The organism is Nocardia sp. NPDC041819 (genome assembly GCF_055590505.1).
This window is the reverse complement of sequence record NZ_JBVJAP010000006.1, coordinates 345,060-401,887: the sequence shown is the minus strand read 5'-3', so window position 1 is coordinate 401,887 and position 56,828 is coordinate 345,060. Positions and strand designations below refer to the sequence as shown.

The window sequence follows — 56,828 nt, the reverse complement described above, 5'->3', positions numbered from 1 at the left end:
GGGCGGCGTTGGTGTATCTGGCCGAGTTGCGGATGCCGATCAGTATCGAACTGCCCACCATGAACCGGGACATGACCCAACCACACCGCTGACCCGAGTCCACGACATCGAGGTGGCGTGTGATCGATGCCGTGTCGCATCGCCGCCCTCCGGTGTGGATGCCGGAGAATGGTGCACGTTGCGCGCGTTCCGGCTGTACTGTGATTCCCGCTGTCCGGCGCAATTCATCTCGATCACGTGACCTCGGTGCTTTGAAACACGGAGAATTCGATGTTCACCCGATGGAAGACGATAGCTGCCGCGTGTGTGGCCGCAGCGGTAACCGCTACTGTTCAGCTCGGTGTCGCGCCTTTTGCCGATGGCGCACCGAGCCATTGCCCAGACTTGTATGTCGTGGCGATCCCCGGAACGTGGGAGACATCCAGTACCGATCCGGGCAAAGGAATGCTCGCATCGAGCCTGAGCGGTTTACCCGGGGACGTCCAGGTCGACTATGTTCCTTACGCGGCGACGGCGTTCCCTTGGGAAAGCGAAGTGTACGGCCGCTCCAAGCAGGAGGCGATCGACAAAGCGCGCACGTTCGCCTCGGACATGGCGCAAGCGTGCGAAGCCACCCGGATCGCGTTGCTCGGCTACAGCCAAGGCGCGGATGCCGCAGGTGATCTCGCGGCCGAGATCGGCACCGGCCTGGGCGTGATGCCGCCGCACCGGGTGGTCCTGGTCGGGCTGATCTCCGATCCTCGGCGCTCACCCAGCGACACCCTGATCGGCCCGCCCGTCCCGGGCGCCGGAGCGGCCGGACCTCGCCCGGGAGGTTTCGGCTGGCTCACCCCGCGCACCTACACCTTCTGCGCCGCGGGTGATCTGTACTGCGCGATGCCCGAGGGTGACTTCGCCGGACGGATCGCCGGCTTCTTCGTCCAACTCTCGAATCCGGATCCGGGAAAAATCGGCAACTATCAGCAACAGGCGACCGAAATCATCGGCGACGCACTGGCCGCGGGCGGCCTGGGCCTCCTCTCCGACCAGATCAACACCTCCGCCTACGAAGAGCGAAAGCAACAGATCGACGATTTCCTCAAATCCGGCATCCATCAGAGTTACCCCTCATACACCCTCGGCCCGGATGCGCTCACCCCTCTGACTTGGCTGCGGCAGCGTCTGATCGAGGAAGCCCGCCCCTGACCGTCCCCGGCCGCTGAGCGCGACGCATCGCGCTCAGCGGCCGCTCCGTCGACGGAGCACTCTGGGACATCTTCTCGATCCGATTGCCGCGAGGTTCACCGTCCGGCTTCGCCGGTGGACTCTGTCCGGGCAGCCGACGAACCATATCGGTGACCGGAGATGTCGCATTGTCCGCACGTTCGACGAGGCCTGCCGCCGCCTGCTTCGCGCCTCATCCGCAGATTGACGGCGGCTGCCTTCAGTCCTAAAGTGATGGCACTTGCCATCACTTCGAAAGGCGGCCTCACCATGGCCCTGTTCAACCCGAGAACCGAGACGTTCGAGGAATTCGACCCGGCCACGAGGGCTCGGCTGCGGTCGGTGGTCGACTTCTTCGAGAAGAAGGGCAAGCAGGCGCTCACCAGCGATGCGTTCCGGGCGGAGTGGTACGACGACTGGATGCGGTTCCTCGCCGAGAGCCGGATCATCGCCTACATGGCGACCCCGCGGGCAAGCTCGGGCGCTGATCCGGAAAAGCGCTGGGACACCGCGTTCATCTCCCGGTTCAACGAGATCACCGGTTTCTACGGATCGCAGTACTGGTACGCGTGGGGCGTCTCCACGCTCGGTCTCGCCACCATCTGGCAGAGCGCCAACGGCAAGGCGCATCTGCGTGCCGCCGAGGAACTCGACCGCGGCGGGATCATCGGCTTCGGGCTGTCGGAAAAGGATCACGGTGCCGACATCTACGCCACCGACATGCTGCTCACCCCCGACGGTGCGGGCGGGTTCACCGCCACCGGCAGCAAATACTACATCGGCAACGGCAACGTGGCCCGGATCGTGCCGACCATCGGCCGACGCACCGACCTCGAAGGTCCCGACGCCTACGTCTGGTTCATCGCCGACAGCCAGCACCCGAACTACCGTCTGGTCAAGAACGTCATCCACGGCCAGAATTTCGTCTCCGCCTACGACCTGGTGGACTATCCCGTGTCGGCCGACGACGTACTGCACGTGGGCCGAAAGGCATTCGACTCCGCCCTTGCCGCGGTCAACTGCGGCAAATTCAATATCGGCATGGTCGCGCTGGGCATCGTGGAGCACTGCTTCTACGAGACGATCAACCATGCGAGCGCGAAGATCCTGTTCGGACATCCCGTCACTGATTTCGCGCAGGTTCGGCAAATCCTGTCCGACAGCTACGTTCGCATGAACGGCATGCGGCTCTACCATGAACGAGCGATCGATTACATGCGATGCTCGACTCCGGAGGATCGCCGCTTCGTGATGTTCAATTCCATCGGCAAGATGAAGGTCACGCGTGAGGCCGAACGGGTGTTCCGGGAACTCTCGGATGTCATCTCCGCCAAGGGTTTCGAGAAGGACAGCTACTTCGCGACAGCCCGCGGCACGATCGACTCCATGCCACGGCTGGAAGGCACCGCCCATGTCAATATGGCACTCACGCTGAAATTCATGCCGAACTTCCTCTTCGATCCGGCGCAGTTGCCTCCGGTGCCGGTACGACGGGATCCGGGCGACGACGAATCGCTGTTCCGGCAGCCGGGCGCCGCGGGATTGGGCAAGGTCCGATTCGCCGACTGGCGGTCGGCCTATGCGAATTACCGCCACTTGCCCAACGTGGCCCTTTTCATCGAGCAGGCGGAGCGATTCACCCGGTTCCCGGTGGAGGCGCCGCCGACCCCGGCCCAGTTGGAGGATCTGGACTACCAACTGGCGGTGGGGGAGTTGTTCACGCTGCTGCCCTACGGACAGCTCATCCTGGAGCAGGCCGCGATCGTCGGTACATCCGAAGACATCGTGGATTCCATCTTCGAGGTATTCGTGCGCGACTTCTCGGCCTACGCGCTCGGGCTGTTCTCGAAGGCTTCTTCGACCTCCGCGCAGCAGGATTGGGCCTTGAATGTGCTGCGCAAACCGGTCGTCGACGAGCAGCGAACCGCCCGTCTGCACGACGAGGTGATGAGCTACGCGGGCGCATTCGAGATGAGTCCGTAGCTATATGTCGGTCTCCTCGAGTTTGCGCCGCATCAGTTTGCCGGTGGCGTTGCGCGGCAGCTCGTCGACGAACACCACCTCGCGGGGTACTTTGTGGCGGGCGAGGTTCGCTCGGACGTAGTCCTTGATCTCCTGGGGGTCGCGCTCGGCATCCTCGGCGGGAACGACGAAAGCGCGCAACCGTTTTCCGAAGTCCGCGTCCTCGACGCCCACGACTGCGGCTTCGAGGATGTCGGGGCGGTCGACCAGGAGGTTCTCCACTTCCAGTGGGTAGACGTTCTCGCCGCCGGAGATGATCATGTCGTCGTCGCGGCCGTCGATGAACAGTCGGCCGTCGGCGTCGAAGTGGCCGACGTCGCCGCTGGACAGCAGACCATCGACGATTTCCTTGTTCCGGCCGTCGGTGTAGCCGGAGAAGCTGAGCCCGCTGGAGACGAAGATCGTGCCCACCTCGCCGGGTGTGGTGATCTTGTTGCGTTGCGCGTCGTAGAGCGCGACGCGGCAACCCACGGGAGGTTTGCCGACGGTTCCCGGCGCCACTCGCATGTCGTGCGGAGTGGCCACGGCGGCGACCGCGACTTCGGTCGAGGCGTAGAGGTTGTACAGCACCTCACCGAAAGCGTCGGCTGTGCGTCTGCTGAGGTCCGGCGAGACGGGTGATCCCGCGGTGAAGACGACTTTCAGTGATGTCGTGTCGTACTGCTCGAGCACGGCGGCACCGAGGTCGAGGATGCGTTGCAGCATGGTCGGCACGACGACCAAAGTGGCGGCGCGGTGATCGGCGACGTTGGCGAGGGTTCGTCGCGGATCGAACTTGCGCTGCTGGAAGACGATCTTGTTGCCCAACGCCCAGCCGAGAGTGAACTGCGATAGACCAGTGCCGTGGAAGATGGGGGCCGCCATCACGACCGTGTCGTTGCGCGGTATCGGCACCCGGTGCAGGAATTGCGCCGATTGCAATGGTGAGACCTTGTCACGTGGGGCGCCTTTGGGCGTGCCGGTGGTCCCACTGGTCAGAATCACGAGGCCGCCGGGGCGTTTCGGGGCAGGCAGCGGCGCGGTCGAGTTCGCCGCGATGAGCAGGTCGATCGTCGGTGTCTGCGCCTCGACGGCGTCCGCCTCGTCCACCCAGGTCAGGACGCGCGGCACCGACGCGGGCACCGTGCCGAGCAATTGGCGGAATTCGCTGTCGAGCAGGATCGCCCCGACGTTCTCCCGCTCGGCGACCTCGGCGAGCTGGGGCCCGGCGAAGCCGGTGTTCATCAACACGACGCGGGCGCCCAGCTTCCCGGCCGCCAAGAGCGTCAACACCATTCCGCGGTGGTCGCGGCACAGCGCCGCGAGGACGGTGCCGGAGCTTATCCCCGCGCCGATGAGCCCTCGGGCCAGCGCGTTCGACTGCTGATCGAGTTGAGCGAAGGTGAGTGTTCCGCGTTCATCGGCGATGGCGGGGGCGGCGCCATGGCGGCGGGTGGCGTGTGCCAGCACGGTGACGAACGGGCCGTACACGGAAGCCTCACGCATCACGCGGATCGTCTCGGCCGGGCGCGCCGGATCGAACATCCCGCGCTTGGCCAGCACGACGGCCGCCGATGCCAGGTCGGCTATCGAGCGGACTGCCGCGAGCGGCGATCCCAGTGTCTTTGTCATCGAATACCTCCAGTCGGGCCGATCGGCGATCGAACCCCGGTCCGCGCTATCCCGTCGACACCGCCCCTGCGGCTGATGACGCCTATCGCGCCGCAGGAATGAGCGTTCACATATGCGTGAGTGCAACCCGGGGCAGCAGTGATTTCGTGGTTGCCGATCGTGCGTGTTGTTGAGAGAATGATTTGTAACTTATACCAATATCTCGCGGGAGTTCGGCATGTCCAGTCCTGAACCGTCGGCGCCGCTGCTGACCTCACCCGATGTGGATCTCGGTCGCCGCCGCCGCTACATGGCGGGCCCTGCGGCGCTGCTGGGCGGCCCGGCCAACGTGATCATGCAGTTGAGCTTCCCTCCGGTCGGCCGCGGCGTTGTCGAGAGCACGGTCGACAGCGGCCGGTACACCCTGCATCCGCGCAAGCGCGGCCGCACGACCCTGACCTACTTGGCGGTGGCGATGCTCGGGACCGAGGAAGACCGGGCGGCCTACCGTGCGGCGGTGAACACGTCGCACCGTTATGTGCGATCCGGCTCCGACAGTCCGGTGAAGTACAACGCCTTCGATCCGGAACTGCAGTTGTGGGTCGCCGCGTGCCTCTACCGCGGCACGATCGATTCCCTGACCTACCTGTACGGCCCGGCGGATGAGGATCTGGCCGACGAGGTGTACCGCGAGTCCAGCCGGTTCGGAACCACGTTGCAGATGCGACCGGAGCTGTGGCCGCGAGACCGCGCGGCGTTCGCGCGATACTGGGACTCGAAGCTGTCGGATCTCACCCTGGATGACGAGGTGCGGGCGTATCTGCTCGACGAAGTCGTCGATCTGGGGCCCTACCGACGCCTCGAGCGATGGGCGTTCCGCCGGGTGAACCGGTTCTTCACCACGGGCTTTCTCCCGCAACATTTCCGCGACGAACTGGGGCTGGCTTGGAGCCCTCGCCGCCAGCGGATCTTCGAGGTGACGATGCGCTCGATCGGTCGGGCACTGCGAGTGCTTCCCGAGCGCTGGCGGTTGTATCCGTTCGAGACCTACCTCCACGATATGCGCAGGCGGCGCGCGCTCGGAAAGCCGTTGGTGTGAGGACCGTTCCGCGTCGTAGGAATGGCTCGGAAGGCGTGGATCCATCACTACCGCTGCTACGAAAGTATCTCGGCGACCGGCGTTTCGCATTGGCGCTTCCCCGGGCGGTGGCTCTGCAGATCCTGCAGCCCGCGATCGCCGCGGCGCTCACCGAGCACGTGACCTACCGCCTGTGGTTGCACAAGCGCCGCACCGTCAACGCGATGGTGCAGATCGCGTACTCCGACCGTGATCTGCGGTCGCTGATCCATGCCGGACACGCCCACGTACACGGCACCGATGACCTCGGCGCCCGCTACCACGCTCTGCGGCCGGATGTCTTCTTCTTTCAGCATGCGACCTATGTCGACACGCTGTTCTTCGCGATCAACACCTTCATTCGTCCACTGACGCCCGCGGAAAGCGAGCGCCTCTACGGCGAGTGTGTCGAATGGTATGACCGCTACGGAATTTCCGCGCGGCATATGCCGCGCACGCTGCCGGAGTTTCGCGACTATGTCGAACAGACCTGCGCGACAACGCTGCAGGCCAGTCCAGCCGCGCTCCGACTGGCGCCACAAGTGTTGCGCCCGGACGCGTGGATACCACGGGCGTTGCCGGACGCTGTCGTACGAGCGATGCAACACCCGCGAGCGCGTGATCTGCTCGATGTGCCGGAGCATTGGACGGACCGGCCCGCGCTGCGGGTGTATGCGTCGATACTGAGGAACTCCGCACGCGCCGCACCGCGTCGCCTGAGGTACCTCCACCCCGCTCGAACGGCGCTCATCGGGACCTCGGTATGACAGGCGGGTCGTCGTTCGTGTGGTGCTGTCGCGCGGGGCGATCGCGGCCGACCTGGACGGGCTCGCGCAGGCCTGGCAATGGAGCGCCGATGACGTTCTGGTACACGGACTTCCGCCGGGCGACATCGCCGTCATCGACTCGAGCGGTTTGCACCGCATCGTCGGCCGGGAATCGGTAGACATGATCAAGTCCGGTGGCTACCGCATCGGCGCGGGAGAGGTGGAGCAGGCGCTGCTGGCGCACCCCCGCGAGCATGCCCCGGAAATTCAGGGGCGCGGACGCCTCACGCTCGCACCCCGTGCTGCGGCAGAATTATGCAGACCGAGTGTGGCAAAGGATGGGCGGTGGCGACGATCCGTACCTGGAAATCGAACTCGACCCGTCGCGCGCGGCGTCGAACCCGCACCGAAGTCCAACGGCGCACCGCCCAGCTGCAACCTTTCACACTGACCGCGTTCGGCCGAATCCTGGCCTCGGCCAGTGGTATCCCGGTCAGCATCGCGGCCAGCTCCACTCTGCCGCCAGCGGTGGCGGGCAGGTGGCTGCGCACCGGCACGGGAGATCTCATCGAATTCGATGCCGACCTGCCCGAGATCGCCCGCATCAACACCGTGCTGCACGAAGCGGGCCACATCCTGTACGGCCACGCCTCCGTCGAGCATCGGGTCGACGCGGGCCAGGCGCTGTGTTCCGTACTCGGTCCCGCAGCCATCGCGCGCTTCGCGCACGTCAGATACCGATCGGCCTACGACACGGGGAGTGAGCGCGAAGCCGAGGACTTCGCCAGGCAAACCCTGCGCACGATCCTGTGGAGTGACGCGGGCACCGGTGAGTCTGCCGGGTTGCTCACGGCGCTGGGCTTTCCGCGCACTCGGATCGAGTAGGCGAGTGGCACAGTTCGCCGGGGCGATCTCGGCGTTCTTCGGTGTGGTTGTCGGCGCGTTGGCATGGCAGCTGGCACCGCAAGGGACTCGGGGACAATGGAGGCCCATCGCCATCCTCGGGTTGGTCGCGCTCAGCTACCTCTTGCTCGCTCCGGCCTTCCAAGGTGTGTTCGCGCCTATCCGGGTCAACACCGCATACTTGTTGAGCAACTTGTGCGCTGTGACCGCAATAGTCCTGACCACCCTATACTGGCGAAACCATCTGTCCGCCGATCCGCCGACGCGGCAACGGGTACTCGTGGCCCGCGCGGTATACGGGTCTGTCGGGGTAGTTCTGGTCTCGCTTTTCATGACTTCGCCGCAGCAGCCGGATGGACTGGGCTTCGCGCGGGAATTCTCCGGGAATCCGCGAATGCAACTGTACTGGGCTGTCCAGGCGATCGTGGTGATCCACGCGATGTCCACCATGGCGGGTGCGGCGGCTCGCGCCGGTGTGCACGAGCGACAGTGGCGGCGAATCCTTTTGAGTGTGCTGACAGGCGTGTGCGTCCTGCTCGTCGGGTACGAGATCTGGGTGCTCGTCGTCGTCGGTCTGTGGCCTGCCATGCCGCCGCTGTGGGCGCAACGCCTCACCATCTCGTTTCAAGTCGTGGTGAGTGTTCTGCTGGTGGTCGGCACAACCGGCCCGGTCGTGCTGGGGATACTTCGAAGCGCTCGACTGGCCCGGTCCTACATCGAACGACTCGCACCCCTGCACCATTGGCTGACGCAACGCTACCCGCAGGTGCGATTCCGCTCCCGCGTGAGCAGGCGCGCGGAAACGCGCGTGACCGATATGTTGATCGAGGTCAGTGACGCCCTCCGACTGCTGCAACGCGAAGCGCCGGCGTTGGCCGCGGCCTACCGGCTGGACCACGAATCGATCCGCGCCGCAGCGCGCGACAGTCCCCGCCACGCGGCCTACGAACTCACTGCCGCAGAGCTTTTCGACGCCCGAACCCCTTCGATCCTGAGCGCAAACCGCGCGGACGGGTAGCCGGGCTCCGGCGCACACCGACCGCGATTACCCAGATGCTCGCGGCGGAAATGCGGTCGAACAGGCCCCCGGTCGGGCCTCGCTACGCATCATGACGGGGGTTCAGGCAGATCCGGCGGGTCCGGAGGAAGCCCTTCTTGTACGCGGAGGAACTTCAGGTAATCGATCAACGAGGCCAACGACTGCTGGGACAGGTCCATCGCGCGGAAGGCCACGGCTTCGAGGCCGGGTGCCGTACTCAGGCGCAGGTATTCGATCTCTTGGCGGCCGCGCTGCCAGGCTTCCTCATCGGTGAAGAATCGAATGTCCACGTCGAATGCCGCGGCCAGTCCGGTGGCATGTTTGAGTGAGGGATTCTGCTTCAGCCCGGACCGCAATTGCGCGACGTACACCGCCGAAATCGGGTAGCCGAGCTCGGTGGCGCGGCGCGCTATCTCATCGGCGGTATAGCGTCTGCCTTCGGGGTTCGGCATCGTTCGGAACAAGTACTCGAGTCGGTCGGAGAAGGCGCCATTGCCCATACCGCGCGCTCCTTCTCGGCTCGAACTCTGCTTCGATCAGCGATTATGCTACAGCATAACCGTTCGAACGCGGCGCGCACCGCCCTCGGCCCTTGCGTCATCGCCACCGAACTCGGCGGGTGCTCGACGGGGCAACCCGTGGCGTATCGGTGGGTCCGTCCGCAACTCGTCTACGGGCGTGTGGGTTACGGGTTCCGCAAGGCGGCGGACGATGAGGTGTCAAGGTGTGACTCGAGTCATATTGAAGCCGCGCTAGCGCGTGTGCCGAAGCACAATTATTATACTTCAGTATAATTTGTGAAGCTGCGACGGTTGCGCCGATCGCTGCATCTTTGCTAGGGAATGGGTTGAAGCATTGGCATACACAGTCGCGATGCCGTGCGCGACCGGCCATTCGTCGACGAATGGTCCCGTGGACTGCAACTACGTCGGTCCAGATGAACGTATCGACTGTGTGCCTGTAAGTCGGTCTGCGCGGTCGAGGCCATCTACTTCGAATCGGCTGTGCTCGAACAGTGGCATTCCAGCCGTCGTTTCGCCGATTGAATCGGCGCGACTTACGGGCCGTCGGCGGTGCAGCGTTACCGGCAGGGTGCGCGTGGGCGTGCGCGTCCACGGTGCCGCGCAACGGATAGTGGGCTGAGATGGGAAGGACGAAAGACGTCATGGGACTGCTGACGAAAGGGCCGTTCGAGATGGTCGGCCGGGCCGAGCGAACTCTCGTCGACGTGGAATCGGTCTTGTGCCGGGTGGAGGACACGTTCGCCAGGACCGAGGCGACCCTCGACGTCGTCAGCGCCACGTTGACCACGGCGGCGCAGACAATGGTGGCGTCTCGGACCACTCTCGCGGCGGTGGACGAGCGGCTCGCGGAAGTGAACACCATGACGCGTGAGGCCGTCGCGCTGATGGAGGGGACACGCGCCCTGCTGGACGACCTGCTTGCCGTAGTGGAGAAGCTGGCGGCGCAACCGGTCACCGGGGGCATTCAACGGTGAGACATCGAGATCGCCCGCACTAGCGACAGCAAACTCGATCACCGCCCGGCAAACCGCCCATTCCGGCCCGGGCCGAGCCGTCGCATGCGTCGGCGCCTGCCGGATGACCTTCGCGCTGCCCCGCGAATGTCAGTCGGCAATTCCCACCATCCGCGATCGGGCTGCGTACCATCACCGACATGCAGCTATCCACCCGCAATCAACTCGACGGCACCGTCATCTCCATTACCCGCGGCGAAGCCATGGCCGTGGTCCGGGTCCGGCTCACCGGCGGTGACGAGATCACCTCCTCGATTACCCGTGACGCGGTCGACGACCTGGAACTCACCGAGGGCTCGGCCGTCAAAGTCCTCATCAAAGCGACAGAAGTGGCGCTCGGCGTCGAATAGTCGCGCTGCTGCCGGACCGGCGAATCCGGCCGCACGGGCTCACCCGACTTCTCGGCCTGCCGGGTGCCGCCAGCGCTCCACGACGACCTGGTAGTGATCGTCGTAGATGATCCGGCCCGGAGCATCGGAGCTCAGGCGGGACCATTCGATACCGTGGGCGTCCAGAATCTCGAGGTAGCCGTTCACGCGTGCGATCAAATGGGTGGCCGAGGACTTGAACCACGCTTCGGCCTCCGGATGGCGGCCTCGGTCGTAGGGCGAGGGATCGAGGCGTCCTGGATCGACGAGATTATCGTGATACCAGTGATTTTCACGGCGCCGGAACTGCTCTTGCTGTGCGGTGAGGCACCCCGCCCACGCCAGGCCGTTGACCAATGCGAAGACTCCGGGGTACCGGCCGCGACGGTTGGGCGCCGCCGCCTGGTATCGGATGAAGCGCATGTCGGCCGCGTCGGTCTCGGATGCGGAGCGCAACAGTTCACCTCCGCAGTCGGCGCAGGGCTTCGGTGCAACGGGATTCACCATATCTGCGAATCCGCCCTTCTACCGCGAAGCATGCCGGGGTCGGCGGGGGAGATTCCACGCGGGTGCCGGGATCGAGGGGCCGGCGGTTCGGTTCCATTGGTTTTGTGTCGCGGAATCCGGTTCTGAGGCAGAGACTTCCGGTTCCTCGTCGGTGCCGAGCAGGGATTGTCCACACTCACTGGCACCGCACTTCGTTCGGCTTCGTGCGGCCTACCTGTCCGCATCCATGGGAGACATCGTGACCGAGTCCGTCAGCCGGCTGCCCACCGCCGGAGAGTCCGTCTTCGATACCTATGAGCGAATCCGCACGCGCGGGCCACTCGTTCCGATCGAGCTGCCCGGGAACGTCTCGGCCTGGCTGGCGGTGAGTCATCAGGCGGTGGGCGAAATCCTCGCCGGCGACGGCACGTTGTTCAGCAAGAACGCCCGCAACTGCCCCGCACTCCACGACGGCACTATTCCAGCGGATTGGCCGCTGCGCGCGTTGACCGACATCGACCATCTGCTCAACAAGGACGGCGACGACCACCGGCGAGTGCGCAGAACGATCGCCCAAGCGTTCACTCCCGGTCGAGTAGCCGCGCTCGAACCGCGAATCCAGCGGATCGCCGCCGAACTCATCGACGACCTTCGCGATCGCACCGGCGAGATCGACTTGGTCTCCGGTTTCACCACACCCCTTCCGGTACGGGTGATCTGTGAACTGTTCGGGGTGGCCGCCGACGAACAACCGCAGATCCGGCGCTGGACCACGACGGTGGTTTCGCACACCAGCACAGGGGAGCAGACGCAGGCGGCGGTGCAGGAAATGCTCGCGTATCTCACCGAATTGCTCGGCCGCAAGCGGCGCACTCCCGGTGACGACCTGACTTCCGCTCTGTTGCAGGCCAACGACGAGAGCGGGTTGACCGACGACGAACTGGTCCAGACGTTGTGGTTGGTGATCATCGCCGGCCACGAGACGACGGTGCACTTGTTGGGCAACGCGGTCATCGCGTTGTGTTCGCATCCCGCGCAACTGGCCGAGGCCAGGGCCGAGGAGCGGTGGTCGGACGTCGTGGAGGAGGTCCTGCGTTTCCGTTCGTCGGCCTGCGTCATGTTCAATCGGTATGCGCTGCGCGACGTCACGATCGCCGGGGTAGATGTTCCCGCAGGCGCGATCGTGGGCTGGTACGCCGGGGTCGGGCGGGATCTACGACGGCATCCGGACGCCGATGTCTTCGATATCGATCACGATCACCGAGATCAATTGGCTTTCGGTCGAGGGCCGCACTTCTGTCTCGGCGCGCCTCTGGCGCGCCTGGAGAGCCGGGTCGCGCTGTCGACGCTGTTCAACAGCTTTCCCCGGCTGCGCTTGGCGTGTGAGCCGGACTCCATCCCGCTCAGCCCGCAGTTCATCACTTGCGGGCCGCTCGCTCTGCCTGTGCTCCTCGGACCCATCGCGAGTTGAACGGTTTCCCGGCCGGTAGTCGTCGTCGGGCTGCTGAATGGGCCGGTATTCACGAACGTAGTAACTGCCTCACCCGCGCTGCCTCGCGGGTGAGGTGGTCGCGCTCCGGTGCGCTGGTGGCCGCGCGGGAGGCCTCGGCGTACAGCTCGGCGGCCTGCTCGAGTTCGCCGGCGCGTTCGAGGAGATAGGCGCGGACCGCGGTGTACCGGGGCAGGTCGGGATCCACCTTGCTCAACTCTGCCAAGCCGGCCTGCGGTCCGTCGGCCTCGCCGACCGCGACCGCGCGGTTGAGTCGCACCACCGGGCTACCCGTGAGGTGCAGTAGTTCGTCGTACCACTCCACGATCTGCACCCAGTCCGTCTCTGAGGCGCTCGGCGCATCCGCGTGCAGGGCGGCGATCGCGGCCTGTGCTTGATATTCGCCCAACCGGTCGCGAGCCAGTGCCGATTGCAGAATCGTCACTCCTTCGGCGATGAGGCCGGTGTCCCACCGAGATCGGTCCTGTTCACCGAGTGGCACCAACCGCCCGCCCGGCCCGAGGCGAGACGCGCGGCGGGCATGGTGCAGCAGCATGAGCGCCAGCAGGCCCGCGACCTCGGGCTCGTCGGTGGAGCCTGCCAGCTGGCGGGTGAGGCGGATCGCTTCGGCCGCCAGATCGACGTCCCCGCTGTAACCCTCGTTGAAGACGAGATAGAGAACGCGCAGCACGGTCGCCAGATCACCGGGTTGATCCAGTGGCAGCCCGGTGATACGCCGCTTGGCCCGGCTGATCCGTTGTGCCATGGTCGCTTCGGGCACGAGGTATGCCGCCGCGATCTGCCGCGTCGTCAGGCCGCCGACCGCGCGCAGCGTCAACGCGGCGGCCGAACCGGGGGACAGCGACGGGTGCGCGCACAGGAAGTAGAGCCACAGCGAGTCGTCCGTGCCCTGCACCGGACCGCTCGGCGGCTCGATCTCCACGGCGAGTTCCCGTTCTCGCCGCGAGGTTTCGGCCCGGGCGATGTCGAGGAATTTGTGCCAGGCGGCCGCGACGAGCCAGGCTTTCGCATCGCGCGGTGGATCGTCCGGCCAGCTTCGCAGAGCGCGAATCATGGCCTCCTGCACGGCGTCCTCGGCCGACGCGAAGTCGGCTCCGCGCCGGACGACGACGCCGATCACCGCGGGCACGAGCTCGCGCAGCAGTGACTCGTTCACTCGGTCACCGTGGGCAACGCGGTGAGGAACGGCCGCACCTCGAGCCACTCCTGCACCGGCTTCCCGCCCGCACCGGGCGCCGCGGACAGCTCGGCGGCCAGCTCGAGTGCGCGCTCGTAGGTATCGACGTCGATCACCATCCAGCCGGCAATCAGGTCCTTCGTCTCGGCGAACGGTCCATCGGTGACCGGTGGGCGGCCCTCGCCGTCCGAGCGGACGAACGTGCCCTGCGGGGAGAGCGCTTGACTGTCGACGAACTCGCCGGTCGCCTCGAGCCGCGCGGCGAAGTCCTGCATGTACTGCACGTGGGCCGCCACTTCCTCCGGGGTCAACTGGTCCATCTGCACATCGTTGACCGGTGCCGGTGCACCGCGGTAGTGCTTGAGCAGCAGGTATTTGGCCATCATTCTCTCCTTGCAGTAGTAGGGCACATTCTGGCCGCATCGATCTCAGGCGTGCCGGCGTTCGGCCCGCTGCCGGATCAGCTCCTCGACCGCGCTGGGCAGGGTGTTCTCGAAGTCGATGAGTTTCGCCCAGGTCGGGGTGACGACGATCCGCACCATGCCGTCGTAGAGCGAGCGGACCTCGGCCTCCCACTCGACGCGCTGCTCGGGTGTCATCTCGTAGCTGCCGTTCATCCGCAGATACTCGTCCGGGATGCCGTCGACGACGTCCAGCTCGGCCCGCCCGCGGATGAGCAGGATCTTCGGCGGGTGGACCTCGGTGTCGACGGACAGGGCAACCATCGGGTTTCGGCGCAGAGCGGGCAGCTTGGGGGCGTTCTTCGTGGTGCACAGGACGATCTCCGAGCCGTTCCAGGTGAAGGCGATCGGGATACTGCGCGGCGTGCCATCCGTCGCGACGTAGGCGAGGCGGGTCAGGTCGCGGGCCAGCAGCTCCTGGCTGATCGGTCGGTTCAGGATCTCGGTGATCTCGGTCGGTCGCATGGTGATCGCTCCTGCGTCGGCGTCGTCGAGCGGCATGTCCGTGGCCGCTCGTATCCCTGGGACGGAGCCGGCCGGACGTTCTCGACATCCGAGGCGGAGATTTCTCGAAAATTTTCTGGGTCCGATCGCACTGTTCATCAGGGGAAGGTCGCCGGGCGGTCGCTGCCGCCTCCCCTTCGCCGACCGCGGGATCTCTATCGCGGTTTCGGCGCGTTACCCGCTGTTCGCGCGGGCGGCTCGGGCTCCGGGGGGATCGCAGGCTATCGCTGGGCGAGCTGTTGCGCGCTGGCGTAGGCGAGGTGGAGGAAGTCCGCGCCGGTCAACGCGGCCAAGGCGTCGGCGACCATGCGGGTGGCGCGGGGCGCGAACACGTGACCGATGGTGAAGCCGGTGATCACCCAGACGTCGAAGCAGAACGGGCAGGTGAGCAGCTCTCCGATGCTGTGCTTCCACCCGTCGGCGGCCTTGGGTTCCTCCATCACCTCGCCGGGGCCTCCGTCGCCGGTGGGACGGGTGAACGGGGCGCGTAGGGGTGCGGTGATCGTGTCCTTGGTCGCGGTGCGCGACAGCTTGTGTGTGGCGACCGCGGTGACGACCAGCTCATGCACGCTCATGGCCCGCGGCAGTTGCCGGCGGGTCAGCCTCCCGAGCAGAGCGACCACGGACACGGTGATGCCGAACATCGCCATCGTGGCGAGGTAGCCGCTCATCGAGCGTTCGATGTCGGTCATGGGGCGCCCTTCGACTGCGGTCATTCAGCGGGCATACCCGCACGAGCGGCTCTGACTCCCGAAGCTGTCCTGAACCCGACCGCCACTGCACTACGCCATATATCGCCGATAGCCTTCACCTCCATGCCACCTTCTGGTTCGCACTCGCACGACCTCCGCGCTGTCGTCTTCGACTGGCGAGGCACTCTGGTCTCAGAACTTTCCCCCCAACGCTGGACGCAGGAAGCGCTGCGACGGGCCGGTCGCAGACACGACGACGACGCCGCCATCGCCCTCCTCCAGGACATTCGAACAGCCGCCGGCCAACCGAACCGCCTGCAATCACCGCAGGGAAACACGAGCGCCGCTCGTCACCGGGAGACCTACTACGCGGTCTTCGCGGACGCCGGACTCGACACCGAACTCTCCGACGCGCTTTTCGCAGTGGATTCCGACCCGACCTACAACCATTTCGCTGCCGACGCCGCGGCTACTCTCGCCACTCTGTTCGAGGAGGGCTACAAGATAGGTGTGCTCAGCAACATTCACTTCGACATCCGGCCCTTCTTCGCCGAGGCAGGGCTGTCCGATTTGATCGAAACTTTCGTCCTGTCGAACGAGCACGGGATACAGAAGCCCGACCCTGCCATATTCCGCGTGACGTGCGAGCAACTCGGCACTCGCCCCGAGGAAACCCTCATGGTCGGAGACCGGCCTTCCCGAGATGGCGCAGCCGTGGAGGTCGGGATGCCGACCCTGCTCGTCCCTTCTTTGACCGATCCTCAGCGGCGTCAACTCCACCTGGTCAGCAACGCCCTCGGTGCCGATCATGTGCCGGGCGAATCCGATGTCCCAGGTTCGGAGGGGTTCGACGACGTGGTGGAGCGCCGGACCACCCGGCCGGCCGCGGCGCGCACCACCGTCCGCGGCGTCCACACTTCTCGAGGCCGGCGTCACGGCAGAATGATCGGATGATTGCGGGGATCGACGGCTCATGTTCAGCTCGAGGCCAACTGATGATCGGGCTCGGACGGTACGCATCGCTGATGAGAACGCACCACGGGACTCGAAGCCCACTCGTCATGGTCGCCGTGTGCGCGACCGCCGTGCTGTCGGCTTGCTCGTCATCGAGCTCGGAGGCAGACTTCACCGCCACCAGAGATCAGCCCTTGGTGATCTCGCTGGACGATCTGCTGGCCGAGACCGGCGGCAGCGCCGCGGTCGGGATCGCCGATCCGCAGCACGGCGCGATCACCCGGCGCACCGACGGTGCGGTGGTGTACACGCCGGCGGCCGGGTACACCGGCCTCGACAGCATCACCGTGACCACCACCGACGCCGTGAAGTTGTTCACCCCCGATATTCCGCCGTTCGGTGAGTTCGGTGGCGTGAGCCTGCAGGGCAGCGGATACGGGTCGGCGTTCACGCCGGTGCCCGGATCGACCGACGAGTTCTATGGTCTCACCGACCGCGGGCCGAATGTGGACGGCAAAGGCAAGAACGAGAAGCTCATTCCCGCACCGACATTCACGCCCAGCATCGCCAAGTTCAAGCTGGTCGGCACCAAAGCGGTGCTGGAAAGCGTCATCCCCTTGAAGAACTCGGCGGGCCGCCCGTTCAACGGGCTGGTCGACACCTCCGCCGGCACCGGCGAGACCATGCGCGACCTCAACGGCGCCATCCTGCCGCCCACTGATCACGGCCTCGACACCGAGGGCCTGGTCGCCATGCCCGACGGCAGTTTCTGGGTGTCCGACGAGTACGGGCCGTTCCTTGTGCATTTCGGCGCCGACGGCACCGAGCTGGAACGGCTGGCGCCGGGCCGAGGACTGCCCGAGGAGCTTTCGTTGCGCACTCCCAACCAGGGTATGGAGGGGCTCACCGTCACGCCGGACGGCGGCACCCTGGTCGGCATCATGCAGAGCGCATTGAACGAGCCGGGTGTCGCGTCGACGCGCGAGGTGCCCATGGCCCGGATCGTCACCGTGGATCTGAAGACCCGGGAGGTCAGCGAATTCGTCTATCCGCTGGAGGAGCCGAAGCAGAAGCTCGCGGTCTCCGAGATCACGGCGCTGAGCAACACCACCTTCCTGGTCGACGAGCGTGACGGAAACAAAACACCCAAGGCGAACAAGAAGTTGTGGACCATCGACATCACCGGTGCCACCGATATCGGACCGCGGGCGAAGGTCGAGGGAACGCAATACCATCCGGAGCTTGGCCTGCTCGTGGACGGGAAGCCGCTGGAACTCCTAGTCGGTGCCGTGTCCACCGCCGATGGCGTCGCCACGCTGCGGAAGGCGGGCGTCACCCCCGTCACCAAGAAGTCCGGCCTGGACCTCGGTGGCCTGCTGGACGGCCTGAACGCCGACGGCACGTTCTTCGGCCACGACAAGATCGAGGGCGTTGCCACCCGCGACGGGGGCAAGACCCTTTACATCGCCGCCGACAGTGACTTCGGCGTCGAGGCCGCCACCGGCGATCAGCCGCCGTTCGGACTGAAGGCGAAACTCCTCGCCAACGGCATGCAGGACACCGGTGAGGTGCTGATGGTCGACACCACCGCACTACCCGCCGAGACGCACGCGCGGACGATCACGATCACAGTCAAGTAGATCGCACCAGGCTCCACGAAGCCGAGTTCATCGTCACGGCGATCCATCGAATCCGGCGACAGGCGTCCGGGCTGTGCGCGGAGAATTGCTTCGTTCCGGCAAGCTGCCGACACCTCCGAAGTTCGGATCACCAGGGGCGCGGGTCCTGTCCCGCCGGTGATCGTCAATAGCCGTCAAGCTGGCTTTGCCCCCACCGGACCGCTTGCTCCCGGGTCGATTTGGGCGCGGGCCGTCCATTCTGCGACATCCCCGGTCACATCGATGGTTCCCCGGTCATTCGGACCGTAGAGCCGCCGCCAGATCTCCGGTAGATCGGAACCGAGTTCCAGTGCGGCGGCGTAGCTTCCATGCACGGCGTAGAACTGGGCCAGGTTCCGCCGGGTCATGAGAGTGAACGGATGCTCTGTGCCGGAAACCTTCTCGCGCGTGGCCAGCACTTCGCGATACAAACGAGCGGCGCCATCCGGGTCACCGCAGGCCGCGGTCCACCTGGCGAGATTGTCCTTGGCCCACATCGTGTCGGTGTGCTCGGGTCCGAGCACGCTTTCGCAGATCGGCACGAGTTCCAGCAACTGCCGGCGCGCTCGTTCCGGGTCACCGGCTTCGCCGACCCATCGGGCGTACTGGTCGCGGGAGTGCAGTACGTCGGGATGAGTCGAGCCGAGCAATCTTTCGAGTTCCGGCAGGAAGGCGGTGTACTGATCGCGCGCACCGACGATGTCACCGGCTTGGCCGGTACTGAAGCCGAGATCGGCGCGGATCCGCAGCTTCTCCCGTTCGTCCCGCTCCAAGTCCAGCAGCTCGGTGAGCATTGTCACCGCCCCCTCGGGATCACCCGTCTGGACGTGCCAGTTGGCCAGTTGCACGCGCGGCAGGAGAGTTTGCGGATGGTCGCGACCGAACATCGCGGTGCAATCCTCGACGAGCCCGGCGAACATCGCGCGTGCCGCGAACGGCTCACCGGCCTCGCCGGTCCATCGGGCCGAGCGGGCGCGGGCGGCCAACAGGTCCGGGTGTTCCGGCGGCAATGTGTCTTGGAAGGCCACCAGCCAGTTGGCCCAGGACGCTCGATTGTCGATCGGACGCCGGTGGGTGTCCGCGGCGTCCAGGAAAGCTACGGCGCGAGCGGAGTTTCCGCTGGCCAGATAGTGTCGAGGCGCGGCGGTGTGCGCGTAGGCATCGATATCCGGACCGGTTACCGCGTCGAACGCGGCGGCGAGTGCGCTGTGCGCGTCGAACAGTGCGGTGGGCCATTGCGCGCAGACGATCTGTCGCAGCGGGCCGGTGAACGCCGCGTGTGACAGTCCGACCCTTTCGTTATCCAGACCCGGATGGCCGCGTGCGACGAGCACGCCGAGGTCGACCACCACGTCGCGCAGTCGCGGCAACGGCACCGGCCACCCGAGCTGCTGGAGCGCTTCGCCGACCAGCGGCAGTGGCGCGGTCGGGCCGACGCCGACCGCTGCGAGCAGCGCGCCGACCGGCAGCGCGATCTCTTCGTGCACCCGACGCCGACGGGTCGCGTGGAACCTCGACGCCACCAGGGAACTCAGGTCCGCGCCGTCGATGTTCGCATCGCGCCGATCGATTTCGGTGATCAATCGCGGGATCAACCATCCGCCGCGCACATCGTCGGGCAATTCGTGCAGCGTTCGGTCGAGCCGGTGGGGGATGGCGCCCTCGGTGAGGACCACCTCCGCCAGAACTTCCCGGACGGTGGGTGGTTGCAAGTGGACACGGCGGGCATGCGCGATATCCGGATGATCCACGACGTCGGTGCCCGACCGGATGCCGACGATCACCCGGACGTGGCGCAGCCGTTCGTCGGTGGTCAACGTGGCGACGGCGGCGAGGACGCTGCTGCGGCATCCCTCTTCCGGCTGGTCGAGGCCGTCGATGAGGATGCGGATGCGTCGGCCCGCCCTCCGCATCCGATGCAGTGGCCGCATGATCTCGATTTCGAAGGCGCTGAACCGCTCCAGGTCGGTCAGCTCCGCCCGCACCGCGCGGCGGACCGCGTCGAATTCGGCGCCGAACCGTGCGCCGAGTTGGTCGCACAGCTCCAGAAGCACCGACTCGATGGTGCTCGTGACGTCCAGGAAGACGGCGGCGGTGACGAATTCGGCGGTCAACGCATCCAACGTCGCCACCAGGCCCGGCCGGATGAGCAGCGACATCAGTGTCGATTTCCCGGCCCCGGCCGGTCCGATCAACGCCTGCAATCGATCGCCGCCTGCTTCGACGATGTCGGCGAGGGTCTCCTGCACGTGCGAGGTCAAAGAGACGCTGCGCACCAGATCATCCACCAAACCCGCCGCGGGTCTGCCGGTCACCGCGTCTCTGGAACGGGACCGGTTGGGCACCAGCCACAGGCCCTGGTCCCCGCGGCGCACCTGAGTGCCGTTGAAGGACAAATGCCGTGCGGTCTGCCGTTGGCACGCGCTGCTCAGCTCCGGCGTGAGATCGGCGCACAGCAGATTCGTTCCGCTGCCGGGTAGGCCGGTATCGAAGGTGCGCAACAGTGTTCGACTGAAACATCCGTCGTATGCGTTGCCGTCGTCCGAGGCGACCAGCAGTTCCATTCGTCCCGCGGTCTTCTCCAGCATCCGCACCCAGCGGTTCCCCGCGCCGATCGCGCCGGTGCCGGCCTCACACGCATCGACGAGAACGATGAGCCCGTCCAGTGCCCGCGTATTGCCCAATTGCTCGGCTACGGCATTGACCAGGTTGAAGCCGGAATCGGAATCCAGAGGCATTTCCGAGTCGGCGGCGAGTAGATAGAAATCCTCGTCGTTGGCGGTGAACCCGTGACCGATGAAGGCGATCAACAGCGTCGCTCCCAGTTCGTCGGCCTGCTGGAACGCGGCTTTGACGCGCCGCTTGAGTTCGATGACCGTGGGGTCGACCAGGGGGCCGTCTCCGATCGGTAGCCAATGGCCGGCCGTGGTGAAAGCCGCGTAGAGCGCCGCGGCCAGCTCACCGGTGAACCCGAGTCGCGGGAATGCCGCGCACTCCGACGCGACAACCAGAGCCAGCCTCTCCGTCATGGAAGAACTATCGGGCAGGGCGACCCACGGGCACAACAGCGCTCGGCGGTAAGGACTGTGCCGAACATGCCGGACACCGCGTCCGGACGAGGATCCGCCGCACCCGTCATGATCTTGTAGCCGGGACACCGCACTCGGTGCGGAGTGACTGCGACTTCACCCTGTCCATCCAACGAATAGAAACGTAGGTGACTGCCAATGCCGAAAATCGTGTTGTTCGGCGCCACCGGGTACACCGGCCGCCTGACCGCGGAAGCTTTGATCGCCCGCGGGGCCGCACCCGTGCTGGCTGCCCGCAATGCCGCCGCGCTCGAGAAACTGGCCGCCGACCTCGGTGGCGCGGAGACCGCGGTCGCCGACGTGACCGAGCCCGACTCGGTACGGGCCCTGCTGGGCCGGGGCGACGTGCTGGTGACGACGGTCGGGCCGTTTCTCCGATACGGCGGACCCGCACTGGCCGCGGCCGTGGCGGCGGGCGCGCACTACTTCGACTCCACCGGCGAAGGCCCATTCATCAGCACGGTGTTCGACCACGACGACGAGGCCCGCAAGGCGGGAGTGGGCCTGCTGACCGCGTTCGGGTTCGACTTCGTGCCCGGCAACCTGGCCGCCGGTCTCGCCTTACGCGAAGCGCCCGACGCCGTCCGCGCGGACATCGGCTACTTCATCGCCAGCCCCGGCGCCAGCGGGGGCACTCGAGCGTCCATGGCGGGGATGCTGTTCGAACACGGCTTCGCCCTCCGCGGCGGCCGGATCGTGCCCGAGCGCACCGGCTCACGGATCCGCACCTTCGACGTCGCCGGCCGCCCGCGTACAGGAGTATCGATTCCCGGATCGGAACATCTCGCGCTGAGCCGCGCCTACCCGCGGCTTCGGGAGGCCGACGTCTACCTCGGCCTGCCGCCCGCGGCCGCTCGTGCCATGCAGGCCGGCTCCTTGCTCACCGGCGCGCTCGCACGGGTGGAGCCGGTGAAACGGCTGGCCGAAGGCGCGCTTGAACGCGCCGTGAAGGGCTCGACCGGCGGCCCGGGGCGCGAAGCACGGGCCCGCACGCGCTCCTGGGCGGTCGCCGAGGCATCGGACGACGCCGGCCGCGTCCTGGCGTCGGTGACCTTGGCCGGGGTCGATCCCTACGACTTCACCAGCGCGATCCTCGCCTGGGGTGCACAGGCCGCACTGGACGGCGGCCTGCTCGGCGTCGGCGCTTTGGGCCCGGTCGAGGCGTTCGGCCTGGAGGCGCTCACCGCCGCCGCGGCCGATGCGGGGTTCAGCCGGTAGAAGTTCGCCGCCGCCGACCCACTCGACCGCCTCCGCGCGCCACGACGTGCGCGGACATTTCCAGCGGCGGCCCGCAGGAGTGGTACGCGACGCGCATGCGCTGAGCGCCGATGTCGGTGGTGGTCGGGCAACCGCTGAGCGGGTGGCTGCCCGGCATCGACAACCGTCACGGTGAACTGCGAGTTCGCCGCACCTCGGGGCCTGCCCGCTTGCCGTGGGAGCCGATCCGCCCCCGCATTCACCCTCGACCGCGTCCGGTCGGCGGCGGCAACCGAAGCGGGGGCGCTACTGACGACAACCGGCGTGACATTTTCGCGACCATTTCGTAATGTATCGGTGACCTGTTCTCGACAGTAACCGGTAACCGACATAATGCCTGGCCAACACCGCAAACGCACCGCAGCCCGGAAGCTCACCGCTCTGGCTGTGTGCGGTGTCGCGGCAACTCTCGCCGTCGTGCTGTGGGCGGCGATACGACCGGGCCCGGCCGCTCAGCACGTCGCGGCGGTCGATTCGCGGCCGTCGACCGCCGTCGAAACCGTCCCGGTCCCGACCATCGTTCCGCCGATGACTCAGCCGGTGCCGGCCGCGGCGGCAGTCGAGCCATCACCACCGTCGGAGAAGAACGCCCAACAGCACCCGCCTCCCTCCGTTCCGTGCTCGACGGAACTCGCCGGCACGAGGCCGCATGTGGCAAGGGTGGGCAACCTGCTCAAGAAGACGTTCGGCCTCACCGACGTCGGTGGCGCCGTCGGGCGCGCCGACGGCGACCACGGTGCCGGCCTGGCGCTCGATCTCATGACATCCGATTCCGCGCGCGGCGACGCGATCGCCGAATTCGTGCTGGCCAACAAGCAGCGGTTCGGTGTGACGTACGTGATCTGGCGGCAGCGGTACAACGACGGCAGCGGTTGGTCGTACCTGGAAGACCGCGGGAGCCCGACCGCCAATCACTACGACCATGTGCATGTGTCGTTCGAGAAGGCTGCCGAAGTGGACGTCACCTGCTGAATACGCACTGTATGCGCCGACGGGTCGCGAGCGCTTCGATCGGCCTGCCCGCGCCTGACCGCTTGCTGCCATCGACGTCACGACCTGGCGATCTCACCGGTGGGTATCCGATCGCAGTGATATCGCGGCCCTCACTAGCATCGATACGGCGAGAATATCGAGGAATCCGAGGACTGCGTTGACTACCGAACAACTTGACCGCTGGAACGCCCAGGAAGCCGCCGCCGAGGCGATGATTCCCATCATCGGCACGTTGTATCGGCGCAAAGGGGTGACGATCCTGCTGCACAGCCGGTCACTGGTGAACAAGTCGGTGATCAGCATCCTGCGGACGCACCGCTTCGCGAGGCAGATCGAAGGCGAAGAGTTGTCGGTGGACCAGACCCTTCCCTTCCTGCAAGTACTCAGCGATCTGGATCTGGGCCCCTGCAAAATCGATATCGGTCAGTTGGTCATGACCTATCGCACCGACGATCGCGGACTGTCGATCCGCGAATTCACCGCGGCGGTGCTGGCCGAAGTGACCAACGGCAACAAGGCTCAGTCGCCAGGCCCCAGGGACGTCGTCCTCTACGGCTTCGGCCGCATCGGTCGCCTGGTCACGCGCCTGCTCATCGAGAAGGCCGGATCGGGTAACGGTTTGAACCTGCGTGCCGTGGTGGTTCGCAAGGGAGGCGACGACGATCTGGCCAAGCGCGCGTCGCTGCTTCGCAGGGATTCGGTTCACGGCCACTTCAACGGCACGATCAAGGTCGATACCGGCAATGACACGATCACCGCGAACGGGAACGTGATCAAATTCATCTACAGCGATGATCCGACGACGATCGACTACACCGCGTACGGGATAAACGACGCGATCCTGATCGACAACACCGGCAGGTGGCGTGATCGTGACGGGCTGTCGCAGCATCTGCGCCCCGGCATCGCGAAAGTTGTTCTCACCGCACCCGGCAAGGGCGACGTTCCGAATATCGTGCACGGCGTGAACCACCGCGGCCTGGACCTGTCGCAGCGGATCTTCTCGTGCGCCTCGTGCACGACAAACGCGATTGTTCCGCCGCTCAAGGCCATGGATGACGAGTACGGCATCATCCGCGGGCACGTCGAGACGGTTCACTCGTTCACCAACGACCAGAACCTCCTGGACAATTACCACAAGGCGGACCGTCGCGGCCGGTCCGCGCCGTTCAATCTCGTGCTCACCGAAACCGGTGCCGCGTCCGCGGTCGCGAAGGCGATGCCGGACTTCAAGGCCAAGATCACCGGCAACTCGATTCGTGTCCCCACCCCTGATGTATCGGTCGCGATCCTGAACTTGCAGCTGGAGCGCAAGACGACGAAAAGCGATGTGCTCGAGTACCTGCGTCAGGTTTCCCTTGCCGGGCCGTTGAGCCGGAACCTCGATTACACCGCCGCCACGGACGTCGTCTCCAGTGACTTCATCGGATCGCGCGCAGCATCGATCATCGATGCCAATGCCACGATCGTCGAGGACGACACCGCGATCCTGTATGTCTGGTACGACAACGAATTCGGCTACTCGTGCCAGGTCGTACGGACGGTGCAGTACATCTCGGGCATCGAGTATCCGACCTACCCGAGGGTCGCCGCGCGGCTGGACAACGCCACCGACTCACGTGTGCTGACTGCGACGGACGCGCGGTAAGTCGCGCAGCCGAGACTGTGGGGCGGTTGCGCTTCCGTCGGCGAGGAGCCGGCCGCGATCGTCGAAGTGAGGTGGATGCCGTCGTCCACCGGGAAGTCGGCGTCGAGGCGGAATCCGAGTCGTTCGGGGTGCTCGCGGTACACGCGACCGCGAGGCTACCGGCGGCGACCGCGGCCGCGGCGGCGGCGACCGCCCTGGTGAATGGCCGCCGCGCACGGCCTCGGGCTCACCGGGGATCGCTTCTGGCTGTGCGAGGTTCACCCGGGTGCTGCCAATCACCAACTGTTACAGCATGTTTCGGAGGTGTTGAGCAAGGGTGAAACGATTGGGTCGACTCGGTGAAGCTGCCGCCGAGACTCCCTCGGTTGGCCGGTATCGGTAAGGGACTGTACGATCGACGCGATGATCACTCATTCTGTTCAAAGATTGGGGGTTCCATTCGTGCAAGGTGAGTGCTGATGCTCACTCACATCGCGAATGAGGACGACTCCCGCCTTTCCTTCTGGCAGCGTGTGCGTGAATTCGCCGTGCCGCCCTCCATGATCGAGTCTGCTGCCGCCCGCCGTCGGGTGGGGGACTGGGCGGGCGCGTGCGCCGCGGCAGGCTTCGATGTCGATTTCACCCTGCGGTCGGTGGCGCGTAGCCACGGGCACGAACTGGCGGCTCGAATTCGGGCCGATCTGCGCCATCTGGCTCCTGACCTGTTGCGCTGGCATCTGCCGAGGGTGGCCCCTGACGGCTTGCTGCGACCGGGTCTGACCATCGCCTTGGCGCGGTACGACGCGGCACCGGACCAGCGCGGCGGCGCACGTCCCGTGCACCTCGTCGTTCGGACCGCGCCCGCGTGGGCGGATGCCGGTCAGCGAATCAGCCTCGCGCTCTGGGACGGGACCGGCACCGGCCCGCATCCGCATCCTCGTCCCGACCGCCGTTTCCGCCTGGATCTCCATCGCCATCTGTGGGACGCGCGCAGAGTCGATGAGCTGCGGGTCCGGTCCGGTGCCGAGTGGCCCGCCGACAACCGCCCGACGCTGGACTCCCAGTTGCTTGCCACGGTGCCGCAGGTCCGCCGCTGCGCCGTCGACCGATGGGCGGCCGAGGCGGAGATTCTGCGCCACGCCGAGGGACGGCCCAGCAGTACTTTCGTCGTACGGTTCGGCGGCGGACGGCGGCTGGTTCTGGACCTGGACACCGGCGAAGGCGGCGGGCCGCCCGTGATGCGGATCGCGTCGGGATACCCGGTCGGCGGCGTCTCCGCGCTGCCGGTCCTGCCCGACGCGGCGACCTGGGTGCTGCCTGATCTGGAACTGATCCGTACCGGCTCGATAGCGGTCGATCGGCTGCATCCGCTGGTCGCCGCGGCACTGGTATCCGACTACTCGCCGAGCGATCCGCCCCGCGTCCCGGAGCGGGCAGGTCCGCCGCGCATCGTGCAGTGCAAGGGGGAACAGCACCGGATCGGGCTGGTCGACGGTGTTTTGGCCGCGCTGGACCACGATCAGGCCGAGATCCGGCGAGAGGAACTGCTGGTCGCCCTGACCGGCACTCCGTTGCCTTGCCTGCAAGCCATCGATGAGGCGCACCGTCATCCGGATTGCCTGGCAGGCGTCCGTGAACGTTTGGACCATGGCGATACCAGCGGCGCGCTGGCCATCGTGGAGGGACTGCTCGGTCCCGACGCATTACTACGCGACGGTGCTCTGCGCGGCGAACTCGAAGCATCCGCGCGACGGCGAATCACCTACGGACTGTTCCGGGCAGGCCTGTCCGAGCCCGGAATCGGCCGCATTCCCCCGGTTCGCCGTCCACGCGATCGCCGTGCGCGTCCGCGCCACGCGACCTTCCACTGACCTCGCGACCTCCGTCCCCAGGTCCACTCGACTCGCTCCACCGACCCTCGAGGTGATCACATGCTTTCTGCTGTCCGCACGTCCGCCGATCCGGCTCACCCCTCCCAACTCGACGTCGCCGAGGAGTTGCTGACCCGGCTGCGCGAGGTAACCACGGAACCACGCTCCGACACCCAGCTGGAGGCCCTGGCGCTGGCCGTGGCCGCCGACCTGCCGGTTCTCCTGTGGGGTGAACCGGGGATCGGGAAGACCGCGGCCCTGACCCAGCTCGCCACCGACCTGGACCTTCCGCTGACCACGGTCATCGCGAGTGTGCATGAGCCGTCGGACTTCTCGGGCCTGCCCGTCATCGGAGACGATCCCGCCGAACAGGGAGTCCCGATGGCTCCGCCGGACTGGGCCGTACGGCTCGTCCGGGCCGGCCGCGGGCTGCTGTTCCTCGACGAGCTGTCCACCGCGCCGCCCGCCGTGCAAGCCGCTCTGCTCCGGCTGGTCCTGGAGCGGCGGATCGGCGCCGTCCAACTGCCCCCGGGTGTCCGGATCGTGGCCGCGGCCAACCCGCGATCCTCGGCGGCCGACGGCTGGGAGCTGAGCCCGCCGCTGGCCAACCGGTTCGTGCATCTGCAATGGATGCACGATCACGACGTCGTCGTCCGCGGCCTCGGCGGGACCTGGCCGCACGCGACACTGCCGCGGTTGGCTCCGGAGAAGTTGGGCGAGGCAGTGGCTTTCGCCCGCCGCGCGGTGTGTACGCTCCTCGCGGCTCGTCCCGCTCTCGTGCATCAGATCCCCAGCACGGAAACCCGCCGGGGTGGTCCTTGGCCGTCGCCTCGAAGCTGGGAGATGACGCTGTGGCTGATCGCGTTCGCCACCGCGGCCGGTTCGTCCCGGGATGTGCTTTCCCTGCTGGTCCGGGGCACCGTGGGAGATGGGCCGGGCTTCGAACTGCTGGCCGGCCTGGACCGGATGGACCTCCCGGACCCGGAGGCGCTGCTCGCCGATCCGGCGGGCGCCGCATTGCCCGACCGAGGGGATCTGCGCCAGGCCGTTCTCGACGGCGTTGTGGCGGCAGTCCGTAAACGCCCGGAGAAGTCCCGCTGGGATGCGGCATGGGCGCTGTTGGTCAAGGCTTCGGCAACCGGCGCCCCGGATCTGATCGTCGTTCCCGCAACCACTCTCGCCACGCTGCGCCGAGACGACTGGGAGGTGCCCGCGGCGATCGAGGAACTCGCCGGAGTGGTGTCGGTGTCCCGGGAAGCGGATCGGGCAGCCGGCCGCGTCGCCGCGAGGGCAGGCCGATGATCGCGAACGCGCCGGGGACACTGGACCGCGACAAGCTCTTCGCCGCCCGATTGCACGCCGCCAGAGTGCGGCCGTATCTGGCGACCGCTCTGTTCGCACTGCGCGTCGTCGAGTCGCGACGAGTACCGACGATGGGCGTCGACCGGCACTGGCGGTGCTACGTTTCGCCGGCCTTCGTGGACCTGACTTCGGTGGAGGATTTGGCCGCCGTGTGGGTGCACGAGGTGTCGCATCTGCTGCGCGACCATCACGGTCGCAGTGACCGATTCGCCCGGCAACACGAGCTGACCGGCCCGGCGGAACGATTGCGGATGAACATCGCCGCGGACTGCGAAATCAACGACGACGCATTCGGCGACGGGCTGGCCCGGCCCGGCGACGCTGTCACGCCCGCGTCGTTGGGGTTGCCCGAGGGGGAGCTCATGGAGGACTACCTGCGCAGGTTCCGGCTCGGGCCGGATACGCAGGGCATAGCTTGGCTCGACTGCGGTAGCGGCGCCGACGGATTGGAACGCGAGTGGGAGCTGGGGCCCGACGGTGCCGACGGCCTGAGCGAACAGGAACGAGACGCCGTCCGGTTCCAGGTGGCGCAGGGCATCATCGGCCGTCCGGGGAACGCGTCCAAAGCATGGCAGCGCTGGGCGGCAGAGGCCTTCCACCCGCCACAGCCATGGCGCGATCTGCTCGGAGCGGCGGTCCGCTCAGCGGTCTGCGGCGCCGGTGCGGGCGAGGACTACACCTATGGCAGGCCGGCGCGGCGCTCGGCCGGGGTGCCCGGCGTGGTGCTGCCGAGTCTGCGGCGAACGCCACCTCGGGTCTCGGTGCTCATCGACACATCCGGGTCGGTCAGTGACACCGAACTGGGCAGCGCGCTGCTCGAAGTAGCGGCTATCTCCCGTGCCGTGGGCGGCCGCCGCGACCTGGTCACCGTGCTGCCGTGTGACGCGGCGGCCAGGATCGTGCACCCGCTGTGTCGTGCCGAGCGAATACCGCTGGTGGGCGGCGGAGGCACGGACCTGCGCACCGGGATCGCCAAAGCCCTGCGAACCCAACCCCGGCCCGATGCCCTCGTGATCCTGACCGACGGCCAGACACCCTGGCCGGCCAGACGGCCACCATGCCGGACGGTGGTGGGCATGTTCCGGCGGCAGAACGACACTTCGTGGCGCGAACAGGATCCCGATTACGTTCCCGACGCGCCGCCCGCATGGGCTCGGGTAGTCGATATCGGGTAGGTGCCCGCTGATGCGGGTCTTCCTGACCGAAATGGCCGTACGTCCGGCAAGTCGTCACCGCTCGCGGTGGGGACTCGCCGGACGTACGGCCACGGCGATCGGATCACCCGGCCAGGCGCGCCTCGATGGCCTCGATGATGCGCGGGCGCAGTTCGGAGGCGCGGATGACGGCGTCGACCGAACCCACCTCGACAGCGCGCCGGATATCGTGCACGCGGTCGAATTCCGCGGCCACATCGGCGAGCTTCTCGGTCCGGACGGACGACCGGATCTCGTCGAGTTCCGCGGTCAAGGACGCGCGCTCGGTGCCGGATGCGTTCGCGGCACGCGCTTCCAGGTCCCGCACCCGCGGATCGGCCGCGGTGCGGGTGTCGACCTCGCCGGCGAACACCACCGCGGCGGCCGGAGCGCCACCGAGCACCGAGGCGAAGGAGCCCTCCAGTGCGAGCACGGTCATGTTCGGGTTCAGCGCCTTCGAGAACACCACGAACGCGCCGCCGTGATACCGGGAGATCACGCAGAACACGATGGGGCCGCGGAAGTTCACGATCGCGCGCCCGATCTCGGCACCGTACTCGAGCTGCAGCTTCCGCATCGATTCGGGCGAGCCGTCGAAGCCGGACAGGTTTGCCAGCACGACCAGCGGTCGATTACCACTGGCCGCGTTGATCGCCCGCGCGGCCTTCTTCGACGACCGTGGGAACAGCGTGCCCGCGGTGTAGGTGTCCGGGCCGTCGGTGGACGGGAAGCCGCGTCGCGGCACACCCCGCGACTCGATGCCCAGCAGGCACACCGGGATGCCACCGACATGCGCGTCCTGCACCACCGCGGTCTCGGCGTCGGCCATGCCCGCCCACCGCTCCAGCACCGGGTGGTCCTGGTCGGACAGGGCCCGCATCACGGTCCGGATATCGAACGGCTTCTTGCGGTCCCGGTTCTTCGCGGCGGAGAAGATCTCCCCGACGGTCGCGAAGTCGCTGTCCGCCGCGACGTGCGGGAAGTCGGAGACATCGCGATCGATGGGGTCGCTGGTCCGCGCTCGCCGCGGCGCCTGCTCGCCGGGTGCGACGTAGGTGTGGTCGTAGTGCGACATCAGCACGTCCCGCGCGGCGGTCAGGTTCGGCGCCCAGTACTGCGCCTGCCCGTTGGGGCCCATCACCCGGTCGTAGCCGCCGATGCCGAAGTTGTCCTCGGCCGACACACCGCCGGAGAAGTCGAGCGCCTGCTTGCCGGTGAGCACCATCGCGGAGTCCGGCGTCATCACCAGGATGCCCTTGGTGTGCATGAGCATCGTCGCCTCGGCGTTCCAGTACGGCTGCGCGCCGACGTTGATGCCCGCCACCACGATGTTGATCTCGCCGCCGTCCTGGGTGAACTCGACGATGCGCTTGAGCGCCGCCGCCACCCAGTCCATGTTCTCCGTGCCGGACCGCATCGAGATCCGCGCGCCGGAGGACAGCGCGTACCACTCCAACGGCACCTGCATCCGTTCGGCGAGGTCCAGCGCGGCGATCACGCGGCGGCACTCCGGCTCCGACAGCGCGCCCAGCGACTTCGTCGGATCACCGAGCAGTGCGACCCGCGTGACGCCCTGCGGATGCCGCTCGGTCGGCGTGGTCACCACGCCCGCGACGAGGGCCGCGGTGTTGCGTCCCTTGGGCCGGTCGACCGGTACCAGCGTGTGGTTCTCGTCGAGGTCGTACTCGGCGAAATCACCGAGCAGACCGGTCAGTTCGTAGGGGTACACGGTGTTGCGGCTGCTAGCCCGCAGCACCTTCTGCCGATACTCGTCCAGCGGCTCGACAGGCTCGTCGGTGGGCTCGCCGACGGTCACCTCGGTGCTGCCGGTGGCGCCGAACGAGATACGGACGGCGATCTTGGTCAGCTCGCCGGTGCCCGGGTCCCGCTGCCGCGCGATGAGCAGGATCTCCTCCAGCCCAGCACCCGCGGCGGTGGGCAGCACGTGTCCGCCGATGGTCTGCAGTTCGGCCCGGGTGACGTCGATCGGCGGCCAGATGTACATCACGATGCGGTTGGTGTTGAAGCGTTTCGCCGACGGCCGCTGTGACTGTGCCCGGCGGATCGAGTCGACGCAGGTGGCGATGGTGCTCTCGGCCGTGGGCAGCGCGAGCAGCCTGCCGTCGTGCTCGCGCAGCGCCGCCAGGTCACGCACCTGCGCGAACGCGATGAGACGATCGTCGGCCGGGTTCTCCTTCGCGACGCACCGGAACAGGTAGATCTCGTCGTCGTCCGAGGACGGCAGCCTGGTGAGGTCGAACTTGCGCAGCCGCTCCAGCTGCATCCGCTGCGCGATGTAGGGATGCAGGCCGCGGATCAGCCGCTCCTCGGCCATGCCGGTGGCGGACGGGCGGAAGGTGAAGTGGTGGTGCATCACCGCGCCGCCGCTACCCGCGACCGTGGCGGTGATGCGGTGCACCTGGCTCGGCCACTGGTGGGTGCCGATGACCTCGTGCAGCGCCGCCGCCATCGCGTCGAAGTCGCCGGGCTGCTTCTCCCAGCTGAGGTAGATGTCGGCGTCGATGGACGCGGCGCCCGCGGCCAGTTCGGTGAGCCCGCGCAGCGCGGTGTCGAGCGCGTCGAAGCTCACCGCGGTGGACACCAGGCTCGAGCCCGCTCGCTCGGCGATCACGAATGTGCAGCCGCCCACCTCGTGGGTGTGCACGCCGGTGAGTCCCTTGTTGCCGTAGTACCGGCGGGTCAGCACCTCCAGCATGACGGTGTGATCGGGGTAGCCGCGTTCCAGTCGCTGGCCGAGCAGTCGCACCAGCGGTTCGGTGCTGCGCACCATGTCGGAGATGCGCTCGGCGCGATCGGGGGAATTCGGGTGCGCGTCCAGGTGACGCAGGTGCCTGCGGACGTTGGTGTACACGCGGGCGCGATTACGCCGCAGCAGGGGCTGGCCGTACCAGGCGAACACCAGGCCGCGGGTGAGATCGGCGATCACGGGGAAGCGCACCTGCGTCGTGGCCACGAGCCGCTCCAGCACGAGACCGACGGGCTCGCGCAGCGCCCGGTCCGGAACCGGCTCCCGCAGCCACTCGCGCAGCAGTGTGGTGATGACCGCGGCGGTGTCGGACGGGCGTTGCTGGGCGAGGAAGATCCGGAAGACCGCGGCTTCGAGGTCGGGGGTGCGCTCCAGATCGGTGATCCCGTAGTGCCCGAGCGCCAGGGCGAGCTTGGCCTGGTAGGACTCGGGCAACCCGGCCCGTTCGACGTCGAGACTCTGCAGATAGGTGTGGAAGTATTCGCGGGCACTGTGGACATGGCCCTGGCCGCCGTCCTCGTCCCACGACCGGTTGTGGGTCAGTTCGGCGAGGTCGGCGAAGACCTGCACCAGCTCGAGCTCCTCGGCCAGCGGCCTTCGGTTGTCCGCGATGGCAGCCCGGCGCGCGGTGAGGTATTCGTCGAGCACCCGGCGGTCGTCGTGCGGGTCGACGTCGAAGCCGAGCAGCAGACTGCGCAGGTCCTGCTGACCGCGGGTGGTGCGCTCGTGCGGCTCGACCTGCCCGGGCTCGCCGGGCAGGTCCAGTTCCACGGACTCGGTCGCCGCGGGGGCCTCGGCCTCGTCGTCCTCGGCGATCGGCTCCAGCCGCAGCAACGGCGCACCGGTCTCCACCTGGGTGCCGACGGAGACGCCGCACTCCTTCAGGCGAGCGCGGAACGGCGCGCGCAGCACCGTTTCCATCTTCATGCTCTCCAGCACGAGCACCGGCGCGCCCGCCTCGACCTCGGCGCCGACCTCCAGCGGCGTGGCGACGACCAGGGCGGGTGCGGGGGAGCGGACGACACCGCCTTCGTCGCGGCTGATCCGATGCGTCACACCGTCGACGTCGATCAGGTGGATCGGCCCGTGTGTGCCGATGGTCAAGCGGTAGCGGGCGCCGTTCACCACGATCTGCCCGGTGTGCCGATCGAAGCGCTCGAGGTCGACGTCGGCCGTGCGGATTTCGCCACAGGCCTCGATGCCGATGCGGAACCGATGGGCACCGATACGCGCGACGCGCACGCGGTAGCTCGCGCCGCGCAGTTTCAGGTCGAGCGGCCTACCGCTCTCGTGCTGTACCTGGGGACGTCCACCGGACGCGGTGGACAGCAACCGGTGCCGCTGAACCCGCTCTTCCTCCTCGTAGGCCTCGATGGCGGCGGCCGCGAGCGCGACGGCCGAGTGGCGATGCGAGACGAGGCGACCCTCGCCGCGGACGCGGTCGATCCAGCCGGTGTCGGCGCTGGCGTCGATCACCTCGGGCTGGTTGAGCAGGTCGAGCACGAAGCTCTTGTTCGTCGCGCCGCCTTCGATGACCACCCGGGTCTGCGCCACCGCCCGGCGCAGCCTGCCCAGCGCTTCGTCACGGTCGCGGCCGTAGGCGATGATCTTGGCGATCATCGAGTCGAAGTCGGCGGGAATCGTGTCGCCCTCGCTGACGCCGGTGTCGACGCGGATACCCGGACCGGCGGGCAGGTTCAGGCGCGCGATGCGGCCCGGGGCGGGGGCGAAGTCGCGGTCGGGGTCTTCGGCGTTGAGCCGGGCCTCGATGGCGTGCCCGCGCTCGACCGGGGGTTCGCCCTCGAGCCTTCCTCCTGAGGCCACCAGCAGTTGCGCCCGGACGAGGTCGAAACCAGTGGTGTATTCCGTGATCGGATGCTCGACCTGCAGGCGGGTGTTGACCTCGAGGAACGCGAAGAGATCGTCACCGGGGTGGTAGAGGAATTCGACGGTCGCTGCTCCGCGGTAACCGACCGCGATCGCCAGCCGCTCGGCCGAGGCTTTGAGTTCGGCTGCCTGCTCGGGGCTCAGCACCGGTGACGCCGACTCCTCGATGATCTTCTGGTTGCGCCGCTGTACCGAGCAGTCGCGGACACCCAGCGCCCACGCGGTTCCCTGGCCGTCGGCGATCACCTGGACCTCGACATGCCGGGCGCCGGTGACGAGCCGCTCCAGGAAGACCACACCACTGCCGAACGCCCGAGCGGCCTCCTGGCGAGTGCGCTCATAGGCGTCGACGAGTTCGGCCTCATCGGTGATCACCCGGATACCGCGTCCGCCGCCGCCGGCGGTCGCCTTCAGCATCAGCGGGTAGCCGATCTCGGCCGCGGACGCCAAGGCGGCGTCCACGGTCTCGACCGGACCGCGGCTCCAGGGCGCGACCGGCACGCCGACCTCCTCGGCGATCAGCTTCGCGCCGATCTTGTCGCCGAGCTTGCGCATCGCCTCCGGGCTGGGGCCGATGAAGGTGACACCGATCTGTTCGCACAGCTCCGCGAACGCCGGATCCTCCGCGACGAAACCCCAGCCGACCCAGGCGGCGTCGGCGCCGGTCTCCACCAGCGCACGCTCGAGCGCCTTCAGGTCCAGGTACGGGCGCTCGGATGCCGGGCCGAGGTCGTAGGCGATGTCGGCTTCTCGCACGAACGTCGCGTGGCGGTCGACGTCGGTGTGCAGGGCGACGGTTTCGATCGGCAGCGCGGTCTCCGCAGCCAGATCTCGGACGGCGTGGATGAGGCGCATGGCGGCCTCGCCCCGGTTCACGATGGCAATGCGGCTGAACACTTGCCGGTTCCTTCCTCTCCTAAGCGTTGGCCCGGTCGGGCGGGGTGTGCGACCCCCGGTCTCGCGTAGTGTGCACCTTTATCCCAGATATCTACACAGCGTGCGGGTGTTACCCGCACGTAGAGTTTCGAAGTGCCCGCTCGAGGCGCCGGTGGGCAGCCGTCATATCCGGATGATCACAGCAACCGGCATTCCGCACCCGGCATCGCCACCTCCGCGTAGCGTTCCTCCCGCAGTGTGCACGTTCTCTCCTGAGCAACCACGCAGTTTCTGCTCGATACCGCTCGGACGGCCCGTCCGGGACGGTTACCGATTCAGATCGCACGGAACCAGGACAAGGAGATCGTCATGAAAGCCACACGCCTCGTTCGTCTGGGTCTTCCCCCGTTCTTCGCCGCGGCGGCGGCGCTGTTGTTCTGTCCGCCCACCGTCTCCGCGCAGGAGATGTGGAGCTACAACTGTTCGTCCCATTCGCCGGTGTGGGAGGGCAGGGTGACCGCTCTGGAGTGCACGGCGTCCGACGGTGCACCGATGAGCGGAGAGATCACGCAGCCGTTCCGGGTGAACGGCGGCGAGATAGTGAGCTGCTCGTCCGGATGGGCGCACCTGCCCGACGTGATGGGCAAGGAATGCGGACCCGCGCCGACGCAATAGCCGGTCGACTGCTCGGCCAATGGGCCTTGCCGCTTCCGGCAAGGCCCATTCGCTTTCTGCTACCCGGCTGGGCTGGCCCGTTGATTACTACCGAGAGCCGATCCGGCGCATGGTCGAGTGCGCCCGGAGTGTTCGTGCCCCGGCGAAAGAAGTGGTCGAGTTCACCGGTCGGGGTCGGCGCGTACGTGTGATCGCACCCCTTGCAGACCGAACAGGATGAGAAGCTCGACCGCGCCGCCGTCGGCGCTGCCCAGCCAATGCGGCAAGGAAGTATCGAATTCGGCCGCCTCACCGGGTGGCAGCGTCAGGTCGCGCTCGCCGAGCACGAGCCGCAAGCGGCCGTTGAGCACATACAGCCATTCGAAGCCTTCGTGCGTCTGCGGTGTCGGTTCCAGCGGTTCCGGTCGCGCGGGGATGATCATCTTGAACGCGTGGACTCCGCCCGGCCGTCGCGACAGCGGCACGAAGACCATCCCGAAACGCCGGATCGGTTTCAGGTGTATCCGGGGATCGCCGGTGCGCGGGGCGCCGACGAGGTCGTCGAGCGGAACGTTGTAGGTACGAGCGAGCGGCAGCAGTAACTCGAGGGTCGCCCGGCGTTGCCCGCTCTCCAGTCGGGACAGCGTGCTCTCCGATACGCCGGTCGTCGTGGCGAGATCGGCGAGGGTGATTCCGCGGTCGCGCCGCAACGCGCGCAGCCGAGGCCCCACCGCGTCGAGCACGTCGTTTGTTTCGCGGTCCATCAGCTCATCTTGCCGAAACGGCAAGAGTGCGTGCCAATGCGTGGTGTGGCTACCGAGACTGACCGTGTTCCGACAGAAGGAGTCTCGAATGAGCACCACCGACGCCGTCACGTTCTGGAACGGCCTCTACGCCGACCTGCCCGCCGCCGCCGACCCCCGGCCGAACGATCTTCTCGCCGAGACGGTCTCGTGTCTGTCACCCGGCGACGCATTGGACCTCGGATGTGGTGAAGGCGGCGACGCACTGTGGCTGGCCCGTCGCGGATGGCACGTCACCGCCGTAGACATCTCGGCCGTCGCGGTCGAGCGACTCATCGGCCTCGCGTGCTCGCACGACCTGGGCGATCGCGTCGCCGCCGAGCGGCATGACCTGCGCGAGTCCTTCCCGCGGGGCGCGTTCGACCTGATCTGCGCCCACTACCTGCACACCCCATTCGGCCTGGATCGGGCAACCGTCCTGCGCGCAGGCGCGCACGCGCTGCGTCCGGGCGGCCGACTGCTGGTGGTCGACCACGGCTCGACCGCGCCATGGTCATGGAACCAGGACCCTGACCTCCGGTATCCGACCCCGCACGAGGTCGCCGCGGGAATCGGGCTGGACTGGGCGAGCTGGAGAGTCGAGCGGGCCGACGCACCGCGGCGAAGCGCGACCGGACCGGACGGGCGCACTGCGGAGGTCACCGATCACGTCCTGCTCATTCGCCGCACCGCCTGACCCGCATCCAACGAAGGAGACCAGCGTGCCAACCACCGGGCGACGCCACGACACCCCGCCGCCCCGGACCGGAGGCAGCGAAGCCGAGATCCTGCGCGGATTCCTCGACTACCTGCGGGCCGCGATCGCAGCGAAGGTCGACGGCGCCCCCGAACCACGGGTGCGAACAGCCGCCGTGCCGTCGGGCACGAACCTGCTCGGCCTGCTGAATCACCTGACCGTCGTCGAGCGCTCCATGTTCCTCGGGGACGAGGTCACCGATTGGCAGGCGACGTTCCAGGCCGCACCGGCCGACAGCGTGGCCGATGTCGTCGCCCGCTACCGGGACACGGTCGAGCGTGCGAACGAGATCCTCGACGAATGCACCGATCTCGGCGCACCCGTCCCACGGTCGCGACCGGACCGTCCCGCTCCTACCCTCCGCTGGGCACTCACCCACATGATCGAGGAGACCGGCCGCCACGCGGGCCACGCGGACATTCTCCGCGAACTGATCGACGGCACGACCGGCCGCTGACGTCTTTTCCAGGAAAAGGAACACATGATCACCGCGACCCCGTGGCCGAGGCACTGCCTCCTCCGATCCGCGCGCGCGATCGCTACCGTCGCGCTCACCCTCGGGATGACGATGGGCGCGGCAGCCTGCGTCACGACCGACCCCGACGTCGCCCCCTACGCTGCCGCCACCCACGGCGACCCCGCGTTCGAGGACACTTTCCGGCACGAATTCGCCGAGGCCGACGGAGTCGGCATGCACTATGTGACGGGCGGTAGCGGTACGCCGGTCATCCTCATCCACGGCTGGCCACAGACCTGGTACGGCTGGTGGCCCATCATGCCCGCACTCGCCGAACACCACACCGTCTACGCCGTCGACCTCCCCGGACTCGGCGACAGCACCGGCTCACCGACCGGCTACGACAAGGCCACCCTCGCGCGATATATCCACACCCTCATCGCCGACCGGCTCGGGGTGCGCGACGCCCGCGTCATCGGCCATGACTTCGGCGCCGCCGTCGCATTCCAGTACGCCACGCAATTCCCCGCCGACACCGCACGCCTCGGCTACCTCGACCTGCCGCTGCCGGGACCCGCGATCGATGCGCCCACATACCGCTCACTGAGCTGGCATCTCGCCTTCCACGCCCAGCGGAGGGTCCCGGAAACGGTGGTCGGCGACGACGTCCGCGAGTATCTGGCCCTCTTCTACCCCCAAGTCTCCTTCGAGGGAACGGCATTCGGCGGCACATCCGAGCGAGCCCCCTTCACCGATGCCGAGATCGACGAATTCGCACGTACTTACAGCAGACCCGCGGCTCTGTCGGGTGGCTTCGAGCTGTATCGAGCCCTCGACGAAGACGTCCGCGACACCATGGCGGCAGCACCGACGCATGTCCCCACCCTTCTCATGACCGCCCAAGGACAACTCGATGCGGTCCGAGCGACAGTGTCCCCGCGCCTGACCAATATCGTGCGAGCGGTGGATGTGCCGCGGGCGGGACATTGGCTCGTCGAGGAGAACCCGGAGTTCGTCACCGCGGAACTGCAGCGCTTCCTCGACTGACGACATCGCCACCGCCGGCTCGGGGTGCCGGACACAGCACCCCGTGCCTTCGATGGATGGCCGCCGGACAGCACGATCACCGGCGAACGAGGTCGAAGACGAATCCTTCGATCGTGATCCCCGGCGCGAACGAGAACGCGATGCCTGCCGAGATCGGCTTGTCGGCCCCGGTCTGAGCGGAGATCCGTTCGAGCACGAAAATCAGCGAGACGCTCGACATGTTTCCGTACTCACCGAGAACCTTCCAGCTCGCCGACGAGGCTTCCGGCGGGAGGCCGAGCGATCGCGCGGATTCGAGCAAGATCTTCGGCCCGCCCGGGTGGATTGCCCACACATCGATGTCCGACTGCCGCAATCCATTGCGGCGCAGAACGTCTTCGACGACGGGAGCAACGCCGTTGTAGATGTACCGGGGTACGTTCTTCGACAGCTCACACGTGATGCCGTCGTTGTTGACGGCGACCGCGATGCCGTCCTCGGTGGCCTCGAACAGATGAGTGAATTGGTCCCGGATGACGATCGTCCCGGCTTCGGTCCGCTCGTCGCCTCGGTGCGCCCCGATGACGACCGCGCCGCAGCCGTCCCCGAACAGGCTGCCGCTCACCGCGTCGTTGGCGTCTTCGGCGGGGACGGCATGCACCGAGTGGAGCTCGATGCACAAGACCATCGCCTTCTTGTGCGGGTTGGCCCGGACGAAGTCCGAGGCGGCGCGAATTCCGTTCATCGCTGCCGCGCAGCCCATGAAGTTGACCACCAGGCGAGCGACCGACCGAGGCAGTCCGAGGTCTTCGACGACCGCGACGTCAACGCCGGGCGCGATGACGCCGGTGCTCGTGGCGAAGACGAGAAGTCCGACGTCGGCCGGATCGACACCGTCGAGCGCGCGCCGCGCCACATCGACCGCCAGTGGAACGGCATGGCGGTAGAACAGGCGCATACGGTCCTGGATCGTCGCTGCTTCACCACTGGGTGCGTGGATGCGGGCATCCAGCGGGTCGACCGCGAATCTCCGGGTGTCGATCATGGTGTTGCGAAAGATGCGTCTGGTCCGGTCCTGCTGCTGCTGATCGGTGAACTGCCCAGCCATCGACTCCGCCGCGACGGATTGGTCTAGGACCAGGCTGGGCGAACCGGTCGCAATCGCTTCGATGACGGGTACGGTCGTCGTCGGTGGCGCCGACATAGGGGTGTTCTCGCGCACTTGCGCGGCGGTGCGGGTGAGAAGTGCCTGGTCGAGAGCAGATGTCATAGAGCCCGTTCTTCCTCACTTGAACGCTTCGGCGATGTGCACTCCAATCATCGGAGAGCAAATATGCGGCAACTACCCACCCAAGGGATGTGAATCCCCACCCCGAGGAACTTCTCTTCGGTAGCTCGCCTGCTCAGCGTCTCGCGGTCCGCGATCTACACATACTTGCCCGAATTCGGGCAAACACCGCGACCGAGTCTCGAAACCCGGGTGTAGCCGCGCGCGACGGACCGTAGATTCTCGTCGTACCGACCACATTGCATCGACAGACAGGACCTGGATGCTCTTTCTGATTCAGCCGACCCGGACCGTGGAGTACATCGACCTCACAGCCGCCGAGGATCAGTCATGAACCGCGACGATGCCCCCGCCCTCCTGCGCGAACGCTTCGTCGTTGAAATCGGCATTCGGCAAGCGTGGCCGTACGTGACATTCGCCGATGGTCGTGACGGAGCATCTCCGCAGGAAGTCCGCCTCTACATCGATAGCAGTTTCACCGTGATACCGGACCCCGCTGTCCTGGGCTCAGGGGAAGAGGACGACGAAAAACTCAGGCTGCTACGCCTGGCCGATGTACTCAACCTGACCGTTCACGACGTCACCGTCGATGACGACGGGAGCTTGATGGTGAGTTTTCACGACAACGTCTGCTTGCGTGTGTCCGGGCACGGTTCACTCTGGACTACACACGACGTCTGGTGGCTCGACTCGTACCCTGCCGGATAACAGCCGAGACGGTCACCACCTGCACGGCTGACCCGAGCCGGTTGTAGTCGCGGCGCCGCCCGGATCAGGGCGGCATGGGTCCTCGGGGCGGCGATCGGGTCGACGCCGAGCAGGGGTTCGAGAGGCGTTGTGCCGTACCGGCTCACAGGAAGTTCGCTGTCGCGGCATTCCCAACAGTGGCGAACTTTTGGCTATCGATCGACCTATGCTGCTCGATGACCGACGGATCGGGGTCGCGAGCGGGAGCGGACGGCCGGCCCGTTTGTGAGGACTACGTGTTGGACAGGCGATGACGCGACTCGTGCACTTCGTGGGCAGCTTGCCCGCACCGTTGACGACCGATGACCGCGAGGTGCTGGAATGGTTCGTCGAGCGCAGCCGAGGCCACCGGCTTACCGGCGTTCCACGGGATCTGGATCCCACGTGGGTCGTGGAGTACCTGCGCGCGCGGGAGAAACACGACGACGTCTTCGAAGTCGTGCGCAGCGGTGACTTCGCCGACTACGCCGACATGCGCGTCTACGGCATTCGCCGGGGCGCCGTCCTCGAACCCCGGCACGTGGCGATGGACCGGGTCGATCGCATCGCCGCGGCCGTCACCGCCTTCCGCGCACTGCGTGATAGGCAACCCGAACTGGCCGACACCAGATTGCAGATCAGTCAACCTAATCCGCTCGACCTGGCCCTTTTCGTGTTCGGCGGCGCTGCGGTGGCCGACGGCCTCCCGCTCGGGCGCGCGCTGCGTCACCTTCGCACGGTGACTCCCGCGCTGCGCAACCTGCCGGTCTTCGTCGAGGCCGCGCTGGCCGAAATAGCCCAGCTCACAGCGGATCACGGTGATCTGATCACCTGGCAGGTGGAGTCGCCGATCGCTCAGCTCGCGCTGGTGAAAGCGGCGCGGTTCGGTATGCGGGCGCCGATCGGCCGTCTCGTCGCACGACAGTTGGCCGGCTTCCTCGCGCGGACGCACGCTATCGGCGCACAGACCATCGTGCACCTTTGCTACGGCGACTACCGGCACAAAGAGCTTCTCGCCCCGCGTGATCTCGCGCCTGCGGTCGAACTCTTGAACGCCCTCGCACGCGAGCTGCGCGCTCGCGCGGTGCCGTTGCCGCCCGCGCACATCCCCTGTGCCTACGGTGCTCATCCGGCCCCGGTGGACCCGGCGTTCTACCGGCCGCTGCGCCGGCTGGACAAGGACTGGCGCGTCATCGCAGGGGTCGTGTCGCCGGAGGGAGCGCAAGACAGTATCCGTAGCCTGTCCATGTTCGAAGCAGCCGCAGGCCGGACCGCATACGGTGTGGCGACGGCATGCGGTCTCGGCCGATGCACCGTCGAGGAGGCCGAGTTGGCCGCTGCCGCGACCGTTGCGACCGCTGACGCCGCCGAGGTGGCGGTAGGCTGACCCGCCCGAGCGGCTGCCATGTTCTCGGCGAACCTCGATCGGAGACTGCACCATGCGCGGTGCGTTCGTCGCTACGGGTTCCGGCCGATCGGTGGGTGATCGGCCAGGAGTCGCCCTCCGAGAAAGTCCAGGACCTGGTGCAGCGCAGCCTGGGTGGGCTGGCCGGGTTCATCGATGAGATGTTCGGTCAGGACCGAATGCGGGCTCAGCACGGCATCGGGATTGGCGTCGGCGTCATCGAGTTCGATGGCTGTGAACGCGTCGCCGAGTTGGTCGCGCAGGAATTCGAACCGTTCGGCGGGCGAACGACGATCGCCGCGGAATCGCAACCCCATGACCGGCAATCCGTCCGCGCAGCGCTCTTTGACGCGGGCCAGGTCGGCGGGGACAGGTCGATGGAGTACTTCTGCCGGGAGGTGAGTCCGAGGGGCAGTCCGGGCTGGGACAGTACAGGTGCGAGCAATCGGTCGTCGACCGCCATCGCCAGTGCGAATCCGCCGGTGAAGCACATTCCGACCGAGCCGACGCCCGGTCCGCCGCAGCGGTGGTGCTCGTGCTCGGCCAGCGCTCGCAGCCACTGCACGACCGGCGAGGTACGTCCGGTCGCGAGCACGACGAACTCTCGGCTGACGCAGATCGGGCCGAACTGTCCGGCAACGTTCGCCAGCGCCGAGGCGAGTCCGTGCGCGGCGGGACTCGGATCTCGGCCGGGAGTGCCGTACAGGTGCGGAACGACCGCCGTGCACCCGATGGCCGCGACTCGCCGCGCGAAGTCGAAGATGTGCGGCGAGATGCCGGGAAATTCCGCCATGACGATCACGGCGGGTCCGGCGCCCTTGCGGAACAGGGTGCGGGTCTTGCCTTCGTAGGTGAAGGCATCGCGCTGGAAGTCGTCGAGAGTGTCATCGGCCATGGTGGGGTCCTCCTCGAAAGTGGACCATCACTATCGACCGGCCGACGTCGCCGGTTATAGGACGAATGTTCCCGCGACGCTCCGCATCGACCGAGGCATCAGCGTGAGCAGTTCGTCATCGACAGCGCGGGCGGGAGTGTGCCGGTGCTGAGCCGATATCCACTGTCGTGGCATTGGACAGTGGCGATGGGCCGGCGTCCCCGAGGCTTGCGCCTGCTGTTGATCGTGCAGTCTCCGGTTCGAAGCGTCCGTCGCGGTCCTGGTTCGATGCCGCGTTACGTTCCAGGGCTTCGGTGAGCTGGTCTTCGAGGATGATGATCCGGCAGGCCGACTCGAGCGGTGTGCCCTGATCGACGAGTTCGCGGGCGCGCGCGGCGATGCGCAGCTGATAGCGGGAGTAGCGGCGGTGCCCACCGGCGGATCGCTGCGGGGTGATCAGTTTCGCCTCGTCCAGGCTGCGCAGGAACGCCTGGGTCGTGCCGAGCAGGTCCGCGGCGCGGCCCATCGTGTAGGCGGGGTAGTCCTCGTCGTCGAACTTCTCGTTCGCGGTCGTGGGTTCAGAAATCGTGGTGCCTCCATGCGACGAGTGCCCCGGTGCCTGATGGCACCGGGGCACTAAGGGGAATTACTAACCATCTTCCGACAAGTATCCGAGCTTCGGTCGCCGCCCGAGCTACACACGCCGGTGGGCGACGCGACGGTAGGCAACTCCTCCTTTCTGTTCACGGGTACTTCATTTCTTCGTGCATCTCACCTTGAATGCCCGGCGGGCGGCGGGACCGCCGAATGTCACAGTCCCGCAGCCGCGCCCGCCGTCTTCACCTTCACGGGCAGTTCGTCATCTCCCGTGCCACTCGAGACTTACTTCTTCGTTCGCCCCACAGAAATTACCCGCACCTACGGTGAATGTCTACTATCGCCACGATAGATTTTCTGGGAGTGTCGTACACCCGCCGACGCTGACCGGCCGCTCACCCGGTGCCGTCGCCCGGTCCCACTTGAATGCCCACCACGCAGGTGTCGTCGTCCGTGTTGGCGTCACTGTGATCGAGCAGATGGTCCAGGCGGTCTTCCAGGCTTCCGGTGAACTGGGCAGACATGGCGAGCAACCGCTCCACACAGTCGTCCAAGAGCCGGTCGCGGCGCTCGATCAGCCCATCGGTGTAGAGCAGGAAGATGTCGTCCGGCTCCAGCTGGAGTTCGGCTTCCTCGTACGTCGTCTCCGCCACAGCGCCGAGCAGCATCCCGTCAGGGGGAGGCAGGGCGGACGCCCGTCCGGCGCGCACCAGCACCGGCGGCAGGTGACCCGCACGAGCCCATCGCAGTATCCGAGTCTGGGGGTCGTAGAGGCCGCAGATGGCGGTGGCGTAGATGTCGTCGGTCAGGTGATGTGCCACCAGGTTCAACCAGGTCAGCATCTGCCCCGGCTTGGCGCCGGTGGCCGCGAGGCCGCGCAGAGCGTTGCGCAGTACGACCATGCCGGTGGCCGCCTTGATGCCGTGGCCGGTGATGTCGCCGACCGACACCAGGATCTGCTTGGACGGCAGCGTCACCGCGTCGTACCAGTCGCCGCCCACCACATAGTCCTGGTCGGCGGGCTGGTAGCGCACCGCGATGCGCAGACCGAACGCCTCGATGGACGGCTGCGCAGCGGGCATGATCGCCTGCTGGAGTTGCAGCGCCAGCCTGCTCTGTTCGGCGGCCTGCTGTTCGCTGTGCGCGAGGCGGTCTTGGGTGGCCGACAGCGCGACCTCGGTCCAGTGCTGGGCGGAGATGTCCTGGTAGGCGCCACGGATGGCGAGCAGGTGTCCCGCCGTGTCGACCACCGGTTCGGCGATGATCCGAATATGACGGGCGTCGCCGTTCGGCCGGATCAGACGGAACGCCGTGGAGGCCGAGCGACGGTAGCGCAGCAGGGTTCGCAGGAATCCCCGTACCGCTTCCGAGTCGTCGTCGTGGACGTGACTCGGCAGCTGCGCGACCGGGATCGGGTCGGCGGCAGGCTCCAGGCCGTAGAGGGCGTACAGCTGGCTGCTCCAGGTGATTTCGCCGGTGGCCGCGTTCTCCTCGAACCCGCCGACACGTCCTAGGCGCTGAGCGTGTTGCAGCAGCGCCGCCAGCCGCGCCGTCTCGTCCTCCACGCGCCACACCACGAGCACGGCATCCCTGTGACGGCTGATGCTGAGCGCGACCGGGACGGTCAGCGGTACCTGGCCGACCAATTCGGTCAACATCACCCGCTCGGCGCGGTAGGTCTCACCGGTAGCGAAGACGTGCTCGATCCGCTCGAACAACTGGCCCCCGCCCGCGGCCATCGGGTACACCTCGAGCAGCAATGTGCCGTCGATCAGGCCGCGTGGGCGGCCGGCCGGGTCGATGAAGCACCTGTTGACGTGGTGGATACGGAAGTCGGCGAGCGCGCCGTCGCCGTCGAGGTGAGGTAGCAGCACCAGGGCCGGGTCGAACAGGCTGTCGGCCAATAGTACGAGATCGGCGACGTCGGGCAGGACCGGCGAACCCGCGGTGGACAGGTCCGACTCCAGAGTGTGCGCGCACAGCTCTGCCAGCGCCTCGAGTTGCCGGTGTACTCCAGGCGGCTGCGGTTCGAGGGGCTGCGGCCAGCACACCTCCAGCACGCCGATCAACTTGCCGCCGGTGCCGGCGGGGATCGCTGCCCGGCCGCCGTCGCGGTCACCGATCGACGGAATCCCCGATACACGAAGATCCTCGATCCACTGCGCCCGGCGTTCGACCAGCGCCAGCCGCGCCGGGGTCACCACCCCGGGTGGCACGTACCGCCACCGCTCGGCCTCTGGTAGGTCGATGCCGGCGAAACCGGCCAGGGACAGCGATGCGTCGAGGCCCGCCGACCAGATAGCCACTGCCGTGGCACCCAGCGGGGCCAAGGCGTGTTCGAGCACCGATTGCGCGACGCGTTGGGTGTCGCCCGCCGCGAGCAACCCGCTCTCCGCGGTACGCAATCGCACCGCCGCCGAGGACTTCTCCGCTGTCGCGGTACGCAGCAGGAACTCGTCCACCACCGCGCTGACTTTGTCTTGCGCGGCTTGGTTGACCAGATCGACGGCCACCTCCAATGAGGTGACACCCGCTTGCTCGGCCAGGGCGTCGAGCTGCCGCGCCGCCGCGGCGGGCCCACACCGTAGCCGCTCGACCAGCACGCCCTTCGCCATCTCGATCAGCGCTCGACCGTCGGCGGTGGCCTGAGCGCGCTGAATCTCCGTACGCAACCGCTCCACGGTGGCCGCGAGGCGGGTGACGGTGGGCTCCGCGGCCGAGTCTGCGTTCGGTGTCATCGCGGTTGCTGCGCCGGTGGCGTCCGAGTCGGTCATCAGGCGCCCAGCCATTGGTGGATGCGTGCGAGCAAGGCGTCGGCGTCGACCGGCTTGGTGACGTAGTCGTTGGCGCCGGAGGCGAGGCTCTTCTCCCGGTCGCCCAGCATGGCCTTGGCCGTCACGGCGATGATCGGCAGGTCTCGATACTGCGGCATCTGACGGATCTTGGCCGTCGCGGCGTAGCCGTCCATCTCGGGCATCATCACGTCCATCAGGACCAGATCTGTCTCCGAGTGCGCGAGGAGCATGTCGATACCCTCGCGTCCGTTCTCGGCGTGCAGCACGGTGACGCCGTGCAGCTCGAGAATGCTGCTGAGCGCGAACAGATTACGGGCGTCGTCGTCGACGATCAGCACCGTGCGACCGGCGAGCTTGCCGTCCGGCCGCTGCGGCGCGGCGATCGGCGACTCCTCGCCACGGACGAGGGGCAGCACGTCGCCGGGCGCCTCGGCGGTGACGTGCAGAGCGATCCGCTCCCGCAGTTCGTCCAGACTGGACAGCAACTCCAACGGCCGGCGCACGGTGCGCTCCTGCAGTAGGCGCTCCTGCTCGGAGTCGAGTCGACGGTTGTTGTGAGCGAGCACCGGGACGCTGCTCATCGCCGGATCCCCGTCCATCGTCTCCAGCAGCCGCAGCGCGGCGCTATCGGGCATGTCCAGCTCGAGCACCACGCAGTGGAACACCTCGGCGGCCATCGCCGACGCCGCTTCTTGCACACCGATGGCGGTGACGACCTGGACGGGGCCGCGCGGGTCGTTGCTGTCGGCAAGGTCGGCCACCGCGCTCTGCGCGACCAGGGACAACAATCCCTGCGGGCGTTCCTCCACGACCAGCAGTCTGCGGTGCTGCTGCTGCGGCGCGCCGGGAGCGGGGATGTGCTCGGCGTGGCTACCGGCCTGCTGCGCATCCTCCCGCTCGGGGTGGGGCAACTCCTGGAAGTCCGGCCGGGCGACAGGCAGATACAGGGTGAACGTGCTGCCTCTACCGGGTGTGCTCTCGGCGGTGATCGCCCCGCCGAGCAGGTAGGCGATCTCGCGGCTGATCGACAGGCCCAGGCCGGTGCCACCGTACTTGCGGCTGGTGGTGCCGTCGGCCTGCTGGAACGCGCCAAAAATGGTTTCCAGCTGATTTTCGCTGATGCCGATGCCGGTATCGATCACCCGGAAGGCGACGGCGGGGCCGTGCCGCCGCGCGGCGACGGGCAATTCACCCGATCCAGCCGGCTCGATCCTCAGCTCCACGGACCCGCTCTCGGTGAACTTCACCGCGTTGGACAGCAGGTTGCTCAACACCTGCCGCAACCGCGAGTCGTCGGTGAGCAGATCCGCGGGCAGGCCGGGTGCGGTGGTGACATGGAAGCCCAGGCTTTTCTGCGTGGTCATCGGCCGGAAGGTGGCCTCCACGTAGTCCAGCAGCTTGCGCAACGGTACGGCTTCGGGTGTGACGTCCATCTTGCCCGCCTCGACCTTGGACAGGTCGAGGATGTCGTTGATGAGCTGAAGCAGATCCGAGCCCGCTGAATGGATGATGCCCGCGTACTCGACCTGCTTGGGCGTCAGATTGCGGGTCGGATTCTGCGCCAGCAGCTGCGCGAGGATGAGCAAGCTGTTCAGCGGCGTACGCAACTCGTGGCTCATGTTGGCCAGGAACTCCGACTTGTACTTCGAGGCGAGCGCGAGCTGCTGGGCGCGGGCCTCCAACTCTTGGCGCGCCTGTTCGATCTCGAGGTTCTTGGCCTCGATGTCGCGATTCTGGGTCGCCAGCAGCGCCGCCTTCTCCTCCAACTCGGCGTTGGACCGCTGCAGCTCCTCCTGTTGCACCTGCAATTCCTCCGAGCGAGCTTGCAGCTCGCTGGTCAGCCGCTGCGATTCCACCAGCAGCTCGTCGGTGCGGGCGTTGGCGATGATGGTGTTGACGTTGACACCCACCGTCTCCATCAACTGGTCGAGGAAGTCCTGGTGAATGCGGGTGAAGCGGTGCAGCGAGCCAAGCTCGATCACCCCGAGCACCTGGTCCTCGACCACGATCGGCAGCACGAGGAGGTTGACCGGCGCGGTCCGTCCCAGCCCGGAGGAGATGGTGAGGTAGTCGCCGGGCACGTTGTCCACGGCGATCGTGCGGCGGCTGCGCGCCGCCTGCCCGACCAGTGACTGACCGAAGGTGAACCGAGACCGGCTGCCCGGCTCCTCCGGGCTGCCATAGGAGCCGATCAGCCTCAGCTCCGGCCGCTCGGCCGTGTCGTCGGCCAGATAGAACGCACCGAACTGCGCGGAGACCAACGGTGCCAGCTCCGCCATGATCAGCTCGGCCACCACGTGCAGGTCGCGCTGACCCTGCATGAGTCCGGAGATGCGAGCGAGGTTGGTTTTCAACCAGTCCTGATCCTGGTTGGCCTTGGTGGTCTCGCGCAGCGACTCCACCATCGAGTTGATGTTGTCTTTCAGTTCCGCGACCTCGCCGGACGCCTCGACGGTGATAGAGCGGGTCAGGTCGCCTTCGGCGACGGCGCTGGTGACCGCGGCGATCGCGCGGACCTGACGGGTCAGGTTGCCGGCCAGCTCGTTGACGTTCTCGGTCAGCCGCTTCCAGGTCCCCGAGACGCCCTCCACCTCGGCCTGCCCGCCCAGCCGGCCCTCCGACCCCACCTCACGGGCCACGCGGGTGACCTCGGCCGCGAACGCGGAAAGCTGATCGACCATCGTGTTGATCGTGGTCTTCAGCGCGAGAATCTCGCCGCGCGCGTCCACATCGATTTTGCGGGTCAGGTCTCCCTGCGCGACCGCGGTGGTGACCTGGGCGATGTTGCGCACCTGGTTGGTCAGGTTGTTCGCCATGGAGTTGACGTTGTCGGTGAGGTCTTTCCACGTTCCCGCCACGTTCGGCACGCGGGCCTGGCCGCCGAGCATGCCCTCGGTGCCGACCTCGCGCGCGACGCGGGTGACCTCGTCGGCGAACGCGGACAACGTATCGACCATCGTGTTGATCACGCCGGCCAGCGCCGCGACCTCGCCCTTCGCCTCCACGGTGATCTTCTGGCTCAGGTCACCACGGGCCACCGCCGTGGCGACCTGGGCGATCGAGCGCACCTGACCGGTCAGGTTCGAGGCCATCACATTGACGTTGTCGGTGAGGTCCTTCCAGGTACCCGACACGCCACGCACGGTGGCCTGGCCGCCGAGGTTGCCCTCGGTGCCGACCTCCCGGGCGACGCGGGTGACCTCGTCGGCGAACGCGGAGAGCTGGTCGACCATCGTGTTGATGGTTTCCTTGAGTTCCAGGATCTCCCCGCGCGCATCGACCCGGATCTTCTGGGTCAGATCGCCGCGGGCGACCGCCGTGGTCACCTCCGCGATCGAGCGCACCTGTGCCGTCAGATTGTCGGCCATCACGTTGACCGACTCGGTGAGGTCCTTCCACGTGCCGGAGACGCCCTTGACGTCGGCCTGGCCGCCCAACCGGCCCTCGGTGCCCACTTCGCGCGCGACGCGGGTGACTTCGTCGGCGAACGCGGAGAGCTGGTCGACCATCGTGTTGATGGTGTTCTTCAACTCGAGGATCTCGCCGCGCGCGTCCACCGTGATGTTCTGGGTCAGGTCGCCGCGCGCGACGGCGGTGGCGACCTGGGCGATCGACCGCACCTGCGCGGTCAGGTTGCCCGCCATGAAGTTGACCGAGTCGGTGAGGTCCCGCCACGTGCCCGAGACGCCCTTGACGTCCGCTTGACCACCGAGGATGCCTTCGGTGCCCACCTCGCGGGACACGCGGGTGACTTCGTCGGCGAACGAGGACAGCTGATCGACCATCGTGTTGATGGTGTTCTTCAACTCCAGAATCTCGCCGCGCGCGCTGACGGTGATCTTCTGGCTGAGATCGCCGCGCGCGACCGCGGTCGTCACCTGGGCGATGTTGCGGACCTGGTCTGTCAGGTTGCCTGCCATGAAGTTCACCGAGGCGGTGAGGTCGCGCCATACGCCGCCGACGCCGGGCACCTCGGCCTGTCCGCCCAGCCGACCCTCCGAGCCCACCTCGCGCGCTACTCGCGTCACCTCGTCCGCGAAGGCGGACAGCTGGTCGACCATCGTGTTGACCGTGTTCTTCAGCTCGAGGATCTCCCCGCGCGCGTCCACGTCGATCTTCTGCGACAGGTCTCCGCGCGCCACGGCTGTCGCGACCTGAGCGATGTCACGCACCTGGCTGGTCAGGTTGCCTGCCATCGCGTTCACCGAATCGGTCAGGTCCTTCCAGGTCCCGGACACGCCGGGTACCTCGGCTTGACCGCCCAGCCGCCCGTCCGTGCCGACCTCGCGCGCGACGCGGGTGACCTCGGAGGTGAACAGTGACAGCTGGTCCACCATGCCGTTGAACACCGTCGCGATCTCACCCAGCAGCCCGTCGGCGTCCGTCGGCAGCCGGGTCCGGAAATCGCCGTCGCGCACCGCGGTCAATCCGGCGAGCAGTTGATGCAGCTCGCCTTGGTCCGGGGCCGCAGCGTCCTGCTTCGGCGCAGTGTGGACGGCTGCCGCCGCTGTGTCCGTCATTGCCATCCTCGCTCTGGTGCACCGGTTCGAAACTGGAAATCCAGCCGGTCCGAGTGGGAACCAAGCTCGCCGATACCCGTGGACGACGAGTCACCGACCCACGGTGCTGCGCCGACGGTTCCCGCCGGTAACACTACGTTCATCGAATACGAGTCGCGACATCATCCAACTTCGGCGGCCTTCACGTGAGCGGCCTGGTCGGCCCGACGATGATTCCCTCAGGACCACGGACATGACGGAGCCGATGGCGCTGCTCGCACCGCGGACCCTGAAGGGCTGCCCTACGGCATACAGATCATCGGCCCCTATCTCGAAGACCGGACCACGTTGCGTTTCGCAGAGTTGATCGAGCAGGAGGTCGGCGGATTCAGGGATGATCTTGTCAGGACCAGTTCGTCCCGATGAGCCCGATGAGTTTCGAGCCCGTAGGAGGTCTATTCGGTCATGAGGAGATTGATCTACGGGTTCGGCGTGTCCCTGGACGGCTACATCAACGATCGCGACGGCAGCATCGACTGGACCGACCCGGACGAGGAGTTGCACCAGTTCCACAACGACCGCTACCGCCAGATCGAGATCTCGCTGCACGGCCGTCGCCTGTACGAGCTGATGGCCGAGTACTGGCCGCATCTGCCCGAGGACGCGCCGCGCATCGAGCGTGAGTTCAGCGGGCTCTGGACGGAGAAGCCGAAGGTCGTCTTTTCCCGGACGCTCACCGAGGTCCACTGGAACAGCACGCTGGTGAGTGAGAACGCGGTCGAGGAGGTCCGCAGGCTGAAGGCCGCGGGCGACGGCGTCATGGAGGTCGGCGGCGCGAGCCTGGCGGCCTCGCTGATGCCACACGGGCTCATCGACGAGTACCAGCTGTTCGTCTCGCCCGTGGCGCTCGGCGGTGGCACACCGCTGTTCCCCTCGCTGGACAAGCGCATCCAGCTCCGATTGGCCGAGACGAGGCACTTCGACACCGTGGTGATGCTGCGCTATATCGCCGACTGAGGTCCGTTCGAGCACCGCGCAAGGCTGTGGTCGCGACCCGATCACACAGGCGGCGCGGATCGGTCCTGTCCGAGATAGGAAGTGCTTGTTCGGTTCCTCGGCCGCGCGTCAGCTCGCGATGCGGGCTTGGATGCCGGCGAGGAGGAATTCGAGGCCGGTGCGGAAGGTTTGGTCGGCGTCCAGGTGGGCGGCATCGCGTATGACGATGGCGAGCGCGGGGAAGCGGCCCGTTGCGAAAGTCCGCTCCAGATAAGGTCCGAAGGCGGCCTGCCATTGCCGCGTGTCCATCCCGGTGGCTCGCTCGGCGCGCCGCTCGGTGATCTCCCGGCGCACAGCGCCGATCACGTATGCATTGACCGCGTCGACCACCGGCATGACGGTGTCCACGTCGACGCCGCCCATCGCGGCCACCACAGCCTCCCCCCTGGCTAGCGCGTTCGGGCCGAGCTGGGGCCGTCCGCCGATCAGGTCGGCGAGCCATTCATGCTGGTGAGCGGCTTGACGGGTAGTTTCGGCGAGGGAGCGCAGCACCTCTCGCCAACCGTCTCCGACCGGCCGGATCTCGGCGTAGATCGCGTCGACCATCAGGTCGAGCAATTCGTCCTTGGTGGCGATGTAGCTGTAGAGCCGCATCGGCCCCACATCCAGTGCGGCGGCGACCTTGCGCAGCGACACCGCCCCCAAGCCGTCGGCGTCGGCCAGCCGGATCGCTGCTCGTACGATCCGCTCCCGGCTCAGCGGAGCCGGCAGCGGTCGATCCGGCGGCTCCGGCCTCTCCCAGACCAACATGCCGCTGACAATACATCGCCCCGTTCGATACAGTGTATTTGGTAATGCAGTGTATCGAAGGAGCGACCGTGACCATCACCATCGTCGGAGCCGGACTCGGCGGCCTGGCCCTCGCCAGGGTGCTGCACGTGAACGGCATCGACGCCGTTGTGTATGAACGTGAATCGTCACGCGGCGCGCGTGGCCAGGGCGGCATGCTCGACATCCACTCCGGGCAGCGGGCGCTGCGCGAGGCCGGTCTGATCGACCAGTTCCACGCGATCGCCCGTGGTGAAGGCCAGGACATGCGTCTTCTCGAGCCGGATGGCACCTTGCTGCTCCAGGAGGACACCCCGGACGATGCCCCGCTCGATCGACCCGAGGTCGACCGCGCCGATCTACGCAACCTGCTGCTGGACTCGCTTCCCGAAGGCATGGTGCGCTGGGGACACGCGTTCGAATCCGCCGACAACGGCCTGCTGCACTTCGCCGACGGCAGCAGTGCGACGTATGACCTGCTGGTCGGTGCGGACGGCGCGAACTCCCGGGTCCGCGCGCTCCTCACCGATGCCCGCCCGGCGCATATCGGCCAGAACGTCGTCGAACTCGGCATTGCCGACATCGACCGCACGCACCCCGACCTCGCGGCGATGGTCGGGCGCGGCAACTACTGGGTGCTCGGCAACGGACTGTCCCTGGCGGCGCAGCGCAACGGCGACGGCCGCGTCCGTATCGGCCTCAGCTTCTACAACACCGCCGAGGACTGGTTCGCGACCAGCGGAATCCCATTCGACGACCCGGCCGCCGCGCGGGCTCGGCTGATCGACCTGCTCCCCGGCTGGGACGCACGGTTCACCGCCCTGATCGCCGCCTGCGACGACGCGATCGTGCCGCGGTCGATCACCACTCTCCCGGTCGGCCTGACCTGGCCGTCGAGGCCGGATGTCACGCTGGTCGGCGATGCCGCGCACCTGATGCCGCCGGTGGGAGAGGGCGCCAACATGGCGTTGCTCGACGGCGCCCTGCTCGGTCTCGCGCTTGCCGCGTACCCGGACGATATTCCCGCCGCGGTCGAGGAGTACGAACGCGAGATGTTCGAACGCACCAGCGCTGCTGCCCGGATGTCCGCGGACATGCAGGCATTGCTGACGTCGCCGGACGCCGCGCAGAAGTTGCTCGCGTTCTTCCAACCTGGCTGAGCTGTCACCGAATACGGCTCGTGAAGTCGGCTACCACGGGGTGGCAGCGCGAACTCGGCTCCCGGTGGGGCGGCTGGTGAAGTTCAGCTGTCGGCGTCCGGTGCGGGTGGGTCTTGTCGGGAGAGTTCGGCGTTGAGTTCGAGGGCTTCGGCGAGCTGGTCCTCCAGGACGATGATCCGGCACGCCGCCTCCAGCGGTGTGCCCTGATCGACCAGCGCGCGGGCGCGGGCGGCGATGCGCAGCTGGTAGCGGGAGTAGCGGCGGTGCCCGCCTTCGGAGCGCTGCGGAGTCAGCAGTTCGGCGGCGTCGAGGCCGCGCAGGAAGGCCGGGGTGACGCCGAGGATTTCCGCGGCTCTGCCCATGCTGTAGGCGGGGTAGTCCTCGTCATCGAGCCTCTCAGCGGCACCGGAAGCGTCGATGGGGTCGGTGGGGTCTGTGTTCGGTTGCTGCACAACACCTCTGGATTCATACGACGACAGGCCCCGGCGCGTCGCGCGCCGGGGCCCAGGATATCGAGGGGGTTTTCACGTCAATTCCGTCGGTCGGCGGTAGGGCCGACGTCGGGCACTGCGCCCGGCAACAGGCCGGGACGCGGAATCTGGGAAGAGCTGTTCAGTGACCACCTCCTGCGTTGCCGGTCGGTCTGCGGAATCTCGTCATCCCCTCCGACGGTCCGGCCGACTGCACCAGGTTCTCTTCTCCGTCGGAGGGGATGGTCAATCTTGCTTCCGGTGCAGGTCACCTGCCCGGCCAACCAGACTTTCATCTCCAACGACAGTGACTGTATACCAAGCCTCCCAGAATGTCTACATCCTGCGCTGGAGATTTCTTCCTACCCAGACAAGGCTCTTTCTCAGTGTCCGGCCGGCCACTCCCGGCATTCATCACCACGGCACTACTCCGGCGTCATCGAAGAACCCGCCGGTCGGTCCGTCGTCGGGCAGGGTCGCGAGGTGCACCGCGATCGCCGCGCCCTGCGCCGGTGTGCGGACGCCTCGAAATCCGTTGAGGTCGGTTGCCGTGAAGCCGGGACAGGCTGCGTTGATCAGGATGTTGGTGTCGCGCAGTTCCTTGACGTATTGGACGGTGACGGCGTTGAGGAACGTCTTCGACGCCGAGTAGGCCGCGGAGATCGGGCCGGTCTCGGCACCGGGAGTGGTCTGCAGGGTGAGGGAGCCGACCGTGCTGGACATGTTCACGATCCGCGGTGATGCCGAGCGCCGCAGCAGCGGCAGCACCGCGTTGGTGACGCGGATGACACCGATCACGTTGGTTTCCACAGCGGCCCGCACTGTCGCGGGATCGACGGCGGAGGGTGCCTGCGGCATGCCACCGGTTATGGCTGCGTTGTTGACGAGCACGTCGAGGCGTCCGGCGCGATCCGCGATCAGCTCGGCGGCGGCGGCCACGCTCGCGTCGTCGGTCACGTCGAGCGGTACGCCGAACGCGTCGGCGCCGTCCGCCCGCAGCTTCGCCACGGCGGCTTCGCGGCGCTGTTCATCCCGGGCGCCGACGCCGACCCTCCAACCGAGGGCGCCCAAGCCGGCTGCGATCTCGTACCCGATGCCCTTGTTCGCGCCGGTCACCAGCGCGATCGTCTGTTCACTCATACGGTCGATCCTGTTCCGGGCCTCGGCGCAGCGTCCAAGACCGAGTGGGTGGCAAGCGATACCGCTCGGGTATCGATGCTGGTGGGCGACGGATACCATGGGCGTCGTGGAGACGCGGGAGCTGCGGTACTTCGTCGCCGTCGCCGAGGAACTGCACTTCGGGCGGGCGGCGCAGCGGCTCGGGATCGCGCAGCCCCCGCTGTCCCGGGCGATCGGTCGGCTCGAACGGCGACTCGGGGTGGAACTGCTGCGCCGAACCAGTCGCGCTGTCACCCTGACCGAGGCCGGGTCGGTGCTCCTCGGGGAGGCGCGGGCGGCGCTGGATGCGGTCGAGGCCGCCGAGCGACGCACCCGGCGCGCTGCCCTCGCCGCGACCGGCCGGGCTGGCGTGGTCCTGGCCACGAAGGCAGGAGCGTCCGTCGAACTGCTGTCCAAACTTCTCGACGCCTACGCCGCCGAGCCCGGCGCGGTCACTATCGATGTGCTCCTGTGCGGGATCGGTGAGCAAGAGCGACTGCTTCGCGACGGACGGGCCGACGTGGCTCTTCTGCACCGGCCGTTCGACGCGACGGCCGGGTTCGACACCGAGGAGCTGTACACCGAGGAGCAGATCGCGCTCCTGCCGGCCGGGCATCCCCTCGCCACTCGGCCCTACATGCGGATGGCGGAGGTCGCCGCGCTGCCGGGCCTGCCGATGCCGCGCTGGCCCCGACGAGACGGCACCTACCCCGACGGCCCCGGTCCGCTGGCTCGCGACCATACTCAGCTGCTCCAGTTGATCGCCCTCGGACGGGCTTCGGCGATCCTGCCCGAGTCCGTGCGGGCCCATCTGCGCGGCGACCACGCCGCCGTGCCGGTGCTGGACGCCCCGGCCGTAACGACAGTGATCGCGTGGCCACCGCACAGCCGCTCGAAGGCTGTCGCCGATCTCGTTCGGACTGCTACCCGCCTCTAGCCGATTCCGCACGATCTTCACACCCTCGAGCGTCATCGGTAGATCTACCGGCGGCGGCGCACCGTTGCTGGAGCGGACCAAGCCGAAACGAATCAGCCGGGCAGGGGACGAGAACCCGAACCGTTGGACCTTGCGTCCACATCTGCTGGTGTCGCTGATGCTCATCGCCACCGCGGGAATGGTGATATTCGGCGCGATCGGCGTCTCGCGCGGGCGGTCAACGGGCCTGCGGAGTCCTGGTGAGGGCGACCGCGCCGAGGGCTGCGGCGACCAGCCCGACCGCCAGGGACAGGAAGCCGCCGACGATCCCATATCCGGTGCCGGGACCGCCTTCGGCCGCAGCCACGACCAGCCCGCCGATCACCAGGCCGGTCACTCCCGCGGCCAGCGCGGTCATCGCGGCGCGGCGTCCCGTGTGATGGATGAGGACGCGGCCGCCGGTAACGACCCCGACAAGTCCCACCGCGACACCCACCAGGGACCAGAAACGCCCCGCGGTCAACCCTGAG

Annotated in this window: 44 protein-coding genes and 1 pseudogene (1 of these 45 only partly in view); 26 read left to right on the top strand and 19 right to left on the bottom strand. The window is 67.3% G+C overall.

What is annotated here, in order from left to right:
- The first annotated feature begins 270 nt into the window (after positions 1-270).
- Together ACZ6DL_RS20760 and ACZ6DL_RS20755 are read left to right on the top strand one after the other, a co-directional pair.
- Positions 271-1,185, top strand: a complete 915-nt coding sequence (locus ACZ6DL_RS20760) for a cutinase family protein (RefSeq protein WP_466053258.1) — start codon at positions 271-273, stop codon at positions 1,183-1,185.
- 252 nt (positions 1,186-1,437) lie between these two features.
- Complete coding sequence (locus tag ACZ6DL_RS20755) at positions 1,438-3,186, top strand: acyl-CoA dehydrogenase family protein (protein ID WP_466053285.1); 1,749 nt, start codon at positions 1,438-1,440, stop codon at positions 3,184-3,186.
- Here ACZ6DL_RS20755 and ACZ6DL_RS20750 read toward each other — a convergent pair whose 3' ends face one another.
- Complete coding sequence (locus tag ACZ6DL_RS20750; protein ID WP_466053256.1) at positions 3,187-4,836, bottom strand: acyl-CoA synthetase; 1,650 nt, start codon at positions 4,834-4,836, stop codon at positions 3,187-3,189.
- A gap of 217 nt (positions 4,837-5,053) precedes the next feature.
- On the opposite strand from ACZ6DL_RS20750, the gene ACZ6DL_RS20745 reads away from it, so the two are divergent.
- The 4 genes from ACZ6DL_RS20745 to ACZ6DL_RS20730 all read left to right on the top strand — a co-directional run bounded on the left by ACZ6DL_RS20745 (position 5,054) and on the right by ACZ6DL_RS20730 (position 8,620).
- The gene (locus ACZ6DL_RS20745) at positions 5,054-5,914 is read left to right on the top strand and encodes an oxygenase MpaB family protein (protein ID WP_466053255.1); all 861 of its coding nucleotides are present in this window, start codon (positions 5,054-5,056) and stop codon (positions 5,912-5,914) included.
- A gap of 35 nt (positions 5,915-5,949) precedes the next feature.
- Positions 5,950-6,699 (top strand): oxygenase MpaB family protein, encoded by a 750-nt coding sequence (locus ACZ6DL_RS20740; RefSeq protein WP_466053253.1) that lies wholly within the window; start codon positions 5,950-5,952, stop codon positions 6,697-6,699.
- Positions 6,700-7,044: 345 nt separating this feature from the next.
- The gene (locus tag ACZ6DL_RS20735) at positions 7,045-7,584 is read left to right on the top strand and encodes a hypothetical protein (protein WP_466053251.1); all 540 of its coding nucleotides are present in this window, start codon (positions 7,045-7,047) and stop codon (positions 7,582-7,584) included.
- Positions 7,585-7,933: 349 nt separating this feature from the next.
- Complete coding sequence (locus ACZ6DL_RS20730) at positions 7,934-8,620, top strand: hypothetical protein (protein ID WP_466053249.1); 687 nt, start codon at positions 7,934-7,936, stop codon at positions 8,618-8,620.
- An 89-nt stretch (positions 8,621-8,709) separates the two neighbouring features.
- On the opposite strand, the gene ACZ6DL_RS20725 is transcribed toward ACZ6DL_RS20730, so the two are convergent.
- Complete coding sequence (locus ACZ6DL_RS20725; RefSeq protein WP_466053247.1) at positions 8,710-9,141, bottom strand: XRE family transcriptional regulator; 432 nt, start codon at positions 9,139-9,141, stop codon at positions 8,710-8,712.
- Between the two features lie 644 nt (positions 9,142-9,785).
- Between ACZ6DL_RS20725 and ACZ6DL_RS20720 the strand changes: the two genes are divergently transcribed.
- Positions 9,786-10,139 (top strand): hypothetical protein, encoded by a 354-nt coding sequence (locus ACZ6DL_RS20720; protein WP_466053245.1) that lies wholly within the window; start codon positions 9,786-9,788, stop codon positions 10,137-10,139.
- Between the two features lie 179 nt (positions 10,140-10,318).
- The gene (locus tag ACZ6DL_RS20715) at positions 10,319-10,528 is read left to right on the top strand and encodes a TOBE domain-containing protein (protein WP_040871865.1); all 210 of its coding nucleotides are present in this window, start codon (positions 10,319-10,321) and stop codon (positions 10,526-10,528) included.
- 39 nt (positions 10,529-10,567) lie between these two features.
- On the opposite strand, the gene ACZ6DL_RS20710 is transcribed toward ACZ6DL_RS20715, so the two are convergent.
- The gene (locus ACZ6DL_RS20710) at positions 10,568-11,002 is read right to left on the bottom strand and encodes a hypothetical protein (protein WP_466053243.1); all 435 of its coding nucleotides are present in this window, start codon (positions 11,000-11,002) and stop codon (positions 10,568-10,570) included.
- A gap of 289 nt (positions 11,003-11,291) precedes the next feature.
- On the opposite strand from ACZ6DL_RS20710, the gene ACZ6DL_RS20705 reads away from it, so the two are divergent.
- Positions 11,292-12,503 (top strand): cytochrome P450 family protein, encoded by a 1,212-nt coding sequence (locus tag ACZ6DL_RS20705; RefSeq protein ID WP_466053242.1) that lies wholly within the window; start codon positions 11,292-11,294, stop codon positions 12,501-12,503.
- Positions 12,504-12,552: 49 nt separating this feature from the next.
- Here the strand turns inward: ACZ6DL_RS20705 and ACZ6DL_RS20700 are convergent, their stop codons facing one another.
- The 4 genes from ACZ6DL_RS20700 to ACZ6DL_RS20685 form a co-directional block, all read right to left on the bottom strand.
- Positions 12,553-13,698, bottom strand: a complete 1,146-nt coding sequence (locus ACZ6DL_RS20700) for an RNA polymerase sigma factor (RefSeq protein WP_466053240.1) — start codon at positions 13,696-13,698, stop codon at positions 12,553-12,555.
- Positions 13,695-14,102, bottom strand: coding sequence for a YciI family protein (locus ACZ6DL_RS20695; RefSeq protein ID WP_466053238.1), 408 nt, complete (start codon positions 14,100-14,102; stop codon positions 13,695-13,697). Before ACZ6DL_RS20695 ends, ACZ6DL_RS20700 begins: the two co-directional genes overlap by 4 nt.
- Positions 14,103-14,147: 45 nt before the next feature.
- Positions 14,148-14,681, bottom strand: a complete 534-nt coding sequence (locus tag ACZ6DL_RS20690) for a pyridoxamine 5'-phosphate oxidase family protein (protein ID WP_466053237.1) — start codon at positions 14,679-14,681, stop codon at positions 14,148-14,150.
- 224 nt (positions 14,682-14,905) lie between these two features.
- Entirely contained in the window at positions 14,906-15,400 is a 495-nt protein-coding gene (locus ACZ6DL_RS20685) for a DUF1360 domain-containing protein (protein WP_466053235.1), read from the bottom strand.
- A 99-nt stretch (positions 15,401-15,499) separates the two neighbouring features.
- Here ACZ6DL_RS20685 and ACZ6DL_RS20680 point away from each other — a divergent pair, with 99 nt between their 5' ends.
- Entirely contained in the window at positions 15,500-16,330 is an 831-nt protein-coding gene (locus ACZ6DL_RS20680; RefSeq protein WP_466053233.1) for an HAD family hydrolase, read from the top strand.
- Between the two features lie 71 nt (positions 16,331-16,401).
- Complete coding sequence (locus ACZ6DL_RS20675; RefSeq protein WP_466053232.1) at positions 16,402-17,970, top strand: esterase-like activity of phytase family protein; 1,569 nt, start codon at positions 16,402-16,404, stop codon at positions 17,968-17,970.
- Between the two features lie 173 nt (positions 17,971-18,143).
- On the opposite strand, the gene ACZ6DL_RS20670 is transcribed toward ACZ6DL_RS20675, so the two are convergent.
- Entirely contained in the window at positions 18,144-21,017 is a 2,874-nt protein-coding gene (locus ACZ6DL_RS20670; protein WP_466053230.1) for a tetratricopeptide repeat protein, read from the bottom strand.
- A gap of 198 nt (positions 21,018-21,215) precedes the next feature.
- Here ACZ6DL_RS20670 and ACZ6DL_RS20665 point away from each other — a divergent pair, with 198 nt between their 5' ends.
- The 6 genes from ACZ6DL_RS20665 to ACZ6DL_RS20640 all read left to right on the top strand — a co-directional run bounded on the left by ACZ6DL_RS20665 (position 21,216) and on the right by ACZ6DL_RS20640 (position 29,362).
- Positions 21,216-22,295: a saccharopine dehydrogenase family protein gene (locus ACZ6DL_RS20665; RefSeq protein ID WP_466053229.1), complete on the top strand. Its 1,080-nt coding sequence runs from the start codon at positions 21,216-21,218 to the stop codon at positions 22,293-22,295.
- A 372-nt stretch (positions 22,296-22,667) separates the two neighbouring features.
- The gene (locus ACZ6DL_RS20660; protein ID WP_466053227.1) at positions 22,668-23,306 is read left to right on the top strand and encodes a VldE C-terminal domain-containing protein; all 639 of its coding nucleotides are present in this window, start codon (positions 22,668-22,670) and stop codon (positions 23,304-23,306) included.
- Positions 23,307-23,484: 178 nt separating this feature from the next.
- On the top strand, positions 23,485-24,975 hold the full coding sequence (locus tag ACZ6DL_RS20655) for a glyceraldehyde-3-phosphate dehydrogenase (protein ID WP_466053225.1): 1,491 nt from the start codon (positions 23,485-23,487) through the stop codon (positions 24,973-24,975).
- Positions 24,976-25,433: 458 nt separating this feature from the next.
- Complete coding sequence (locus ACZ6DL_RS20650) at positions 25,434-26,825, top strand: hypothetical protein (protein WP_466053223.1); 1,392 nt, start codon at positions 25,434-25,436, stop codon at positions 26,823-26,825.
- A 60-nt stretch (positions 26,826-26,885) separates the two neighbouring features.
- Positions 26,886-28,127 carry an AAA family ATPase gene (locus ACZ6DL_RS20645; protein ID WP_466053221.1) on the top strand — a complete coding sequence of 414 codons (1,242 nt, stop codon included), beginning with the start codon at positions 26,886-26,888 and terminating at the stop codon, positions 28,125-28,127.
- Positions 28,124-29,362: a vWA domain-containing protein gene (locus ACZ6DL_RS20640; protein WP_466053219.1), complete on the top strand. Its 1,239-nt coding sequence runs from the start codon at positions 28,124-28,126 to the stop codon at positions 29,360-29,362. Before ACZ6DL_RS20645 ends, ACZ6DL_RS20640 begins: the two co-directional genes overlap by 4 nt.
- A 103-nt stretch (positions 29,363-29,465) precedes the next feature.
- On the opposite strand, the gene ACZ6DL_RS20635 is transcribed toward ACZ6DL_RS20640, so the two are convergent.
- A complete protein-coding gene (locus ACZ6DL_RS20635) occupies positions 29,466-34,931 on the bottom strand; it encodes an ATP-binding protein (protein ID WP_466053217.1) in 5,466 nt (1,821 codons plus the stop codon).
- A 348-nt stretch (positions 34,932-35,279) separates the two neighbouring features.
- On the opposite strand from ACZ6DL_RS20635, the gene ACZ6DL_RS20630 reads away from it, so the two are divergent.
- Positions 35,280-35,585, top strand: a complete 306-nt coding sequence (locus tag ACZ6DL_RS20630; RefSeq protein WP_466053215.1) for a hypothetical protein — start codon at positions 35,280-35,282, stop codon at positions 35,583-35,585.
- 161 nt (positions 35,586-35,746) lie between these two features.
- Here the strand turns inward: ACZ6DL_RS20630 and ACZ6DL_RS20625 are convergent, their stop codons facing one another.
- Complete coding sequence (locus ACZ6DL_RS20625) at positions 35,747-36,328, bottom strand: helix-turn-helix domain-containing protein (protein ID WP_040871850.1); 582 nt, start codon at positions 36,326-36,328, stop codon at positions 35,747-35,749.
- Between the two features lie 88 nt (positions 36,329-36,416).
- Here ACZ6DL_RS20625 and ACZ6DL_RS20620 point away from each other — a divergent pair, with 88 nt between their 5' ends.
- The 3 genes from ACZ6DL_RS20620 to ACZ6DL_RS20610 are packed head-to-tail and all read left to right on the top strand — an operon-like array spanning position 36,417 to position 38,607.
- Positions 36,417-37,043, top strand: a complete 627-nt coding sequence (locus ACZ6DL_RS20620; RefSeq protein WP_466053214.1) for a class I SAM-dependent methyltransferase — start codon at positions 36,417-36,419, stop codon at positions 37,041-37,043.
- 25 nt (positions 37,044-37,068) lie between these two features.
- Complete coding sequence (locus tag ACZ6DL_RS20615) at positions 37,069-37,560, top strand: DinB family protein (RefSeq protein WP_466053212.1); 492 nt, start codon at positions 37,069-37,071, stop codon at positions 37,558-37,560.
- Positions 37,561-37,584: 24 nt separating this feature from the next.
- Positions 37,585-38,607: an alpha/beta fold hydrolase gene (locus tag ACZ6DL_RS20610; RefSeq protein ID WP_040871847.1), complete on the top strand. Its 1,023-nt coding sequence runs from the start codon at positions 37,585-37,587 to the stop codon at positions 38,605-38,607.
- 76 nt (positions 38,608-38,683) lie between these two features.
- Here the strand turns inward: ACZ6DL_RS20610 and ACZ6DL_RS20605 are convergent, their stop codons facing one another.
- Positions 38,684-39,856 (bottom strand): type III polyketide synthase, encoded by a 1,173-nt coding sequence (locus ACZ6DL_RS20605; RefSeq protein WP_466053210.1) that lies wholly within the window; start codon positions 39,854-39,856, stop codon positions 38,684-38,686.
- Positions 39,857-40,204: 348 nt separating this feature from the next.
- On the opposite strand from ACZ6DL_RS20605, the gene ACZ6DL_RS20600 reads away from it, so the two are divergent.
- Both ACZ6DL_RS20600 and ACZ6DL_RS20595 read left to right on the top strand, forming a co-directional pair.
- Positions 40,205-40,582 carry a hypothetical protein gene (locus ACZ6DL_RS20600; RefSeq protein WP_466053208.1) on the top strand — a complete coding sequence of 126 codons (378 nt, stop codon included), beginning with the start codon at positions 40,205-40,207 and terminating at the stop codon, positions 40,580-40,582.
- A gap of 289 nt (positions 40,583-40,871) precedes the next feature.
- Positions 40,872-41,987, top strand: a complete 1,116-nt coding sequence (locus ACZ6DL_RS20595) for a hypothetical protein (protein ID WP_466053206.1) — start codon at positions 40,872-40,874, stop codon at positions 41,985-41,987.
- Positions 41,988-42,058: 71 nt separating this feature from the next.
- Here ACZ6DL_RS20595 and ACZ6DL_RS20590 read toward each other — a convergent pair.
- The 4 genes and pseudogenes from ACZ6DL_RS20590 to ACZ6DL_RS20575 all read right to left on the bottom strand — a co-directional run bounded on the left by ACZ6DL_RS20590 (position 42,059) and on the right by ACZ6DL_RS20575 (position 50,791).
- Positions 42,059-42,900: pseudogene (locus ACZ6DL_RS20590) on the bottom strand (dienelactone hydrolase family protein).
- A gap of 115 nt (positions 42,901-43,015) precedes the next feature.
- Positions 43,016-43,516, bottom strand: a complete 501-nt coding sequence (locus ACZ6DL_RS20585) for a helix-turn-helix domain-containing protein (RefSeq protein ID WP_466053204.1) — start codon at positions 43,514-43,516, stop codon at positions 43,016-43,018.
- Positions 43,517-43,871: 355 nt separating this feature from the next.
- Positions 43,872-46,214, bottom strand: coding sequence for a SpoIIE family protein phosphatase (locus tag ACZ6DL_RS20580; protein WP_466053202.1), 2,343 nt, complete (start codon positions 46,212-46,214; stop codon positions 43,872-43,874).
- A 35-nt stretch (positions 46,215-46,249) separates the two neighbouring features.
- Positions 46,250-50,791 carry a HAMP domain-containing protein gene (locus ACZ6DL_RS20575; protein WP_466053201.1) on the bottom strand — a complete coding sequence of 1,514 codons (4,542 nt, stop codon included), beginning with the start codon at positions 50,789-50,791 and terminating at the stop codon, positions 46,250-46,252.
- Between the two features lie 444 nt (positions 50,792-51,235).
- Here ACZ6DL_RS20575 and ACZ6DL_RS20570 point away from each other — a divergent pair, with 444 nt between their 5' ends.
- Complete coding sequence (locus ACZ6DL_RS20570) at positions 51,236-51,787, top strand: dihydrofolate reductase family protein (RefSeq protein ID WP_466053199.1); 552 nt, start codon at positions 51,236-51,238, stop codon at positions 51,785-51,787.
- 108 nt (positions 51,788-51,895) lie between these two features.
- Here the strand turns inward: ACZ6DL_RS20570 and ACZ6DL_RS20565 are convergent, their stop codons facing one another.
- Entirely contained in the window at positions 51,896-52,576 is a 681-nt protein-coding gene (locus tag ACZ6DL_RS20565; RefSeq protein WP_466053197.1) for a TetR/AcrR family transcriptional regulator, read from the bottom strand.
- A gap of 68 nt (positions 52,577-52,644) precedes the next feature.
- Between ACZ6DL_RS20565 and ACZ6DL_RS20560 the strand changes: the two genes are divergently transcribed.
- Entirely contained in the window at positions 52,645-53,754 is a 1,110-nt protein-coding gene (locus tag ACZ6DL_RS20560) for an FAD-dependent oxidoreductase (RefSeq protein ID WP_466053195.1), read from the top strand.
- Positions 53,755-53,837: 83 nt separating this feature from the next.
- Here ACZ6DL_RS20560 and ACZ6DL_RS20555 read toward each other — a convergent pair whose 3' ends face one another.
- A complete protein-coding gene (locus ACZ6DL_RS20555) occupies positions 53,838-54,206 on the bottom strand; it encodes a helix-turn-helix domain-containing protein (RefSeq protein ID WP_466053193.1) in 369 nt (122 codons plus the stop codon).
- A 432-nt stretch (positions 54,207-54,638) separates the two neighbouring features.
- Complete coding sequence (locus tag ACZ6DL_RS20550; RefSeq protein WP_466053191.1) at positions 54,639-55,364, bottom strand: SDR family oxidoreductase; 726 nt, start codon at positions 55,362-55,364, stop codon at positions 54,639-54,641.
- Between the two features lie 97 nt (positions 55,365-55,461).
- Between ACZ6DL_RS20550 and ACZ6DL_RS20545 the strand changes: the two genes are divergently transcribed.
- Entirely contained in the window at positions 55,462-56,319 is an 858-nt protein-coding gene (locus ACZ6DL_RS20545) for a LysR family transcriptional regulator (RefSeq protein ID WP_466053189.1), read from the top strand.
- A gap of 217 nt (positions 56,320-56,536) precedes the next feature.
- Here ACZ6DL_RS20545 and ACZ6DL_RS20540 read toward each other — a convergent pair whose 3' ends face one another.
- Positions 56,537-56,828: the 3' portion of a DUF6223 family protein gene (locus tag ACZ6DL_RS20540; RefSeq protein ID WP_466053188.1), read on the bottom strand. 53 nt of this gene lie beyond the right edge of the window; the window shows 292 of its 345 coding nt (coding positions 54-345); its start codon lies off the right edge, out of view; its stop codon occupies positions 56,537-56,539.

Bases quoted from the DNA above. Each gene is read 5' to 3' on its own strand.
- ACZ6DL_RS20565 (WP_466053197.1), bottom strand. From the start codon at position 52,576: ATGTTGGTCTGGGAGAGGCCGGAGCCGCCGGATCGACCGCTGCCGGCT.
- ACZ6DL_RS20610 (WP_040871847.1), top strand. From the start codon at position 37,585: ATGATCACCGCGACCCCGTGGCCGAGGCACTGCCTCCTCCGATCCGCG.
- ACZ6DL_RS20550 (WP_466053191.1), bottom strand. From the start codon at position 55,364: ATGAGTGAACAGACGATCGCGCTGGTGACCGGCGCGAACAAGGGCATC.
- ACZ6DL_RS20755 (WP_466053285.1), top strand. From the start codon at position 1,438: ATGGCACTTGCCATCACTTCGAAAGGCGGCCTCACCATGGCCCTGTTC.
- ACZ6DL_RS20575 (WP_466053201.1), bottom strand. From the start codon at position 50,791: ATGACGGACACAGCGGCGGCAGCCGTCCACACTGCGCCGAAGCAGGAC.
- ACZ6DL_RS20665 (WP_466053229.1), top strand. From the start codon at position 21,216: ATGCCGAAAATCGTGTTGTTCGGCGCCACCGGGTACACCGGCCGCCTG.
- ACZ6DL_RS20690 (WP_466053237.1), bottom strand. From the start codon at position 14,681: ATGCCGCTCGACGACGCCGACGCAGGAGCGATCACCATGCGACCGACC.
- ACZ6DL_RS20670 (WP_466053230.1), bottom strand. From the start codon at position 21,017: ATGACGGAGAGGCTGGCTCTGGTTGTCGCGTCGGAGTGCGCGGCATTC.
- ACZ6DL_RS20725 (WP_466053247.1), bottom strand. From the start codon at position 9,141: ATGGGCAATGGCGCCTTCTCCGACCGACTCGAGTACTTGTTCCGAACG.
- ACZ6DL_RS20745 (WP_466053255.1), top strand. From the start codon at position 5,054: ATGTCCAGTCCTGAACCGTCGGCGCCGCTGCTGACCTCACCCGATGTG.
- ACZ6DL_RS20660 (WP_466053227.1), top strand. From the start codon at position 22,668: ATGCCTGGCCAACACCGCAAACGCACCGCAGCCCGGAAGCTCACCGCT.
- ACZ6DL_RS20650 (WP_466053223.1), top strand. From the start codon at position 25,434: ATGCTCACTCACATCGCGAATGAGGACGACTCCCGCCTTTCCTTCTGG.
- ACZ6DL_RS20620 (WP_466053214.1), top strand. From the start codon at position 36,417: ATGAGCACCACCGACGCCGTCACGTTCTGGAACGGCCTCTACGCCGAC.
- ACZ6DL_RS20675 (WP_466053232.1), top strand. From the start codon at position 16,402: ATGAGAACGCACCACGGGACTCGAAGCCCACTCGTCATGGTCGCCGTG.
- ACZ6DL_RS20605 (WP_466053210.1), bottom strand. From the start codon at position 39,856: ATGACATCTGCTCTCGACCAGGCACTTCTCACCCGCACCGCCGCGCAA.
- ACZ6DL_RS20545 (WP_466053189.1), top strand. From the start codon at position 55,462: ATGGGCGTCGTGGAGACGCGGGAGCTGCGGTACTTCGTCGCCGTCGCC.
- ACZ6DL_RS20730 (WP_466053249.1), top strand. From the start codon at position 7,934: ATGACTTCGCCGCAGCAGCCGGATGGACTGGGCTTCGCGCGGGAATTC.
- ACZ6DL_RS20580 (WP_466053202.1), bottom strand. From the start codon at position 46,214: ATGACACCGAACGCAGACTCGGCCGCGGAGCCCACCGTCACCCGCCTC.
- ACZ6DL_RS20715 (WP_040871865.1), top strand. From the start codon at position 10,319: ATGCAGCTATCCACCCGCAATCAACTCGACGGCACCGTCATCTCCATT.
- ACZ6DL_RS20645 (WP_466053221.1), top strand. From the start codon at position 26,886: ATGCTTTCTGCTGTCCGCACGTCCGCCGATCCGGCTCACCCCTCCCAA.
- ACZ6DL_RS20680 (WP_466053233.1), top strand. From the start codon at position 15,500: ATGCCACCTTCTGGTTCGCACTCGCACGACCTCCGCGCTGTCGTCTTC.
- ACZ6DL_RS20625 (WP_040871850.1), bottom strand. From the start codon at position 36,328: ATGGACCGCGAAACAAACGACGTGCTCGACGCGGTGGGGCCTCGGCTG.
- ACZ6DL_RS20685 (WP_466053235.1), bottom strand. From the start codon at position 15,400: ATGACCGCAGTCGAAGGGCGCCCCATGACCGACATCGAACGCTCGATG.
- ACZ6DL_RS20595 (WP_466053206.1), top strand. From the start codon at position 40,872: ATGACGCGACTCGTGCACTTCGTGGGCAGCTTGCCCGCACCGTTGACG.
- ACZ6DL_RS20600 (WP_466053208.1), top strand. From the start codon at position 40,205: ATGAACCGCGACGATGCCCCCGCCCTCCTGCGCGAACGCTTCGTCGTT.
- ACZ6DL_RS20630 (WP_466053215.1), top strand. From the start codon at position 35,280: ATGAAAGCCACACGCCTCGTTCGTCTGGGTCTTCCCCCGTTCTTCGCC.
- ACZ6DL_RS20760 (WP_466053258.1), top strand. From the start codon at position 271: ATGTTCACCCGATGGAAGACGATAGCTGCCGCGTGTGTGGCCGCAGCG.
- ACZ6DL_RS20720 (WP_466053245.1), top strand. From the start codon at position 9,786: ATGGGAAGGACGAAAGACGTCATGGGACTGCTGACGAAAGGGCCGTTC.
- ACZ6DL_RS20570 (WP_466053199.1), top strand. From the start codon at position 51,236: ATGAGGAGATTGATCTACGGGTTCGGCGTGTCCCTGGACGGCTACATC.
- ACZ6DL_RS20640 (WP_466053219.1), top strand. From the start codon at position 28,124: ATGATCGCGAACGCGCCGGGGACACTGGACCGCGACAAGCTCTTCGCC.
- ACZ6DL_RS20695 (WP_466053238.1), bottom strand. From the start codon at position 14,102: ATGGCCAAATACCTGCTGCTCAAGCACTACCGCGGTGCACCGGCACCG.
- ACZ6DL_RS20750 (WP_466053256.1), bottom strand. From the start codon at position 4,836: ATGACAAAGACACTGGGATCGCCGCTCGCGGCAGTCCGCTCGATAGCC.